The 57671-nt window shown below is 39.7% G+C and carries 57 protein-coding genes and 1 pseudogene (1 of these 58 only partly in view); 11 read left to right on the plus strand and 47 right to left on the minus strand.

Translation table 11 applies throughout. The features are described from left to right. The 5 genes and pseudogenes from SMIDD28_RS00720 to nox form a co-directional block, all read right to left on the minus strand. A pseudogene (locus SMIDD28_RS00720) lies at positions 1-210 on the minus strand (hypothetical protein); the annotation flags it as partial. Between the two features lie 17 nt (positions 211-227). Continuing rightward, positions 228-959, minus strand: a complete 732-nt coding sequence (locus SMIDD28_RS00725) for an ABC transporter ATP-binding protein (protein WP_061423959.1) — start codon at positions 957-959, stop codon at positions 228-230. A 559-nt stretch (positions 960-1518) separates the two neighbouring features. Further along, positions 1519-2100, minus strand: coding sequence for a pyridoxal 5'-phosphate synthase glutaminase subunit PdxT (gene pdxT / locus SMIDD28_RS00730; protein ID WP_061423961.1), 582 nt, complete (start codon positions 2098-2100; stop codon positions 1519-1521). After that, positions 2101-2976, minus strand: coding sequence for a pyridoxal 5'-phosphate synthase lyase subunit PdxS (pdxS, locus tag SMIDD28_RS00735; RefSeq protein ID WP_000138517.1), 876 nt, complete (start codon positions 2974-2976; stop codon positions 2101-2103). Positions 2977-3232: 256 nt separating this feature from the next. Beyond that, positions 3233-4612, minus strand: a complete 1380-nt coding sequence (gene nox, locus SMIDD28_RS00740; RefSeq protein WP_061423963.1) for a H2O-forming NADH oxidase — start codon at positions 4610-4612, stop codon at positions 3233-3235. Between the two features lie 307 nt (positions 4613-4919). Here nox and SMIDD28_RS00745 point away from each other — a divergent pair, with 307 nt between their 5' ends. From SMIDD28_RS00745 to SMIDD28_RS00755, 3 genes are read left to right on the plus strand one after another with little or no spacing between them, the layout of a single operon-like run. Then, entirely contained in the window at positions 4920-5843 is a 924-nt protein-coding gene (locus tag SMIDD28_RS00745; protein WP_061423965.1) for an FAD:protein FMN transferase, read from the plus strand. A gap of 59 nt (positions 5844-5902) precedes the next feature. Further along, the gene (locus SMIDD28_RS00750; RefSeq protein WP_000915939.1) at positions 5903-6508 is read left to right on the plus strand and encodes an NADPH-dependent FMN reductase; all 606 of its coding nucleotides are present in this window, start codon (positions 5903-5905) and stop codon (positions 6506-6508) included. An 18-nt stretch (positions 6509-6526) separates the two neighbouring features. Further along, positions 6527-7771 (plus strand): NAD(P)H-dependent oxidoreductase, encoded by a 1245-nt coding sequence (locus tag SMIDD28_RS00755; protein ID WP_061423967.1) that lies wholly within the window; start codon positions 6527-6529, stop codon positions 7769-7771. Between the two features lie 221 nt (positions 7772-7992). On the opposite strand, the gene SMIDD28_RS00760 is transcribed toward SMIDD28_RS00755, so the two are convergent. From SMIDD28_RS00760 to SMIDD28_RS00880, 24 genes are all read right to left on the minus strand, one after another. Further along, positions 7993-8250, minus strand: a complete 258-nt coding sequence (locus SMIDD28_RS00760; RefSeq protein WP_061423969.1) for a DUF896 family protein — start codon at positions 8248-8250, stop codon at positions 7993-7995. A 41-nt stretch (positions 8251-8291) separates the two neighbouring features. Further along, entirely contained in the window at positions 8292-10328 is a 2037-nt protein-coding gene (glyS, locus tag SMIDD28_RS00765) for a glycine--tRNA ligase subunit beta (protein WP_061423971.1), read from the minus strand. 211 nt (positions 10329-10539) lie between these two features. Further along, on the minus strand, positions 10540-11457 hold the full coding sequence (gene glyQ / locus SMIDD28_RS00770; protein WP_000038733.1) for a glycine--tRNA ligase subunit alpha: 918 nt from the start codon (positions 11455-11457) through the stop codon (positions 10540-10542). Positions 11458-11649: 192 nt separating this feature from the next. After that, the gene (locus SMIDD28_RS00775) at positions 11650-12411 is read right to left on the minus strand and encodes an elongation factor Tu (RefSeq protein WP_061423973.1); all 762 of its coding nucleotides are present in this window, start codon (positions 12409-12411) and stop codon (positions 11650-11652) included. 269 nt (positions 12412-12680) lie between these two features. Then, positions 12681-13523, minus strand: coding sequence for an aldo/keto reductase (locus SMIDD28_RS00780; protein WP_061423975.1), 843 nt, complete (start codon positions 13521-13523; stop codon positions 12681-12683). Positions 13524-13599: 76 nt separating this feature from the next. After that, positions 13600-14991, minus strand: coding sequence for a peptidoglycan-N-acetylglucosamine deacetylase PgdA (pgdA, locus tag SMIDD28_RS00785; RefSeq protein WP_061423977.1), 1392 nt, complete (start codon positions 14989-14991; stop codon positions 13600-13602). An 89-nt stretch (positions 14992-15080) separates the two neighbouring features. Then, the gene (metK, locus tag SMIDD28_RS00790) at positions 15081-16271 is read right to left on the minus strand and encodes a methionine adenosyltransferase (RefSeq protein WP_061423979.1); all 1191 of its coding nucleotides are present in this window, start codon (positions 16269-16271) and stop codon (positions 15081-15083) included. Between the two features lie 319 nt (positions 16272-16590). Then, the gene (locus SMIDD28_RS00795) at positions 16591-17976 is read right to left on the minus strand and encodes a DEAD/DEAH box helicase (protein WP_061423981.1); all 1386 of its coding nucleotides are present in this window, start codon (positions 17974-17976) and stop codon (positions 16591-16593) included. A gap of 140 nt (positions 17977-18116) precedes the next feature. After that, complete coding sequence (locus SMIDD28_RS00800) at positions 18117-18932, minus strand: endonuclease/exonuclease/phosphatase family protein (protein WP_061423983.1); 816 nt, start codon at positions 18930-18932, stop codon at positions 18117-18119. A 51-nt stretch (positions 18933-18983) separates the two neighbouring features. Beyond that, on the minus strand, positions 18984-21164 hold the full coding sequence (locus SMIDD28_RS00805; RefSeq protein WP_081103160.1) for a PTS transporter subunit IIBC: 2181 nt from the start codon (positions 21162-21164) through the stop codon (positions 18984-18986). Between the two features lie 284 nt (positions 21165-21448). Continuing rightward, positions 21449-22375 (minus strand): permease-like cell division protein FtsX, encoded by a 927-nt coding sequence (gene ftsX / locus SMIDD28_RS00810; RefSeq protein WP_061423985.1) that lies wholly within the window; start codon positions 22373-22375, stop codon positions 21449-21451. Further along, the gene (ftsE, locus tag SMIDD28_RS00815) at positions 22368-23060 is read right to left on the minus strand and encodes a cell division ATP-binding protein FtsE (protein ID WP_000022265.1); all 693 of its coding nucleotides are present in this window, start codon (positions 23058-23060) and stop codon (positions 22368-22370) included. Before ftsE ends, ftsX begins: the two co-directional genes overlap by 8 nt. A 17-nt stretch (positions 23061-23077) precedes the next feature. After that, a protein-coding gene (gene prfB / locus SMIDD28_RS00820) for a peptide chain release factor 2 (protein WP_155719301.1) occupies positions 23078-24173 on the minus strand; the annotation gives its coding sequence in 2 pieces (ribosomal slippage) (positions 23078-24100 and positions 24102-24173; 1095 coding nt in all). Between the two features lie 96 nt (positions 24174-24269). Then, the gene (locus tag SMIDD28_RS00830) at positions 24270-24926 is read right to left on the minus strand and encodes a CBS domain-containing protein (protein ID WP_061423988.1); all 657 of its coding nucleotides are present in this window, start codon (positions 24924-24926) and stop codon (positions 24270-24272) included. Between the two features lie 415 nt (positions 24927-25341). Next, positions 25342-26052 carry an ABC transporter ATP-binding protein gene (locus tag SMIDD28_RS00835; RefSeq protein ID WP_000062200.1) on the minus strand — a complete coding sequence of 237 codons (711 nt, stop codon included), beginning with the start codon at positions 26050-26052 and terminating at the stop codon, positions 25342-25344. Then, positions 26052-26816 (minus strand): ABC transporter ATP-binding protein, encoded by a 765-nt coding sequence (locus tag SMIDD28_RS00840; protein WP_050280380.1) that lies wholly within the window; start codon positions 26814-26816, stop codon positions 26052-26054. The genes SMIDD28_RS00835 and SMIDD28_RS00840 overlap by 1 nt, the downstream gene beginning before the upstream one ends. Continuing rightward, complete coding sequence (locus tag SMIDD28_RS00845) at positions 26816-27772, minus strand: branched-chain amino acid ABC transporter permease (protein WP_000662286.1); 957 nt, start codon at positions 27770-27772, stop codon at positions 26816-26818. Before SMIDD28_RS00845 ends, SMIDD28_RS00840 begins: the two co-directional genes overlap by 1 nt. Before the next feature lie 3 nt (positions 27773-27775). Further along, on the minus strand, positions 27776-28645 hold the full coding sequence (locus SMIDD28_RS00850; protein WP_000941427.1) for a branched-chain amino acid ABC transporter permease: 870 nt from the start codon (positions 28643-28645) through the stop codon (positions 27776-27778). 115 nt (positions 28646-28760) lie between these two features. Continuing rightward, complete coding sequence (locus SMIDD28_RS00855; protein ID WP_033689034.1) at positions 28761-29921, minus strand: ABC transporter substrate-binding protein; 1161 nt, start codon at positions 29919-29921, stop codon at positions 28761-28763. A gap of 78 nt (positions 29922-29999) precedes the next feature. Next, entirely contained in the window at positions 30000-30275 is a 276-nt protein-coding gene (locus SMIDD28_RS00860) for a YlbG family protein (protein WP_061423990.1), read from the minus strand. 78 nt (positions 30276-30353) lie between these two features. Beyond that, a complete protein-coding gene (gene clpP, locus SMIDD28_RS00865; protein WP_000613475.1) occupies positions 30354-30944 on the minus strand; it encodes an ATP-dependent Clp protease proteolytic subunit ClpP in 591 nt (196 codons plus the stop codon). A gap of 173 nt (positions 30945-31117) precedes the next feature. After that, entirely contained in the window at positions 31118-31747 is a 630-nt protein-coding gene (upp, locus tag SMIDD28_RS00870) for a uracil phosphoribosyltransferase (protein WP_000515974.1), read from the minus strand. 88 nt (positions 31748-31835) lie between these two features. Then, positions 31836-32303 carry a deoxycytidylate deaminase gene (locus tag SMIDD28_RS00875; RefSeq protein WP_000136974.1) on the minus strand — a complete coding sequence of 156 codons (468 nt, stop codon included), beginning with the start codon at positions 32301-32303 and terminating at the stop codon, positions 31836-31838. Positions 32304-32321: 18 nt separating this feature from the next. After that, on the minus strand, positions 32322-32879 hold the full coding sequence (locus SMIDD28_RS00880) for a TetR/AcrR family transcriptional regulator (protein ID WP_061423992.1): 558 nt from the start codon (positions 32877-32879) through the stop codon (positions 32322-32324). A gap of 124 nt (positions 32880-33003) precedes the next feature. Here SMIDD28_RS00880 and SMIDD28_RS00885 point away from each other — a divergent pair, with 124 nt between their 5' ends. From SMIDD28_RS00885 to SMIDD28_RS00895, 3 genes are read left to right on the plus strand one after another with little or no spacing between them, the layout of a single operon-like run. Then, positions 33004-33849: a DegV family protein gene (locus SMIDD28_RS00885; RefSeq protein WP_061423994.1), complete on the plus strand. Its 846-nt coding sequence runs from the start codon at positions 33004-33006 to the stop codon at positions 33847-33849. A 57-nt stretch (positions 33850-33906) separates the two neighbouring features. After that, on the plus strand, positions 33907-35079 hold the full coding sequence (locus tag SMIDD28_RS00890) for an aminoacetone oxidase (protein ID WP_061423996.1): 1173 nt from the start codon (positions 33907-33909) through the stop codon (positions 35077-35079). Positions 35080-35127: 48 nt separating this feature from the next. Continuing rightward, the gene (locus SMIDD28_RS00895; protein WP_061423998.1) at positions 35128-35649 is read left to right on the plus strand and encodes a DUF1697 domain-containing protein; all 522 of its coding nucleotides are present in this window, start codon (positions 35128-35130) and stop codon (positions 35647-35649) included. A gap of 41 nt (positions 35650-35690) precedes the next feature. Here the strand turns inward: SMIDD28_RS00895 and SMIDD28_RS00900 are convergent, their stop codons facing one another. Then, entirely contained in the window at positions 35691-36431 is a 741-nt protein-coding gene (locus SMIDD28_RS00900) for a MerR family transcriptional regulator (RefSeq protein ID WP_061424000.1), read from the minus strand. 340 nt (positions 36432-36771) lie between these two features. Here SMIDD28_RS00900 and SMIDD28_RS00905 point away from each other — a divergent pair, with 340 nt between their 5' ends. After that, positions 36772-38112 (plus strand): sodium-dependent transporter, encoded by a 1341-nt coding sequence (locus SMIDD28_RS00905; protein WP_061424002.1) that lies wholly within the window; start codon positions 36772-36774, stop codon positions 38110-38112. A gap of 40 nt (positions 38113-38152) precedes the next feature. Here the strand turns inward: SMIDD28_RS00905 and manA are convergent, their stop codons facing one another. The 14 genes from manA to lctO all read right to left on the minus strand — a co-directional run bounded on the left by manA (position 38153) and on the right by lctO (position 52267). Beyond that, positions 38153-39097, minus strand: coding sequence for a mannose-6-phosphate isomerase, class I (gene manA / locus SMIDD28_RS00910; RefSeq protein WP_061424004.1), 945 nt, complete (start codon positions 39095-39097; stop codon positions 38153-38155). 258 nt (positions 39098-39355) lie between these two features. Then, complete coding sequence (locus SMIDD28_RS00915) at positions 39356-39616, minus strand: SemiSWEET family transporter (RefSeq protein WP_061424567.1); 261 nt, start codon at positions 39614-39616, stop codon at positions 39356-39358. Between the two features lie 250 nt (positions 39617-39866). Beyond that, positions 39867-41441 (minus strand): ATP-binding cassette domain-containing protein, encoded by a 1575-nt coding sequence (locus tag SMIDD28_RS00920; RefSeq protein WP_061424006.1) that lies wholly within the window; start codon positions 41439-41441, stop codon positions 39867-39869. Between the two features lie 462 nt (positions 41442-41903). After that, positions 41904-42095: a hypothetical protein gene (locus SMIDD28_RS00925; protein ID WP_000850052.1), complete on the minus strand. Its 192-nt coding sequence runs from the start codon at positions 42093-42095 to the stop codon at positions 41904-41906. After that, complete coding sequence (locus SMIDD28_RS00930) at positions 42092-42727, minus strand: putative bacteriocin export ABC transporter (protein WP_061424008.1); 636 nt, start codon at positions 42725-42727, stop codon at positions 42092-42094. The genes SMIDD28_RS00925 and SMIDD28_RS00930 overlap by 4 nt, the downstream gene beginning before the upstream one ends. Before the next feature lies 1 nt (position 42728). After that, entirely contained in the window at positions 42729-44000 is a 1272-nt protein-coding gene (locus tag SMIDD28_RS00935) for a DUF1430 domain-containing protein (RefSeq protein WP_155719302.1), read from the minus strand. Then, positions 43976-44725, minus strand: coding sequence for a hypothetical protein (locus SMIDD28_RS00940; RefSeq protein ID WP_061424013.1), 750 nt, complete (start codon positions 44723-44725; stop codon positions 43976-43978). The genes SMIDD28_RS00935 and SMIDD28_RS00940 overlap by 25 nt, the downstream gene beginning before the upstream one ends. A gap of 60 nt (positions 44726-44785) precedes the next feature. Beyond that, a complete protein-coding gene (locus tag SMIDD28_RS00945) occupies positions 44786-45088 on the minus strand; it encodes a lactococcin 972 family bacteriocin (RefSeq protein WP_061424015.1) in 303 nt (100 codons plus the stop codon). A 254-nt stretch (positions 45089-45342) separates the two neighbouring features. Next, positions 45343-45690, minus strand: a complete 348-nt coding sequence (locus tag SMIDD28_RS00950; RefSeq protein ID WP_061424016.1) for a VOC family protein — start codon at positions 45688-45690, stop codon at positions 45343-45345. 254 nt (positions 45691-45944) lie between these two features. Continuing rightward, complete coding sequence (spxB, locus tag SMIDD28_RS00955) at positions 45945-47720, minus strand: pyruvate oxidase (RefSeq protein ID WP_061424017.1); 1776 nt, start codon at positions 47718-47720, stop codon at positions 45945-45947. A 210-nt stretch (positions 47721-47930) separates the two neighbouring features. After that, positions 47931-50174 carry a heavy metal translocating P-type ATPase gene (locus SMIDD28_RS00960; protein ID WP_061424018.1) on the minus strand — a complete coding sequence of 748 codons (2244 nt, stop codon included), beginning with the start codon at positions 50172-50174 and terminating at the stop codon, positions 47931-47933. 9 nt (positions 50175-50183) lie between these two features. Beyond that, the gene (locus SMIDD28_RS00965) at positions 50184-50555 is read right to left on the minus strand and encodes a cupredoxin domain-containing protein (protein ID WP_061424020.1); all 372 of its coding nucleotides are present in this window, start codon (positions 50553-50555) and stop codon (positions 50184-50186) included. A 10-nt stretch (positions 50556-50565) separates the two neighbouring features. Further along, a complete protein-coding gene (locus tag SMIDD28_RS00970; protein WP_061424569.1) occupies positions 50566-50961 on the minus strand; it encodes a CopY/TcrY family copper transport repressor in 396 nt (131 codons plus the stop codon). 169 nt (positions 50962-51130) lie between these two features. Beyond that, on the minus strand, positions 51131-52267 hold the full coding sequence (gene lctO, locus SMIDD28_RS00975) for an L-lactate oxidase (RefSeq protein ID WP_000120723.1): 1137 nt from the start codon (positions 52265-52267) through the stop codon (positions 51131-51133). Positions 52268-52482: 215 nt separating this feature from the next. Here lctO and SMIDD28_RS00980 point away from each other — a divergent pair, with 215 nt between their 5' ends. Genes SMIDD28_RS00980 through SMIDD28_RS00995 form a run of 4 tightly spaced genes read left to right on the plus strand, consistent with a single transcriptional unit; the run spans position 52483 to position 55437 of the window. Next, positions 52483-53163, plus strand: coding sequence for an amino acid ABC transporter permease (locus tag SMIDD28_RS00980; protein WP_061424023.1), 681 nt, complete (start codon positions 52483-52485; stop codon positions 53161-53163). Beyond that, positions 53123-53800, plus strand: coding sequence for an amino acid ABC transporter permease (locus tag SMIDD28_RS00985; RefSeq protein WP_061424025.1), 678 nt, complete (start codon positions 53123-53125; stop codon positions 53798-53800). Before SMIDD28_RS00980 ends, SMIDD28_RS00985 begins: the two co-directional genes overlap by 41 nt. Beyond that, positions 53801-54559 carry an amino acid ABC transporter ATP-binding protein gene (locus tag SMIDD28_RS00990; RefSeq protein WP_060627880.1) on the plus strand — a complete coding sequence of 253 codons (759 nt, stop codon included), beginning with the start codon at positions 53801-53803 and terminating at the stop codon, positions 54557-54559. A gap of 11 nt (positions 54560-54570) precedes the next feature. Beyond that, positions 54571-55437, plus strand: a complete 867-nt coding sequence (locus SMIDD28_RS00995; protein ID WP_020900138.1) for a cysteine ABC transporter substrate-binding protein — start codon at positions 54571-54573, stop codon at positions 55435-55437. Between the two features lie 167 nt (positions 55438-55604). On the opposite strand, the gene pyrE is transcribed toward SMIDD28_RS00995, so the two are convergent. The 3 genes from pyrE to SMIDD28_RS01010 form a co-directional block, all read right to left on the minus strand. Continuing rightward, entirely contained in the window at positions 55605-56237 is a 633-nt protein-coding gene (gene pyrE / locus SMIDD28_RS01000; RefSeq protein WP_061424027.1) for an orotate phosphoribosyltransferase, read from the minus strand. Positions 56238-56269: 32 nt separating this feature from the next. Further along, positions 56270-56971 (minus strand): orotidine-5'-phosphate decarboxylase, encoded by a 702-nt coding sequence (pyrF, locus tag SMIDD28_RS01005; protein ID WP_061424030.1) that lies wholly within the window; start codon positions 56969-56971, stop codon positions 56270-56272. A gap of 357 nt (positions 56972-57328) precedes the next feature. After that, positions 57329-57671, minus strand: the final stretch of a protein-coding gene (locus SMIDD28_RS01010; protein ID WP_061424032.1) for a cell division protein FtsQ/DivIB. 902 nt of this gene lie beyond the right edge of the window; only the last 343 of its 1245 coding nucleotides appear in the window; the start codon falls outside the window, past its right edge; its stop codon occupies positions 57329-57331.

Consider the following 57671-nt stretch of genomic DNA (forward strand, 5'->3'; position numbering starts at 1 on the left):
ATTATTTGAAATAAGGAAAAATAGAGTAGTCCCGCCAAAAATTATTAGCATTTGAAAAAGTTGTGAAGCGTTAATATTAGCAGTCTTTATTGAACTAGCAATACCAAATAAAGATGTTCCAACAATCAGGCTAGATACAAATAGTAATGGTATTGTTCCTAACCATTGTCTTTTTGAGTACTGAAATTGGTAAATGATTAATTTTAGCATAATAAATCCTCCTCAAATTAATCTTTACTACTTTCAAGTGCTTGGTAGAGCTCATCAGCTGAAGGTTTAATAATTTGTCGAGATATTTTTCCGTCTTTTAAAATGAGTGCTCTGTCAGTTTTTGAAGCCAACTCAATATCATGAGTGACCATAAAAACACATTTTCCTTGACTCGCTAAATTACGAAGTGTTTCAAAAATAAGTTTTCTTGAGACGCTGTCCAGAGCTCCTGTTGGCTCATCAGCAAAAATAATTTTACTATCAGCTATTATTGCACGAGTAATAGCCACTTTTTGCTGTTTTCCACCTGATAAGGTAGCAACTAATGATGATAGTTCTGCTTTAAAATTCAAACTATCCAACATTTTTTTTACTTTATTGCTATCAACACTCTTTCCTGAGAGTCTCAGAGGAAGTGTAACATTTTCTAGTACAGGTAGAGCGGGGATCAGATTATAGTTTTGAAAAATTATTGCAATATCTTGCCTTCTAAATTTAGCAAGCTTCCCTTCTTTTAAGGTGTATGGATTTACACCATTGATAACAACTTCGCCACTTGTTGGTTCAGACAAACTTGATAAGCAATTTAGCAAAGTAGACTTTCCAGAACCACTGACACCAAGTATTGATACAAATTCCCCATAATTGACAGATAAAGAAACATCTTTCAAAATAGAGACAGTTTTGTCTTGTCCTAACAAAAATTCTTTTGAAAGGTTTGAGACTTTAACAGCTACATTATTAACCATAATAAATCCTCCTGATTCCAGTGTCATCTTTGATTTAATTATACAATATTGTAATTCTATTAATATCAAGCAAGTAACTTATGAAACGTATTTTTAATGGATAAAATTCCTAGTTCCTCTGGATCTCGAATAAAGGTCTTTAGCGAACTAAGAATCTTTTCTATTACCATAATAGTATCATAAATGAGACTTGATTGAAAGCGTAAACATAGCTTTATTAAGAGATACAACTATTCTATACAAAATTTAAACATAAAACTTAGGTATACTTAATAAATGAGAATTAAAGTTAGCTATAACGAAGATAGTAGCATATGTAAAACTCTAAGCAGGCAGAGCCTGCTTAGAGTTTTACAATCGAATTTCCCAAAGAGGAAGCAAGATGAAAGCCGTCATTTCTTGTGTTCATAAGATTCTCAGAATCATTTACAAACTACTCTCCACCAAGCAGACTTATCAAACAGAAAAGGCGCTAGGACTGAGGAAACAGTTCTAACGCCCAAACTAAAAAAATTTCAATTACAGTATAGCACAGGAAGTGATTTTTTGCGCTTTTTTACTATCTTTTTTCTTTACACATTTCGATAAAGTACTGGTGCAAGCGCACATCATCAGTCAATTCTGGATGAAAAGAAGTTACCAACATATTTTTTTCTTGAGCTGCAACGATTTGATTGTCCACTGTTGCTAGAATTTCTACATCTTCTCCAACACTACTGATAATCGGACCGCGAATAAAGGTCATTGGAATCTGACCGACTCCCTTACATTCTGCTTCCGTATAGAAACTTCCTAATTGGCGCCCATAGGCATTGCGCTCGACCACCATATCCATAGTTCCTAGATGACTCTCTTCCTGAGAAGTAATTTCTTTAGCCAGCAAAATTAAGCCTGCACAGGTTCCAAAGGCTGGTAAACCAGATAGAATGGCTTCTCGGATGGGAAGCAACATATCTTGGTCTCGTAAGAGCTTGCCCATGGTTGTAGACTCCCCACCAGGCAAAATCAAACCTGACAAGTCAGTCTGATCTTGCTGAAAATCCTCTAAATTTCTGATTTCAACACTCTCGACACCTAATTGATCTAGCACTTTTGCATGTTCTGCAAAAGCCCCTTGCAAGGCCAATATTCCAATTTTCATCTATTTTCCTCGCTCAGCCATGAGGATTTGGATCTCATTTTCATTGATACCAACCATGGCTTCTCCTAAATCTTCAGAGATTTGAGCCAAGATTTGAGGATTACGGAAGTTAGTCACAGCCTTAACAATAGCACTCGCTCGTTTAACAGGATCTCCTGATTTGAAAATACCTGAACCGACAAAGACACCTTCTGCCCCTAATTGCATCATCAGTGCAGCATCTGCTGGCGTTGCAACGCCTCCAGCCGCAAAGTTTACAACTGGCAATTTCCCATGTTCATGAACGTATTGAACCAATTCTACAGGGACTTGCAAGTCCTTAGCAGCAACATAAAGTTCGTCCTCACGCAGGTTTTGAATACGGCGAATTTCCTGATTCATCATACGCATATGGCGAACAGCTTGAACAATATCCCCCGTACCCGGTTCTCCTTTTGTACGAATCATAGAAGCACCTTCAGCGATACGACGCAAGGCTTCACCCAAGTCCTTAGCCCCACAGACAAAAGGAACTTGGAATTCTTTCTTGTCCACATGGAAACGGTCGTCAGCTGGCGATAGAACTTCACTCTCGTCGATATAGTCAATTTCAATAGCCTCTAAAATCTGAGCTTCCACAAAATGCCCGATTCTGACCTTAGCCATTACTGGAATACTAACCGCTTCTTGGATTTCCTTAATCATCTTTGGATCACTCATGCGGGAAACTCCACCAGCCGCACGAATATCAGCCGGAATCCGCTCCAAGGCCATCACAGCTGCCGCACCAGCAGCTTCTGCAATACGGGCCTGTTCAGGATTCTGAACGTCCATGATAACCCCACCCTTGAGCATCTGCGCCAAGTTTTTATTTAATTCATAACGATTTTCAGTCATTTCTTTATCCTCATCATTTGTATTGGTAGCTACCATTTCATTTTAAGTCAGATTAGAAGGAATCACAAGATAAAAAAAAGATAATTGTGTGGGTACAGATTAATACTCAATGAAAATCAAAGAGCAAACTAGGAAGCTAGCCGCAGGCTGTACTTGAGTACGGTAAGGCGAAGCTGACGTGGTTTGAATTTGATTTTCGAAGAGTATAACTAAAAAACTATCTGACCTTAACTTAAAGCCAGATAGTTCATCATTTTTATTTTTCAGCTGTAAGGGCAGCCATTGTAATGTAGTTGTATGGTTTGTTGAAGTGTGGCAAGAAGAATAGGTCTGTCAAGGCCAATTTATCAATTGTCACATGCTCTTGGATAGCAAGTGAGAACATGTGGATTCCCATGCTGATTGCAGAATCGTGTGAAACCATTTGTGCACCAAGAATTTCACGGCTATCTTTGTCAAAGACAATCTTGATGGCAACTTCATGGTTGTCATGCTTCATAAATTCTGGTTTTTGAAGATCGTTAAAGCCTGTTTCAGTTGCATTGTAACCAGCAGCTTTCGCTTTTTCAAGAGTCAAACCAGTTGAAACCATGTGAAGACCGTAGATAGAGATACCGTTTGAACCTTGAACACCGATACCTTCCAATTCATGTCCACAAGCATTGTAGGCACCAACGATACCAGTACGAACAGCGTTTGAAGCAAGCGCGATGTAGCTTGTGTCTTTACGAGCGTTGTCATAAACAGTCGCACAATCACCAACAGCAAATACACCAGGAAGTGAAGTTTCTTGTTTCTTGTCTACAAGGAAGGCACCGTTGCGGAAGAGTTCAATCTTGCCGTCAGCAAGAGCTGTGTTTGGACGGAAACCAACTGCAAGGATAACCATATCCACGTCGAAACTTTCTTTATCAGTAATCAAACGTTCTACTTTACCGTCACCTTCGATTGCTTTAACAGTTTGACCAAGCGCCAAGCGGATGTTGTGGTCTTCCAAGTTCTTCGCCATCATTTGTGTGAAGTCTTTGTCATAGTAGCCGTTTAAGACTGTATCTACGATATCAACAAGGACTACTTCTTTTCCAAGACGTTCGAAAGCTTCAGCAAGTTCAACACCGATGTAGCCACCACCAACAACGGCGATACGGTCAAGGTGTTGGCTCTTGTCAGCAAGTTTATTGATAACTTCTTCAGCGTTTTGGTACAATTTCACGAATTGTACATTTTCAAGAGTTGCTTTAAATTCGCGGTTTCCTTTAACAATTTCAACACCTTCGATTGGTGGCAAGATTGGTGTAGAACCTGTAGCGAAAATCAATTTCTCGTATGATTCTTTGTGCTCTTTCCCTTCAACTTCTGCTGTAACTACTTTGTTATCATAGTCGATTGAAAGAACTGGTGAGTTCATGTAAACCTTAGCACCTTTAGCTTCCAATTTTTCTTTATCAGAATAGAACAAGCCTTCAGCACCGTCGATTTGTTCACCAATCCAAAGGGCCATTCCACATCCTAGGAAAGAGATGTTAGAGTTTTGGTCAAATACAACGATTTCGTTCTCATTGCCAAAATTATCCAACATAGTATTAATACATGCTGTACCAGCGTGGTTAGCACCAACTACAACGATTTTACTCATAGAAAAATTCCTACCTTCAATTTTAAATTTACCCTACTAGTATACCATTTACTGTTAGCGTTTACAAGAGTTTGGCTGATTTTTCCTAATTTTTTGTAAAAAATTGTAAATAATCTGTAATTTAACACAGATTATTACAATTATTTTTTATTTTCTGAGCATACTTCTTGACATCTTTACAAATTTTATTTGTGAAAACGCTGACTTTATGGTATGCTAGTATCATGGAAAGAAAATGTAAGGGGTTCATTTTTCATAAATTTACTATATTTCAACCTTCTTTTCATAAGAGAAAGGAGTTGGTAGCTTGCCTCTTAGTTCACATTCTGAACGCCTAATGGGAACCACTATCACTATTTCATTAGTGGATGAGCGAGCTGATATCTTGCTCCAAAAATCCTTTGATTTGCTTAAAGAGCTTGAATACCGCTTCAATGCCAATAGTCAAGAATCAGAGTTGATGGAAATCAATTATCAAGCTGGAATAGCTCCAGTCAAAGTTCATCCTGATTTGTTTGAATTGATTTCACTTGGATTAGAGCATAGCCTAGCGCCCTCTAGTCATCTCAATATCAGCATTGGTCCCTTGATTCAAACTTGGCGCATCGGTTTTTCAGATGCCAAAGTGGCCCAACCTCAAGAAATTGAATCGGTGCTCCCTTTAATCAATCCTCATTATATCGAGTTAGATTCTTCCACTTCCACTGTGTTTTTAAAACAAAAAGGAATGAAGATCGATCTTGGTTGTTTAGCCAAGGGTTATAGTGCGGACAAGGTTGCCCAATTTCTTAGAGAAGAGGGAGTGACATCTGCCTTGATCAATCTGGGAGGGAATATCCTGACTATTGGAAAAAATCAGGCAAGAGCAAATCAGCCTTGGCAAATCGGGATTCAAGACCCAGCCAATCCAAGGGGAAATCACTTAATGACCATCCCTGTTGTCAATCAATCTGTCGTGACTTCGGGCATTTATGAACGTCACCTGACAGTTGATGGAAAAGATTACCATCATATTTTTGACAGTCAAACAGGATATCCTATTGAAACGGAACTAGCAAGTCTAACAATTATCTCTGATAAATCAGTTGATGGTGAAATCTGGACAACTCGTTTATTTGGAGAAAGACCTGCTTCTATCCTCTGGCAAGTCGAAAGTTTGGAGGGCATCGAAGCGATTCTGATTGATAAGGAAGGTCACCTCAGTTGTTCTTCAGGAATTCCTACTCTATAGAGACAACTGTTTCAATGGAGTTTTAAAATCGTATTATGTAAAAAGAGAAAGGAAATCTCATGTTAAAACTTATTGCTATTGTTGGAACAAATTCAAAACGTTCTACAAACCGTCAATTGCTTCAATACATGCAAAAACACTTTGCTGACAAAGCTGAAATTGAACTTGTTGAAATCAAGGATATCCCTGTCTTTAACAAGCCAGCTGACAAGCAAGTACCTGCTGAAATTCTGGAAATTGCTGCTAAAATCGAAGAGGCAGATGGTGTTATTATCGGTACTCCTGAGTACGACCACTCTATCCCAGCTGTTTTGATGAGCGCTCTTGCTTGGTTGTCTTATGGTATCTACCCACTTTTGAACAAACCAATCATGATTACAGGTGCTTCTTACGGTACACTTGGTTCATCACGCGCCCAATTACAACTTCGCCAAATCTTGAATGCTCCAGAAATTAAAGCAAGTGTCCTTCCAGATGAATTCTTGCTTTCACATTCTCTTCAAGCCTTTAATCCAAGTGGAGATTTAGTAGATCTTGATGTTATTAAAAAACTGGATGCCACTTTTGACGACTTCCGTATCTTTGTAAAAATTACAGAAAAATTGCGCAACGCACAAGCCCTACTTCGCAAAGATGCTGAAGACTTTGACTGGGAAAATTTGTAAGATAGGAGACCAAAAAGAATGAAATTTGTTGGACTTGTAGGATCAAACTACGATCAATCATATAACCGTAAACTCTTGGAATTCATCCGTCGTCACTTCAAACTCAAATTTGAATTAGAAGTCCTTGAAATTGACGAAGTTCCAATGTTTAACCAGGACGAAAAATGGGACGAAAGCTTCCAATTGCGTCTCTTGTATAACAGAATTACGCGTGCTGATGGTGTCATTATTGCTACTCCTGAGCACAACCACACGATCTCAGCTTCTCTTAAATCAGTTCTTGAATGGCTTTCATACGAGGTTCATCCTTTTGAAAACAAACCAGTTATGATTGTGGGAGCTTCTTACTATGATCAAGGTACTTCTCGTGCCCAAGTTCACCTTCGTAAGATTCTTGACGCTCCAGGTGTCAATGCCTATACACTTCCTGGAAACGAATTCCTTCTTGGTAAAGCTAAGGAAGCCTTTGATGTTGATGGGAATATTACAAATGACGGAACAGTTAAATTCCTCGAAACTTGCTTGGATAATTTTGTAAAATATGTAGGAGTTGTTTCAAAATTGAAAAAACCAAAACCAATTGAACCAGAAGATTTGGATTGTGGCAGACCAATTGCTACCACAATCACAGAAGTTGATCCCGATGATCCAGAATGGGTAGAAAAAGCAGCTGAACTTGTTGGAGCTGTTTCTGGAGATACTTACGTTAAATTAGACCATGGTATCTTGACAGTTAACCAAATTGACATGTTCTTGAAAGCAATGCCATTTGAGTTGACATTTGCAGATGATAACAACCAATTCTTATACTACAATAATGTTCACCAAGATCCAAACACCATGTTTGCTAAACGTGTACCATCTCAATCTGGTAACCGTCTCTCAACTGTCCATAACTCACTTCCCGGTGGACGTATGAAAAATGTTGAATGGGTTGTCGGTGTACTGCGTAATGGTGATCAAGAATATGTTCGTACAATCGTTCCTGGATCTCCTGCAGGGGTTATTAATACTCACAACTATCAAGCTATGTACTATCCTGATGGATCATACGCTGGTATCAATGAAATAGTCTTCAACTTCCAACCATGGCTTGATTGGTACCTCAATACAACTGGTCAACGTCTAGTTGGTGGAAATGCTGCAGCTCCTGCTGGCGGGCATGGTCACGGTGATGCAGATGCTACATCTGGAGCTTCTGATGCAGGTGATGCTGGAGGTCACGGTGGTGGCGCAGACGCTACATCTGGAGCAAGTAACTAATAATAGTTTTATACTCAATGAAAATCAAAGAGCAAACTAGGAAGCTAGCCGCAAGCTGTACTTGAGTACGGTAAGGCGACGCTGACGTGGTTTGAATTTGATTTTCGAAGAGTATTAGGAACCATTTTGGTTCCTTTTTAAGTGACAAAAGACTAGCAGTTTGTGTCTGCTAGTCGTTTTGTTATCGTTTCATCAATCTTTGTCAAAAGAACGAATATTTATTATGAATTTGGATCATCGAGACTACGACCGTGTAACCCTTTTTCACGTTGGACTTGACGTAGTTTTTCTGGTGTAACATCGTTTCCTTCTTCGTCCACAATTTTGATCCCTTCGATGTGGTGACGAACAGCGCGACGATAACCTTCGATGTACTCCTCACGTAGTTTAGCTTGTTCCACCTTTTCAGCTGGGGTTAAGCCTTCTACTTTTTTCTTTTTAGCAAGCTCATTGATACGAGCAATTTTTTTCGGATCCATTTCTTCTCCTTTGTGATAAGATAAAGTCCGTTTATCAAATTTTATTTAGTGTTAATTTGGTTAAAACGAGCAAGCTTAGCAGCTTTTTGAGTTAAATGAGATAAGATAGCCAAACGATTTTGACGGACAGCCTGATTTTCGGCCATAACCATAGTATTTTCAAAGAAAGCATCAATGACCGGGCTAAGAGCAAAGAGTTGTTTCAATTGTTGTCTTGCAGTACCTGATAAAACGAGTGTTTCTACTGCTTCCGCCAAGGCTTTTTCTTCTTCATTCTCAAAGAGAGCTGAATCAACTGCAACAACTCCTTCTGCCTTCTCAGCTAAGTTAAAGGCACGAGAAAGTGATTCAACAGATGGTTTAAAGTCTTCTTCCTTGCTTGCTTCTACAAGAGCACTTGCTACTTCTAGCATATCTGCCACAACAAAGTTTGATCCTGCAAGAACGGCTTCCTTGATGTCTTTTGGAGTAGAACCCATCATCTTATCAACACGAGCCTTGATAAAGTCCATCACATCTGCCTTATTTTCATAAGTCAAACTATCGAAATTCAAAGCATAAAGGCTATCAATCAGATCATCCATAGCAATATGCCAACCAAAAGCATCCAAGATACGAACCACACCTTGGGTTGCACGACGAAGGGCATAAGGGTCATTAGAACCTGATGGAATCAAACCTACTGAGAAGAAACTCAAAATCGTATCCAATTTGTCTGCAATGGCTAGAACTGCGCCGACCTTGCTCTCTGGAAGTTCTCCTTCAGCTGATGTAGGCATGTAATGTTCACGAATAGCAGCTGCCACTGCTGGAGTTTCACCAGCAAGAAGGGCATATTTTTCACCCATAATTCCCTGGAGCTCGTCAAATTCACCAACCATACCTGTCAACAAGTCAAACTTGTAAATGGCTGCTGCACGGGCTAGGTCAACTGTTTCATCAGCTGATAAACCTGCTTTTTCTGCCAAGAGAATAGCAATCTGACCAGTACGAATCATGTGTTCACGAAGGGAACCAATTTTCTCATGGAAAGTCACATTGTTTAATTTTTCAACAAGATCTGAAATGACCAATTTTTGATCTTCACGCCAGAAGAATTCACCGTCTTCCAAGCGGGCTACCAAAACTTTTTCATTTCCTTTGATGACATTTTCCAAATGCTCTGCGTTTCCGTTACGAACAGAAATGAAGTTTGGCAAGAGTTTTCCATCTTGATCACGAACAACAAAGTAACGTTGGTGTTCCTTCATCGAAGTTACCAAGACTTCTTCCGGAACTTCAAGGTATTTAGCATCAAAACTTCCCATAAAGGCAGTTGGGTATTCAACCAAGTTCAAGACTTCATTCAGCAAATCAGCATCAATCTCGATACGTACACCATGTTCAACTTCGATTGCCTTGATTTGGTCAACAATCATTTGCTCACGTTCACGTGGATCTGCAATTACATACTGTGCACGAAGGTCTTCTTCATAGCTCAATGCTGACTGAATCTTAGTTTCTTGTCCCAAGAAACGATGGCCACGGCTCACACGCCCTCCCTTAATATCAAGGAAATCCAAATCAAATTCTTCTTCATCTAAAAGAACTGTTAAAGTGTGAACAGGACGAATGTATTCAAAGCTATTGCCAGCCCAGTGCATGCTGACAGGGAAAGTCAATGACTTCAAGACATCTACAACACCAGGAACAATGGCTTCAACTGCTTGACCAATTTCTTCCTTAGTGACATAGACATATTCTTCACCCTTGATTTCACGGAATTCGATATCTTCAACCGTCAAACCTTTGCCACGAACAAATCCTTGAGCTGCTTTTGTGAAGTTTCCATCACTATCCAAGGCAATTTTCTTTGCTGGCCCCTTAAAATCTTCTGTCAAATCAGCCTGTTTGTCTGCAAGACCAGTCACACGAACAGCCAAACGACGTGGTGTTGAGAAGGTTTGAACAGCTTCAAAAGACAGGCGGTTTTCCTTGAGGAAGGCTGCCATTTTTTCGCCTAGTTGTTTTTCACTTGGTGTGACAACATAGGCTGGTAATTCTTCAAGACCGAGTTCTACTAATAAGTTTTTTGTCATGTTTTTTCTCCGAAAAGTATCTTTTTATTTTCCAGCTTGCCTTATGTGATTGGCACGCAAGCAACCAACTTCGTTGTTTCATTGCTAAAATTGGAGCCAAAAGTCTCCAATTTTGCCTAGTATCCTTAGTTTCACTAAGGATACCTTCATCACTGCGACAACTTGCTCAGGGCTCACTCTGTTCGCCCATTTTCGTAATTTGTCACTCTCTTTATTCTGCGTCTTCTGCTAGGAGTTTAGCTCGTGTTGCTTCATCTAAAAGTGGGTAGCCTAGGCGTTTGCGTTCTGCGACAAAGGTTTTGGCTACGACACGGGCCAAGTTACGGATACGTGCAATATAGCCTGCGCGCTCTGTTACAGATACGGCACCACGTGCATCAAGCAGGTTGAAGGTATGTGAACATTTGAGAACATAGTCATAGGCAGGGTGAACCAAGCCTTCTTCCAAGGCACGACCAGCTTCTTTTTCAAACTTATCAAAGTTTTCAAGCAACATTTCTTGATCCGAAATTTCAAATGAATATTTTGAATGCTCGTACTCAGGCTGGATAAAGATTTCTCCGTATTTTACACCATCGGCCCACTCAATATCATAGACAGAATCTACTTCTTGAATGTAAGAAGCCAAGCGCTCCAAACCATAGGTAACTTCCGCAGTCACAGGGCCAGTTGCCAGTCCACCTACTTGTTGGAAATAAGTGAACTGAGTGATTTCCATACCGTCAAGCCAAACTTCCCAACCAAGACCAGCTGAACCAGTAGATGGATTTTCCCAGTTATCCTCAACGAAACGAATATCGTGCTCCAAAGGATTGATTCCCAATTTTTCCAAAGACTCAAGGTAAAGTTCCTGGATGTTTGATGGAGATGGCTTCATGACCACTTGGAATTGGTGGTGTTGGTAAAGACGGTTAGGGTTTTCCCCGTAACGACCGTCAGCAGGACGACGTGATGGCTCTACATAAGCCGCATTCCATGGCTCAGGTCCGATAGCACGAAGGAAAGTGTAAGGACTCATTGTTCCCGCACCTTTTTCATTATCATAAGCCTGCATAAGCATACAACCTTGGTCATTCCAAAATTGTTGCAAAGTAAGGATGATTTCCTGGAAAGTCAATTTTTTAGACATTATTTACTCCTTTTTATATAAATTACTTGCGACACGAGTCTGCCTCGTCGATCATACGAGGCAAGACGAGTTAGTACTGCGTCTAGCTCAGGCACTCTAGTGCTGAGCGTGGTGCAGCCCGACTGTAAGGAGGCCTCTGCCACTGACGCAGTAAAATGTTAATTTCTTAGACATTTTTTACTCCTTTAGTTTTTATATTTCTTTCTCAATTAATTTTTGCTGAACAAACCAATTCAACAAGGGAAGAGTTTTATCTGTATTTGCCCATAGATGATAAGAATCAAAGACCGCTTGTACACTACCTAGATTTTCTACCAACTTATCTACTGTCAAAAAACTGCGCCAGTATTCGTAAAAAATACTTGCATAGTTCTTATCATAAGTCGAAGAACCAAAATCATTCAATGAATGCCAACCATACTTCTTCTGAAAAAGTTCTACGAGAGATTGATTACAAATTTTTTCCGCCTGAAATTCCTCTTCTGTCAAGAAATACTTGCGACTAATATATTCAACCATCCCCTCTTCGAACCAGATATAAGAGTCATAACCATCAAAATCATCTAAAAAATACTCCGACCAATGAGCTAACTCATGTCCTATAATCTGTAAGAGGAAATTTTCAGATAAAGAATGATAGTGACTTTCTATTGCTTGAGTTTGCTGAGAACACTCGTAGTCCATCAACTGATACAAATACAACTCTTTCCAAACAGCTAAATCAGGCGTCATAACCATTCGTCTATTATTTGTATAGGCTGGAACAGCGCTTTCCCTAATAATCTGTGTAGCAGCATTAAAACTTGACCAAATAACGGCTTGCGGTAAATCACAGACTGCAAGTTCATTCTTTAAAAAAGATTGATAATCTTTCAACTTTTCAGTATTTCTTACTACAAAATCACGAAATGCAGCTAGTTGACTATCGTCTTTTACAAGATAAAGGTTTTCCACGTCTCTCCTTTCTTTCACACAATAGACTGAATAAGCAAAAGAACCGAATTTCAACACCCAAGCCTTGCGACTAGGGGCGTCAGAAACGCGGTTCCACCCTAATTTATTACTTCATTGTTTTTGAAAATACTACAGAAAGCGCCAGTTCTTTATTTTGCCCTACTTGGCTCCCACTATCCCAAGCTCGCTTGAAGAACGCCATAAGACTTTCTTTCCTGTTGACTATTATATCAAAAATTGGAACAATGTACAATTCTTTTTATGATTTTCTAGAAATCCATATCATCAACTCGTGGAGCACCAGACTGAACAGCAATCGCTTTTAAGGTTTCACGCTCCTCATGACTCAGTTCAATTCCAAAGCAATCAAGATTAGCTTGAATACGAGAAGCTGTGACAGATTTTGGAAGTGGTAAAAATCCTTCTGCTAAGCTCCAGGCCAAGGCTATCTGAGCAACAGACTTTCCGTGATTTGCCGCGATTTCTTGCACTTGCTTGCTATCAAACAATTCTCCCTGACCAAAAGGTCCCCAAGCTTCCAATAAAATTCCTTTTTCTCGACAGTAATCTACGACTTCCTCTTGATAGACACCTGGCGCCAAACGAACTTGATTGACCGCAGGAAGAATTTTTGCTGTTTCAAGCAAGGCATCCAAATGATGGGGAAGGAAATTACTAACTCCGATAGCACGGATTTTGCCTTCTTGATAAAGCTCCTCCATCGCTCTCCAGACTTCTGAATTTCGGATTTTCCATTGGTCATTTTCTCTGAGCGGTTTTGGATTTGGCCAATGAATCAAATACAAATCCAAATATTCCAAGCCCAGCTTCTCTAAAGACTCTTCAAAAGCCTGACGAGCTTGCTCATAGCTGTGATTTGTATTCCAGAGTTTACTGGTTACAAAAATTTCCTCACGCGGAACGCCACTATCTTGAATAGCACGACCAACGCTTTCTTCATTTTTATAAATAGCTGCCGTATCGATATGGCGATAGCCTGCCTTTAAAGCCTCTAGAACAGCTTGATAGGCAATCTCCCCATTTTCAGCTTTCCAGGTTCCAAATCCCAGTACTGGAATCGTAACACCATTATTTAAAGTATAAGATTTCATTATTTTTCCTTTCTATGAGAAGAAAATCCAAAGAAACAACTTCTCAAGGAAAACTTATCTCTTTAGATTTTGTGTATTATTGGTCACGGTCGTAATAGAGCTGGTGAGGTTTAAGACGAGTATCTAACAAATCTGGAATTGTTACAAAGTCATAACCTTGCCCTTTCAAATAGTCAATGACCTTTGGTAAAGCATTCACTGTTTCAGCATGGATATCATGCATGAGAATAATAGAACCATTCTTGACTTCACGCTGAATTTCTGTCAAAATAGATGCTTCATTTTTACTCTTCCAGTCCAGACTATCTACATCCCACATAATAAAGCTCAAATCTAAGCTTTTGCGAATGTCGTCTGTAATAGCTCCATAAGGGGGACGCATAAGTTTAGAGCTAGGACCCAGCACCTTAGTTAGCGCATCCTCCGTATCAGTAATTTGTTTTTTAGCTTCATCAAGGGAAAGTTTTGAAAGCACTGGATGGCTCCAACTATGATTTCCAATAACATGACCATCTGCTTTCATGCGTTTCAAAATCTCCTCATTTCCAGGAACATTCTTACCTAAAACAAAGAAAGTTGCCTTAATACCATACTTAGAAAGTGTATCTAATGCTTGATTTGTCGTCGCAGGATTTGGTCCATCATCAAAAGTCAAGGCCACTACTTTACGATTTTTCTTTTCATAATAAGCCTTATATAGCTCTGCGTCCTTATCTAATAAATAAGAGGACTGAACAACTTCAAAGAAACTAGATACTGGCAAGGCAATCTCATCTAGATTTTCCACTGCCTGACTAGGATAAAGAATAATTTGGCTGTCCTTATAATCAAAGTTCCATGCAGACAAGTCTTGGTCAGAGAAACCTTTAACAATCTGATCAATCTTTTCTTGCTCCAATTTCTTATCCTGTAAGAAAGAAGTCAGTTCTTTTATCAGTTGCTCTTTAGCCTTACTAGCATCTGAAAATAATTGATCAAGTGTAAAAGGTTTACCATCTTCTGTCAAATGCACTTTCGCTAGACTAGTTTTTTCAGTCTCTTCAACTTTTGACGAAGTTAAATCATAGACTTGTTTCATCACACTTCGGTTGACAATACCTTTTAAAGTCGAATCCTGTTTCTCCGTATAATAAAAAACCAGATTTTCCTTGTCTTTCAGATTTTCCTTAATATCCTGTGTCATGATTTCTTTTACAGATAAAATCACTTGCTCCCCTTGGAGAGGATAATAGGCAATTACTTCGGCTTTTCCCTTACGAAAATGATCTTTCTGATTTCCCTCACTTAATTGATCATCTTTCTCTTTTTTAAGCGATTCAATCTTTTGTTCAAAGTTTTGTTTTGAAAATACCTTGTATCCAATCATTGAACCAAGGACGCAAATACTTACCGAAAAGATAGCTACTAGGGCTATTAAACCGATTCTCTTTTTATCGTGCTCAACACGCTTTGCTCTACTTTTATTCATAGAACCATCATATCAAATTCAGGCTATAATTTCAATGATTTTAGAGGAAACAGTATATTAAAAAGAGAGGAAGTCCCCCTCTTAAGATTTTATTTGACTGCTTCTTTTAAAGCATCTACCTTGTCCAAACGTTCCCATGGAAGATCAATATCTGTACGTCCCATGTGTCCATAAGCTGCTGTTTGACGGTAAATTGGACGCTTAAGATCCAGCATTTGGATAATTCCTGCAGGGCGAAGGTCAAAGATTTGACGAGCTGCTTTTTCAAGCTTACTTTCAGCTACTGTTCCTGTAGCAAAGGTATCGATACGGACAGAAACAGGCTGGGCAACACCGATAGCGTAGGCCAATTGTACTTCCGCCTTCTTAGCAAGACCCGCTGCAACAATATTCTTGGCAATATAACGAGCTGCATATGAGGCAGAACGGTCCACCTTAGTCGCATCCTTACCAGAGAAGGCACCACCACCGTGACGAGAGTAGCCACCATAGGTATCCACGATAATCTTACGACCAGTCAAGCCTGAGTCTCCTTGAGGTCCACCGATTACAAAGCGACCAGTTGGATTGATGAAGAATTTTGTTTGCTCATCCAAGTAAGAAGCTGGAATAACTTCTCTGATAACCTTGCTAATGACATCATTGTGAATTTGTTCGTTGCTGACTTCTGGATCGTGCTGAGTTGAAATAATGACTGTGTCCACACGTACTGGACGATCATTTTCATCATACTCAACTGTAACTTGTGATTTAGCATCTGGACGAAGATAGCTGATTTCACCAGACTTACGAAGTTCTGCCAGACGACGAACCAATTTATGACTGAGTGAGATTGGCAATGGCATGAGTTCTTCTGTTTCATCCACTGCAAATCCAAACATGAGCCCTTGGTCACCAGCACCAATCAAGTCAAGCGGATCTCGGTCTGCATTCCCACGAACCTCCAAGGCTTCGTTAACACCTTGGGCAATATCAGGAGATTGTTCTACCAGAGATGGATGTACTCCTACAGTCTCAGCAGAAAAACCATATTCTGTATTGGTGTAGCCAATCTCTGCAATGGTATCACGAACCACACGGTTAATATCCACATAGGCATTTGTAGAAATTTCACCAAAAACGTGGACGGAACCAGTATATACAGCTGTCTCCGCAGCAACGTGCGCCTCTGGATCCTTAGCTAAAATAGCATCCAAAATAGCATCTGAAATTTGGTCTGCAATCTTATCTGGATGCCCCTCAGATACAGATTCAGACGTGAATAATTTACGTTCTGACATAAAAATGTCCCCCCTTAAAAATAGTGTTATAGAGTTACAAAGTACTGATAGAAATCCCTATCATCTACGAGTTGCGACACGTAAGAAAAAACGATACTTTTTATTTCTGAAGCTAGTAAGGCGCATAGGGTGACCGCCCTATATCGGCAACCGTAGAATGACGAACGACTTTGGAGCCGTCATTCTTTGCTAGTTGCGACTCGAAAGAAAAAATAGAAATTTCTACCATCTTATCGGGACTATATAACTTTATCATTATACCATTTTTTAACGCAATTTACAGTCTTTAACGTAGTGTTTCTATTTAGATAGTTCATTCTCATAAATAAAAAAGTTGGAGCTCAGTACTCCAACAATTTCTATTAAAATGTTTGACGTTTTGCTTTACGCTCTGCACGACCGCGAGCACGATTTTCAGCACGCTTGGTCTTGCGACGTTTTTCATCAACCGCCCATTGAATTTTCTTCTTATAACCTGGTTTGACTTTTTTCTTTTCTTTTTAACCAAACCAATCATTTCGATATCAAGTTTATCTTGTGTTTTCTCACGGTTGGCACGACGATCACGGTCATAAGTATCTTGAAATTCCCCGTCTTTGACCATCTTAGGAGTAAACTTGATTCCCAATTTCTCCAACTCACGGATATCCGAGTCATCACTTGGCTGATAAAGGGTAATAGCTGTACCTGGTAGTCCATTTCGTCCAGTACGACCAACACGGTGAACAAAGAAGGACAAATCTTGCGGAATGGCATCATTGATGACATGGCTGACACCTTCAATGTCAATTCCACGCGCTGCCAAATCTGTTGCGACAATATACTCAAAATCCAGATTTTTCACCTGGTTCATGATACGTTTGCGCTCACGAGGGGCAATATCCCCATGAATCTTTGCCACCTTCAAACCTTGAGCAGTCAAGTATGCATGTAATTCATCAGCACGCGTTTTAGTGTTAACAAAAATCATTGCCAAATACGGTTGCATCAACTGAGTCAACTGGTAAATTTGAGCATTCTTATCTCGGCCCTTGGTTGAAATCAACCAATTATCAATGGTATCAGAAATGACCGTTTTGGTCTTGATTTTCTCCATAACAGGATTTGATAAGTATTTTTTCAAGAATGGTTGCAATTTTTGTGGAATAGTAGCTGAGAAGACCATGAATTGCAGGTCTTTTGGAAGGCTGCCAGCAATCTTATCAACAGTTTCCAAGAATCCCATATCCAAGGTCATGTCTGCCTCATCGACCACAAAGGTCTTGGCCTTGTGAATAGCCAAATCACCAGATTTAACCAAGTCGTAGATACGGCCTGGTGTTCCAATAACAATATGAGGCTGATTGCTTGCCAATTTCTCAATCTGGCGAGCCTTATCCGTACCACCCACATAATTAACCACACGAACTTCGACATCTGAGTGAGCAGCAATCTGGCGGGCTGCTTGGTAAATTTGAGTAGCCAACTCACGACTCGGTGCAGTAATCACTGCTTGTACACTATCGCTAGCTTCATCTAATTGCTGGAAAATCGGTAACAAGAAAGTATGAGTCTTACCTGAACCTGTTTTTGATTCTCCTACTAGGTCACGACCTGCCAAGACAATGGGAATCAACTTATCTTGTACCTCTGTTGGAGTTGTAAATTTCAACTCCTGCAAGGCTTCTCTAATATAGTTTTTAAATTGAAATTTCGTAAATGACATAATATCCTCGATTCTATCTATCCTATCAATTATACCATATTTTATTCCATTTCAGTAATCTCACTTATTTAGGCTATTTCCTGTAGCTTCTCTAGTCAGAAAAAGGCTGGAACTTGTGAATCCCAACCTCTTTTCAGTCATTATTTCCAGTTTAACATAGCATTCAAGCCATAGTGATCACTCACTTGCGGATTATTGTTACCATCAAATACGACATGTAAATTTTCCACCGCTAACTCTTTGGTAGTAAAGACATAGTCGATTCGAAGGGGTTCTGTATTCCCCTTCCAGCCATCAATTTCTGGTGGAACAGTATAGCTACCACTTTTCTCTTGAGCAACTTCAAATGCGTCTTGTAAGCCTAATGGACTAGATAAAATAGCTTGGTAGCCTTCCTTACCTGCTGGATTGTTGAAATCTCCAGCTAGCAAAAGCGGCTTGTTCAATTCTTTCAAGACAGCCTCAAATCGTGCCCATTCTTCTTGGAAACCTTTATCCCACCAAGAAAGGTGGACACTTGCAACTGCTAGCTCCTTACCATCGACTACAGTCTCAGCTAGGGCAACACGACGAGTATGATAGTCTGTTGGATCATCCACATCTGAAACTAAAATTTCTCTGGCTTTAATAGGTGTTTTAGACAAGATAGCTACACCTTCATGGTAGCGATCATAACCGATATGGTTATAGGCCCAAGTCCAGTAGTAATTTTTCCCTTGCTCAGACAACTTTTCAACCAAGAGTCTAACATAATGGTCTTGGTGAATAGGCTCTGCTGCTGGCAAAGCTTTATAGAGATCATTAACTTCTACCTTAGGCGAGGTAATCTCCTGATTGATTTCTTGGAAACAAATCAAATCATAGTCCTTTTCAAGAATATCCTCAAGCAAAAATTGGAATTTTTCCTCAGCTTCTTTTTCCATCCAACTGTGAGTATTGAGTGTTAAAAATTTCATTCTTTTCTCCCAAAATAAGAGGTTGGAATACAGCTTCCAACCTCAAGTATATTACAATTCTACTTTAGCAACTGCTGTTTTAGCTGCAAGAGAACCTGTTTTTTCTAATTTAACTGATTTAATTGCATCACCATTTGTGAAGACAACTACTGTTGAAGTTTCACGTCCTGCTGCACGGATAGCATCCAAGTCAGCTGTGACAAGGAGATCTCCTGCTGAAACTTTTTGTCCTTCAGCAACATGAACTGTAAATGGTTTACCTTCAAGACTTACTGTGTCCAAACCAATGTGAACCAATACTTCAAGACCTGCTTCAGTCACAATACCAAGAGCATGTTTTGTTGGGAAGATGCTTGATACAGTACCTGAAACTGGAGATACAATGTTTCCATTTGCAGGTTCTACTGCAAATCCATCACCCATCATTTTTTGAGCAAATACTGGATCTTTTACTTGTTCCAAAGCAACAACTTGACCGTCTGCTACTGAGTAAACTTCCTCAGTAAGACCTTTGAAGTGAACAGTGTTTTGTTGCGCTTCAGTCATTTGTCTTGGAAGAGTTTCAGGAATGATTTCACCTGAATCAAGGATATCTTGGATATCAGATTTCAATACGTCAGCTTTTGGTCCGTAGATAGCTTGAACCCCTTGTCCTTTAATGACAAGACCCATAGCTCCTTCTGCTTTCCATTGCTCTGCATTTCCTACTTTATCTGCATCTTTAACAGTTACACGAAGACGAGTCATACATGCGTCAACATCAACGATGTTTGCACGTCCACCAAGAAGGTTGATAATGTTTACAGCTTGAGAGCCTGCTGCAACTTTCACTTCACTGCTAGCTTCTTCTGAACCTTCAGCAGTTTCGTAGTTTCCGTTACGCCCTGGAGTTGCGTAGTTGAATTTTTGAATCATGAAGTTTGCGATAAAGTACATGATTACAGCAAAGAGAACAGTTACCCAAACGAAGTTAACGATATCCATACCGATACCAGCACTGATTGCAATAGGTGTACGAGTCAAGAACTCGATTGAACCGAATGAGTGCATACGTAGGTTTACGACGTCAGCCATAGCGAAGGCAGCACCTTGAACAAGTGAGTAAACAAGATACATAGGTGTTGCGATGAACATGAACATGTATTCGATTGGTTCAGTAACCCCTGTCAAGAATGTTGCAAGAGCTGTCGCAATCATCATACCTTTGTATTTATGTTTCTTGTCAGCATCAACATTACGGTAGATAGCCACAATTACACCCATCAAGATACCGAATGAACCGATCATTTGTCCAACTTTGAAACGAGCTGGATGTACTGTATCTAACAAGTGTTGGTATTGACTAGCATCAGTACCTTTAAGGTTTACAAGGTCTGTTACCCACGCAAGCCAAAGTGGATCTTGACCAAATACTTGACTACCTTTAGCTGCACCAGTTAAGACACCATAAGTACCACCAAGAGCTGTGTAGTTCATTGGGATAGTCAACATGTGGTGAAGACCAAATGGCAAGAGCAAACGTTCCAATGTACCATACAAGAATGGTGCAAGGATTGGAGCAGTTTCTTGTGAGTTGGCAATCCAGATACCAAAGCTATTGATACCTGTTTGAACTACTGGCCAGAAAGCAGCAAGTACAATTGCAGCAATTACTGAACGAAGAATAACTACAAACGGTACAAAACGTTTTCCGTTAAAGAATGAAAGTGCATCAGGAAGCTTACGGAAGTTGTAGTATTTGTTGTAAGCTGTTGCCCCAATAAAACCAGAAATAATCCCTACGAAGACACCCATATTCAAAGCTGGAGCTTCAAGAACACTGATAAAGTAATCAGCAACTTTGATTGAACCACCGAAGAGAGTAGTTACCATAGCATCTGGATTTTTCAACATATCGCCTGATACACCAAAGATTGTACCAGTGATACGGTTAATCAAGATGAAAGCAAGACCAGCGGCGAAAGCACCACCAGCACGTTCTTTAGCCCAGCTTCCTCCAATAGCAAGGGCGAACAAGATATGAAGGTTAACGATAACTCCCCAACCGATTTGCTCTAGTACACCACCAGTAATAGCGAGTGGTGCAAAGGTTGGGTTAATCATCACGATAGACTTACCGATTGAAATCATCAAACCGGCAGCCGGCATAACCGCGATAACCACCATCAAAGCCTTACCGAATTTTTGCCAAAATTCGAAAGACAAGACATTTTTGAATGTATCTTTCATCATTCAAATCTCCTTTATTTTTATTTAGGCAAACGTTTTACGAAAACGTTTGCACCTTTTATGATTTAATTATACCACTTTAATTTTTTTTGTAAAGGCTTTTATTCAAAAAAATACTCTTTTTTCAAAAAAATTTCTAGTGCAAAAATTCAAGTTCAAGTTAGCCATAAAGAAGCCTTCTCTGAGCGACTCTTTTGGAAGTTCTTTTCTTCTACGCATCTCTTTTCAAACATTATTGTAGCAAAAAAGGAGATTTTGCAATCTCCTCATAAAAGCAGCTAGTTTACCTAAATCTTCAAGAATCGGCGCATTGAAATTCCTGATCCCAGTGAACCAATGAAAATCCCAATCACAAATAATAGGGCAATCATCAGAGGAGTAAATACCTCTGGCGCGATCATAGAAAGATTTTGTCCGACCAACGACTTGTTGACAGATTGGTAAACCATTCGATAAACAATAAAGACCAACACTGATGGCGCAGTTGCTCCAAGTAAACCAATGAAGGCACCTTCAAGTAAGAAAGGTCCACGGATATAACTGTTCTTAGCACCAACCAAGCGCATGATTTGAATTTCGCGACTGCGAGAAATAATGGTAATACGAATGGTATTTGAAATCAAGAAAACTGCAATGAAAATCAAAAGTCCTGCAATAACTAATCCCCAAACACGGATAAATGATGCTAGTTGGAATAGGCGTTCTGTATTGGCACCACCATCCTGAACCTCAGACACACCTTCAATTTTTTTAGCATCTTCAGCTACAGTTTTTACATCACTTGGCGTATTGGTATCAACGATATAGGCATCATAGAGGGGATTGGCATCTCCTTCAAAGATTTTCCAGTTGTCACCCATTGTCTCGGTTAATTTTTCATATTGTTCTTCTTTGCTTGAAAAAGTAACACTCTTAACAGTAGACATCCCCTTCAAAGCATTATATACCTTGTGGTAGTCATTATTTGTAACAGTTTGACCTTCTTTTTCAATAGTCTCACTATTATCAGCTACGTCCTTACGAATGTATACCATTACTCGGACATTATTTTCAATATCTGTAGCTAGTTTCGCTGTATTGAAAATAACAGAAGCAAATATTGCCACCAAGGTCAAAGTAATCATAACTGAGCTGACAGCAGCAACTGTCATCCAACCATTTCGTTTCAAACTTTTTAAGGCTTCAAATAAATGGCGAAAAAATCTACTAATCATCGTATCCATACTCTCCTTTTGATTCGTCACGAACAACACGGCCATTTTCAATGGCAATGACACGATGGCGCAAGGTATTTACAATCTGGCTATTATGAGTCGCCATCAAAATAGTTGTCCCTTGTAGGTTAATCCGTTCCAAGAGATTCATAATTTCCCATGAATTATCCGGGTCCAGGTTTCCTGTTGGTTCATCGGCTATCAATACTTTGGGATTATTTACAATGGCACGTGCAATCGCAATCCGCTGTTGCTCTCCACCTGAGAGCTCATTTGGGAAAGAACGAACCTTGTGCTTCAACCCAACCAAGTCTAAAACTTCCATCACACGTTTTTTGATATTACGGCGATTTTCCCCGATTACTTCCATAGCGTAAGCAATATTTTCATAGACCGTTTTCTTTGGCAACAATTTATAATCCTGGAAGACAACCCCAACACTACGACGTAGAAGCGGGACATCTTTCTTTTTGATCTTAACCAGATTAAAACCAGCAACTGATAGGCTTCCTTTATCGATTTTTACTTCACGATATAGAGAACGAATGAAGGTTGACTTCCCTGCTCCTGAAGGTCCTACAATGTAAGCAAATTCTCCCGGTTGAACGCTGACCGAAACACCGCGTAGGGCAGTCGTTCCGTTGTCGTATTTTTTGACGACATCTCTCATTTCAATGATTGACATGTGAGTTCCTTTCTTTCTTAGCTGATTCGCCACTTGAGGTAGGCATCGATAAAACCATCTAGGTCTCCGTCCATAACCTTATCTACCTGAGCAACTTCAAAGCTAGTTCGATGATCTTTTACCATAGTATATGGCGTGAAAACATAAGAACGGATTTGGCTTCCCCATGTGATTTCCTTTTTCTCACCTTTGAGGGAATCTACCTCCGCAGCTTTCTTCTCTTGCTCCATTTGATAGAGCTTAGCCTGCAACATCTTCATAGCTCGATCTCTATTTCCATACTGGGTACGATCCACTGTTGATTGGACAACAATTCCAGTTGGAATGTGGGTCAAACGCACACCTGTTGAAACCTTGTTGACGTTTTGTCCACCAGCACCACCTGAACGGAAGGTATCCATCTTGATATCATCTTCCCGGATTTCCACTTCAATGGTATCGTCCAACTCAGGCATCACTTCTACAGATGTGAAAGAGGTATGGCGACGTTTGGCAGAGTCGAACGGCGAAATTCGCACCAAACGGTGCACACCCATTTCTGACTTGAGAAGGCCATAGGCATTAGGACCTTCAAATGATAAGGTTACCGACTTAATACCAGCCTCATCACCTGCTTGATAATCCAATACTTCCACTTTAAAGCCTTTAGCATTACCATAACGAGTATACATACGAAGCAGCATATCCCCCCAGTCCTGCGCCTCAGTACCACCAGATCCTGGATGGATTTCCAATATGGCATTGTTGTGGTCATAAGGTTCTGACAAGAGAAGGGTCATCTCGTAACTGGTCATCATCTTATCAAGTTCTGATAACTGTTCGACCAGTTCATCATGCACTGAATCGTCTTCTTCTAAGAAGTCCAATAAAATTTCAACTTCATCCTGCAACTCTTCCATCTTATGGAAGGTATTGTAAGTGTTTTTTAATTCATTTAATTCTTGCGACGTTTTTTGGGCCGCGATATTATCGTTCCAAAAATCAGGTTCTGTCATCTTATTTTCCAAGATGGCAATCTCTTCCTCTAGACCTTCGAGGTCAAAGAGACCCCCTGAAAGAAGCTAATTTTTCACGATTTACGTCAATTTTCTGACGAATTACTGAAATGTCCATAAATACTCCTTTTTTACATCGTTTCATTATAGCATATTTTATCATTTCTTTCCATCTTTTGCTCTAATGAAAAAAGAAGCCTTTCGGCTTCCCTTCTTACAAGACTTTTGCTGAAGTACGAGTGATCTCTTCTACTTGAATATTCTCTGATTCAAATTTTTCTTTCAAGGCTGGTAAATCAATTGATCCCTCGATTTGAACTTCGATAATCACCTTACCATCTTTACGCGGAATATTTACTGTATGAGAGATATTCAAATTTTCTTCTGCAATCAAAGAAACAATCTTTCCGAGGACACCAACTTCATCTTCTGTAACAAAGCGCACACGAATTCCTTCTTCTCCATAACCAGCAATTTCAAGAAAGGCTTGGAAAACGTCACGGTCCGTAATAACTCCGTATACTTGATGATTATCTACGACAGGAAGAATACCAATCTTGTTTTTCAACATCAGATAAGTTGCATCCTCTAGACTCGCATAGCCTGAAACAGTGACAACATCGCGAATCATGACATCTTTTACTTTTGTCTTATTCAGAAGATAATTCATCTCATAGATAGAAAGACTTGTTGCCTTGGATGGACTAGCTTGGGCAATGGTTCCCTCAGTCACCAAACCAACCAATTGATCATTTTCGATAACAGGCAAGCGGTGCAACCCTTGCTCTCTCATCAAATCTGCTGCATGAGATACTGTTGTATCTGGACTAATATAAACTACCTTGCGGGTCATAAAATCTTTAACTGCCATGATACTTCTCCTTTTCTATTCTTATCCCTATTATACAATCTTTTTGTAAATCTATCAAACGCTTACATTTCTTTTTCAAAATTCAGAAAAGCATAAATAAGTTAGTAAAAAGAGCTCTGAAATTGAGCTCTGTGAATGAAGGGTAGGTACACTTCATTCAATTTTATTTCAATTATCAGAAGCTAACCTTCCAGTGCAGATGAGAATTGCTTCACACTCTCTATCCGAAACCTAAACTAGTCTCCCAGACTATGCGAAGATTGCTTCGCAATCTCTATCCACCGACTAAAAAGGTCCCCCGGACTATAATGATGATTACTTCGTAATCCTCATCCACCGACTAAAACAATCCACTGGATTCTGATGATTGCTTCGCAATCTCTATCTGCCGACTAAAAAGGTCCCCCGGACCTTTTTAGCCACCTAGATATGCTTTTCTGACTTCTTCTGATGAGGCGAGTTCTTTTCCTGTTCCTGATAGGACGATTTTCCCTGTTTCCAGTACATATCCTCGGTCAGAGATTGCGAGTGCCTTATTGGCATTTTGTTCAATCAAGAGGACGGTTGTTCCTTGCTTCTGAATATCTTGAATGATATCAAAAATCTCTTGGATAAAGATTGGGGCAAGTCCCATTGATGGTTCATCTAAAAGAAGAAGTTTTGGTGTTGACATAAGAGCGCGTCCCATGGCAAGCATTTGTTGTTCTCCTCCTGAAAGAGTGGCTGCATCCTGGTTCTTCCGTTCTTCAAGACGTGGGAAACGTGAGAAAACCTTCTTCAAGTTAGCTTGATTTTCTTCACGGTTTTTCTTTAAGAAAGCTCCCATTTCAAGATTTTCCATAACAGTCAAGCCAGGGAAGACATGGCGTCCTTCTGGTACTTGTGAAAGCCCACCTGCTACGATTTTCTGAGCCGGCATTTTTTGGATTTCTTGACCTAAAAATTCAATCTTTCCAGAACTTGGTCTAACCAAACCAGACAAGGTACGGAGAATGGTTGTCTTACCTGCACCATTGGCACCGATAAGGGAAACAACTTCTCCTTCATTCACTTCAAAGCTTACATCACGGACTGCTTGGATCATGCCGTAATGCACAGAAAGATTATCAACTTTTAACATAGACATTAGGCTTCACCTCCTAGATAAGCTTCGATAACTCGTTTATTGATCTTAATTTCGTCTGGAGTTCCTTGGGCAATCAAACGGCCATATTCAAGTACGTAGATACGTTCTGTTACTTCCATGACCAGATTCATATCATGTTCAATCAGCATGATCGTAATCTTAAATTCATCTTTGATGCGACGAATTAACTCAGTCAATTCTGCTGTTTCCTGCGGATTCATACCTGCGGCTGGTTCATCTAAAAAGAGAATTTTAGGTTCCGTAGCAAGGGCACGAACAATTTCCAAACGACGTTGTTGTCCGTAGGCAAGATTTTTAGCAAGAGTCTCTGCATCACCATCTAAATCAAAGATTTTCAACAATTCCAAAGCCTTAGCCTTTAATTCTTTTTCACTCTTGTAAAAAGCTGGTAAGCGCAAAAAACTAGCAAAAACATGTTGTTTGTGATGGTTGCCAAAAGCAATCAAAACATTGTCCAAAACTGTTAAATCTTTAAAGAGACGGATATTTTGGAATGTACGTCCAAGTCCCAAAGAAGCAATCTTATAAGGTGACTTTCCATTCAAAAGGTGACCATCTAGTGTTACTGTTCCCTCACTTGGTTCATAAACACCCGTCAAGAGGTTGAAAAGGGTGGTTTTCCCAGCTCCATTTGGACCGATTAGTCCAACCAGTTCCCCTTCGTTCAATTCAAGAGTCACATCTCCAACAGCTGTTAGACCGCCAAAATGTTTGGTTAACTGTTTTACTTCAAGTAATGCCATTAGTTTTGTTCCTCCTTCTTAGATTTTTTAAAGAAACGTGATAGGCTCAATTCCCATGTTCCAAGAAGTCCACCTGGTCTGAAAATCATTACCAAGACCAAGGCCAAAGCGTAGATGATCATACGTACGCTAGCAACATCTTGGAGAAGCATATTCAAAATTCCAAGAACAATAGCTGAAACGATGGCACCTGTAATGGAACCAAGTCCACCAAATACAACAATAATCAATACGTTGATTGAGTTAATGAATGTGTAATCTTTCGGTACAACAGACCCGATAAATCCTGCCTGAAGTGACCCTGCAATACTTGCAGTAATGGCACCAAAGACAAAGGCGATGATTTTAATTTTAGTCGTATTAACCCCAACTGACTCAGCAGCGATTTCATCCTCACGAACGGATAGGGTTGAACGTCCAATTGGACTACGCAAGAAGTTCAAGGTTGCAATGGTTGTAATCACGACAAAGAAGTAAACCATTTGCCAAGTTGTAAAGTTAGGAATTCCCAAGATACCTGCCGCACCATTTGTAAGGCTTCCACCATTGATGATAAAGATACGGATAATTTCAGAAACACCTAGAGTCGCTACCGCAAGATAGTCCCCCTTCAAGCGTAAGGTTGGAATTCCGACAAGCAAGGCAACTGCCCCTGAAAGCAAAGCACCTATCAGCATGGCTCCAAAGAAGGCACCGTAGGTTGGTGATTTAGATCCAATAATAGCAGCGGCATAGGCACCAATCGCCATGAAACCAGCATGACCAAGTGAAAATTGTCCTGAAAAACCAACGATTAAGTTGAGACCAACAGCCAGAATAATATTAATTCCAATTTGTTGTAAAATCTGTACATAGAATAGGTTGAGTACTCCGACTGAAACCAGTACACTAATCAAGCCATAGCCAGCTAACAAAAGGAGTAACCATAGAATATTAACTTTTAAATTTTCCTTCATCGTTTACACCTTCTCTTTCACATTTTTACCAAGGATACCAGCTGGGCGGACAATCAAGATCAACAACAAGATTCCATAAACAATGGCATCACGGAAGTCTGACATTCCAAAGGCTGTCGCAAAGGTTTCCAATAGACCAATCACAAAACCACCCAGAGCCGCACCAGGAATGATTCCGATACCACCAAGTACCGCGGCAACGAAAGACTTAAGACCTGGAGTAACCCCCATCAAAGGCTCAAGAGAGTTATAATAGAGGGCAATCAGAACACCAGCCGCACCCGCAAGAGCTGAACCTAAAGCAAAGGTAAAGCTGATAGTACGATTTACATTGATCCCCATCAATTGCGCTGCATCGCTATCTACAGATACAGCACGCATGGCTTTCCCCATCTTTGTTTTTTGGACAATGACTTGTAACAAAATCATCAAAATCAAGGAAATGGCCAAAATCATTAACTGCACATTTGTTAGGCTAACTGGTCCCAAATCATAGCGAACTGTTTGAATCGCTTGAGGGAAAGCACGAGTATTAGCACCAACCAGATAGACCATCCCATACTCCAATAGGAAAGAAACCCCAATAGCCGTAATCAAAACAGCAATACGCGTAGAGTGACGCAAAGGTCGGTAAGCAAGGAACTCAATCACGACACCAAGAATAGCTGTCGCTAGCATAGCTACAATAAGCGCTACAAAGAAATTCATTTGGAAAGAATTAATCAAGAAATAACCGATAAAGGCTCCCATCATATAAATATCACCGTGGGCGAAGTTGATGAGCTTGATAATTCCATAAACCATGGTATACCCTAGGGCTAAAAGCGCGTATACACTACCTAGAATCAAACCATTTACTAGTTGTTGGAGCATAAGATTCACTCTTTCTATTTATAATTCCGAGGGTTTTCCCTCACTTTTTGATAGGTTCTTAAACATCGAAACAGGGAGTGAGTCCGAGTCTCATTCCCTATTTCAACATTTTCTATTATGGTTTTACAACTTCTGCTGCTTCAACCTTACCATTGTTCATGGTCATCATGTAAGCAGTTTTGACTGTGTTGTGGTCTGCATCAAAGCTTGTTTGACCAGTTACACCTTCAAAATCTTTTGTTTTAGCAAGGTTATCCTTGATTTCACCAGAGTTTTTAGCACCTTTTGCTGCGTTTGCTACAAGGTTAACTGAGTCATAAGCCAAGGCTGCAAATGTTGAAGGCTCTTCATTGTACTTAGCACGGTAAGCATCAAGGAAAGCTTTTGCTTTAGCTGAAACTTCTACAGTAGTTGAGAAGCCTGAGATAAAGTAGATGTTTGATGCTTTTTCAGCAGTTGCTTGTTGTACAAACTCTTCACCGTTAAATCCATCGCCTCCAACGATTGGTTTGTCAATTCCCATACCACGCGCTTGGTTTACAATTTTACCAGCTTCAGTGTAGTAACCAGGGACGATGATGGCATCAAAGTCTTTCTCTTTCATTTTTGTAAGGGCTGCTTGGAAGTCTGTATCACCCGCTACGAAAGTTTCATCTGCAACGATTTCACCTTTATATGACTCGCGGAAGGATTTGGCAATACCTTTAGCATAGTCGCTGGCATTATCAGTGTAAAGAACGACTTTTTTAGCGTTTAATTTTTCAGATACATAGTTTGAGATAATTTTTCCTTGGAAGCTATCTTGGAAAGTTCCGACAAAGAGGTAATCTTGACCTTTAGTCAATCCATCTTGAGTCGCACTTGGTGAGATTAATGGAACACCTGCTTTTGTAGCGTTAGCTACCGCAGCTGCAGTTGCACCAGATGTCGCAGGTCCTACGATTGCTGATACTTTAGATTGGGTTACAAGGTTAGTTGTTACTGAAGCAGCCTCTGCTGTTTCAGACTTGTTATCTTTATCGACTACTTCGATTTGTTTTCCATCGATACCACCTGCAGCATTGATTTCATCAACAGCAAGTTGGGCACCTTTTTGTTCAGATGTTCCGTAGGCAGCTACGGCACCAGTTTCCTCGAAGTTAAATCCGATTTTGATTGTCTTTTCATCTACTGAGTTACCAGCAGCGTTTGACGCTCCGGACTTCACTTCTCCACAGGCTGCAAGAAGTGCTACACTTGCAAGCGCCACAAACGATAGGGCAAATTTTTTCTTCATCTTTTTTGTCTCCTTATTTCTTAAATAAATAGCATGTTAAGAATATACCGAATTATCAGAAAATTGTCAACACTTTTCTTAAATTTTTTCGATGATAACGTTTTCCTCTCGATAAAGATTGCCCACAAAGGGTGTTTCCAACTCTTGGATATGACAAACTCTAACTTTTTTAATAAATTTTTCCTTGCTCAAGTGCCCAATCAATTGCTCCACTTCTTGAGTTGGAACATAGAGTTGTAAGTAACGATGTTTCTTGGAATGATAGGTAATATCTCCATAATCCTGCAGCTTTTTTGCATCACGGTTATAGTAAAGATAGATAATCAAGCCAGATCGATTGACTTTTTCAAACATGGTAAATCCTCTTTCTAAGAAATCTCCCCTTATTATACCAAAAAAAGCAAACCCAGTCGAGTTTGCCTTTTTTGATCATTAGTTCAATGAATTGTTAGCCATGATTTCATCAATAAAGCCATATTCGAGTGTTTCTTGGGCACTCATCCAGTTATCGCGTTCTGCATCTGCATGGACTTTTTCGATTGACTGACCTGAATTTTCAGCCAAGATTTTTTCCAAGGTATTACGAGTTTTAAGCAAGTGTTCTGCAGCGATCGCCATATCAGTTTGTTGAGTACCACCACCTGTACCACCCATTGGTTGGTGAATCATATACTCTGCATTTGGAAGCATGAAACGTTTGCCTTTTGCTCCACTTGATGCGATGACTGTTCCCATAGATGCAGCCATTCCCATTACGATGGTTTGGACATCTGCCTTGATAAAGTTCATGGTATCAACGATTGCCAAACCAGCTGAAACGGAACCACCAGGTGTATTGACATAAAGGTAAATATCTTTTGTACTATCTTGGGCATCCAAGAAAAGCAATTGGGCAATAACAGAATTAGCCATATTGTCTTCAACCGGACCTGTCAGCATAATGATGCGGTCTTTTAGAAGACGTGAGTAAATATCGTAGGAACGTTCTCCACGGCTTGTTTGTTCAATAACTACAGGAATCATTCATTTCTCCTTTTGAGTTTTATTTTTGTTTGTCAAATGACTGAAGATAAGACTATTATAATATCTAGGTCAAAAAAGGTCAAATTTTTGCTCTGTTTTCATTAGACAGAAACAAAAACTCAACCTCCTTTCGTGACTGGAACTTCTTTTCCAAGTCAATCTTCTTTTCGATCTTATTTTGTACCGAACAAGCGGTCTCCAGCATCTCCAAGACCTGGAACAATATAACCGTGTTCGTTCAAGCGTTCATCCAAGGCTGCTGTAAAGATTTCTACATCTGGATGAGCTTCTTGAAGGGCTTTTACACCTTCTGGTGCTGATACAAGGCAGACAAATTTGATATTTGATGCACCACGTTTTTTAAGAGAATCAACAGCTAAGATTGCTGATCCACCTGTTGCCAACATTGGGTCTACTACAAAAATTTGACGTTGGTCAATATCCTCAGGTAATTTTACCAAGTATTCAACTGGTTGAAGCGTTTCTTCATCACGGTACATACCGATGTGACCAACCTTAGCAGCTGGAACCAAGCTCAAGAGTCCATCAACCATCCCGATACCTGCACGCAAGATTGGAACGATGGCCAATTTCTTACCTGCCAATTGTTTTTGAACTGTTTTTGTGATTGGTGTTTCGATTTCCACATCTTCTAGTGGAAGATCACGAAGTACTTCATACCCCATCAACATTGCAATCTCATCTACTAGCTCACGAAAAGCTTTTGTAGAAGTATCTGTACGACGCAAGATTGACAATTTGTGTTGAATCAGTGGATGATTAATAACTTCAATTTTTCCCATTTTTGGAATTCCTTCTTTCAATTTATTCTTCTTATTATACCAAAAAACGGTTTAAAAATCTTTCTAAACCATTTATTTTGGATAATTTTTACATTAGATCTGCTTCTTTAAGAGCTTCCTGTACGGTCTCAAGTGGTAAATGGGTCAATTCTGTTCCCTTTTCTTGATAAAGGTATTGAGCATAGTCGTCCATTCGGTACTGGTTAATATAAACCACGCGCTTGCAGCCGACCTGAAGCAATTGTTTTGTACAGTTCAGACAAGGAAAATGGGTCACATAGGCTGTAAAGCCTTTAGGAACACCACGTTCAGCACCTTGCAGGATAGCATTGACCTCAGCGTGAAGGGTGCGAACACAGTGTCCTTCAATGACCAGACATTCGTGGTCAATACAATGCTCAGTCCCTGACACCGAACCATTGTAACCAGTGGAAATTACCTTATTATCCTTTACCAGAATCGCGCCCACTTTGGCACGTTTACAAGTGGAACGATTGGCAATTAGTAGGGCTTGGGCTGCAAAATACTCATCCCAGGCTAGTCTTTTTTCAGTCATCTCTTTTCTCCTTTTTCTCTATTTTTTAAAAAATGGTAAACGTAAATCCGCAATCTTTTCAGCTGGTACCTTCATGCCATCCTTGATCCATTTTAAAAGGACTGAGACGATGGCTGAGCTCCAAAAGGAATGAAGATAAGAGCTGACACCTTTTGATTTTCCATGGTATTTTTCTAGAAATTCCTGCATGGCTTGGACAAAGATTTTTTCCAAATGGTAATCTAAGGCCAATTGAATCACTCTGGCTTCCTTTCTTGCCTCGCGGAAAAGGTGAACCCATACCAGATAAAGGTCTGTCTTTAAATCATAATGGTGCAGCTGTTCCATGATGTTGTGGACACTCCGTTTAAAGACGCTCTCTAAAATCTCCTCTTTGGAATCATAATTGCGATAAAAGGCCGCACGCGAAACTCCTGCACGTTTGACCAATTCAGAAATACTAATCTTGGTCAAGTCCTTTTTTTCCAAGAGCTGCAAGAGAGCTGTTTCAATCGCTTCTCTAGTTAATAAATTGGATTCTTGGTTTGATTTTCTGAGATTTTCAAGAGATTTTTCAGAGATTCTACGTTTAGACATAACATTTTCTTTCTACTTGTCACAACAGACGGATGAGGCTTTTGTTTCAAGGGCTTTCATGATATAATTGTAAAAAAAGACAGAACCTTTGTCAATGTATAAATGGCAAAGATGGAGAATTTCTATGACTTGGAAGATTATTGCTGACTCTGGTTGTGATTATCGTCAACTGGCAAAACCAGCTATTGACACAACCTTTGTAAGCGTCCCCTTAACCATTCAAGTAGCTGATCAGGTCTTTGTTGATGATGCCAATCTTGATATTGACCAAATGATGGAAACCATGTATGCAACTGCAGAAGCTTCAAAATCAGCTTGTCCAAGCCCAGATGATTATTTGCGAGCATTTGAAGGAGCCAAAAACATTTTCCTAGTAACCATCACAGGTACTCTCTCTGGCAGTCACAATAGTGCTCAACTAGCAAAGAATATTTATCTGGAAGACCATCCTGACACTAAGATTCATGTGATTGATAGTTTGTCTGCTGGCGGGGAAGTTGACTTGCTCGTAGAAAAATTAAATAATTTGATTGACCAGGGCTTATCTTTTGAAGAAGTGGTTGAAGCTATCACTGCCTATCAAGAAAAAACCAAGTTGCTCTTTGTTCTAGCCAAAGTCGATAACTTGGTGAAGAACGGCCGTTTGAGCAAGCTTATCGGTACGGTCGTTGGCCTTCTAAATATCCGCATGGTCGGAGAAGCTAGTGAAACTGGAACCCTCGAATTGCTACAAAAAGCAAGAGGACCAAAGAAAGCGATTCAGGCAGCATATGAAGAGTTAGTGAAAGCTGGATATGCTGGTGGCCGTATTGTCATGGCCCAACGCAATAACGAGAAATGTTGTCAGCAACTCTCAGAGCGAATCCGTGAAAATTTCCCACAGGCGGATATTAAAATTCTCCCAACCTCTGGCCTCTGCAGTTTCTATGCAGAAGATGGTGGTTTGCTGATGGGATATGAAATTGATTAATTGCATTCTTGACAAGAGGTGACCATCATCTCTTGTTTTTTGTGGTACAATAGAGCTATGAAACATTTTGATACTATTGTCATCGGTGGGGGACCTGCTGGCATGATGGCTACGATTTCCAGTAGCTTTTATGGTCAGAAAACCCTCCTCATCGAAAAAAATCGAAAACTTGGAAAAAAATTAGCCGGGACAGGTGGGGGACGCTGTAATGTAACCAACAACGGAACTCTAGACGACCTACTAGCTGGAATCCCTGGAAATGGGCGATTTCTCTACAGTGTCTTCTCCCAGTTTGATAACCATGATATCATTAACTTTTTTACTGAAAATGGGGTTAAACTTAAGGTCGAGGACCACGGACGCGTCTTTCCTGCTAGTGATAAGTCTCGCACTATTATCGAGGCCTTGGAAAAGAAAATCATTGAGCTAGGTGGTCAAGTTGCTACTCAAACAGAAATTGTTTCGGTTAAAAAGGTAGAAAATCAGTTTGTCCTTAAATCCACAGACCAAACTTTCACTTGTGATAAATTGCTTGTCACAACTGGTGGGAAATCCTATCCTTCGACTGGTTCGACTGGTTTTGGTCATGAGATTGCCCGTCATTTTAAACACACCATTACCGAGCTTGAGGCCGCTGAAAGCCCTTTGTTGACAGATTTTCCACACAAGGCCTTGCAGGGAATTTCATTGGATGATGTGACCCTAAGTTATGGCAAGCATGTCATCACTCACGATTTGCTCTTTACTCACTTTGGTTTGTCTGGTCCTGTTGCCCTACGTATGTCTAGTTTTGTCAAGGGTGGGGAGGTTCTCTCGCTAGATGTTTTGCCTCAACTTTCTGAGAAGGACTTGGTTGCATTTCTAGAAGAAAATCGGGAAAAATCCTTGAAAAATGCCTTAAAAACTTTGCTTCCAGAACGTTTGGCAGATTTTTTTGTGCAAGGATATCCTGACAAAGTCAAACAGTTGACTGAAAAGGAACAAGAACAACTTCTCCAGTCCATCAAAGGACTTAAAATTCCTGTTACTGGTAAAATGTCCTTAGCTAAATCCTTTGTTACAAAAGGAGGCGTCAGTCTTAAGGAAATCAACCCTAAAACTCTGGAAAGTAAGCTGGTACCTGGACTCCACTTTGCTGGCGAGGTACTAGATATCAATGCCCACACTGGTGGCTTTAACATCACTTCTGCCCTCTGCACTGGTTGGGTGGCGGGATCAAACCCAATCTAAATATACATTACTAAATGGAACAATCCGCCCCAAAAGAAAGGAAGTCCTTTGGAACATATTATCTTGTTAAGGGGAGTTACTCCTAATGGAAAAAATGCTATCCCTAAAATGTCTTATCTAGTAGATATCTTGACAGAAGCTGGTTTTCAACAAGTTCGAACTTATATTCAAAGTGGAAATATTATTCTTGAAAGTAACTTAGCTCTCGAAGAAATACGAGAACAGGTTCATACTCTAATAAAGGAAAAGATTGGAGCCGATCTCAAAATAATCATTAAGAATAAGGATATTTTTAAAAACATTGTCCAAGAAAATCCGTTTGGAGAACACTATCTTTATGACCGTGTACACGTGATTTTTTATCAAGAAGCTATTCAAAGTCTCCCTTTAGAAAAATTAAAAATTGATTACAGCGAAGAAGAAATTTGTGTCGGTAACCACTGTCTCTACCTCTATCTCCCTAGAACTGCAAAACGAAAAAAGCTCAGTACTAACTATCTTGAAAAGCTTTTCAATGTGGATTTGACCATGCGAAAACTAAATGTGGTAGAAAAATTATTAAGCAAGTAGTACTTGAATTTAGCAAAAATCGGAAGAATACTCCTCCGATTTTATTTTGTCTGAGTTTGGACATAGTGGGCAATGACATCTGAAGTGTACTGGGCTGTCCCAGGTCCAAATTTGTCAATGTTTTCCTTAAATTCTGGGTTGTAGACGTAGCCTTTACCGATATAACCAAATACCTCAATAGAGCAGTCAAATCCATAAGTACGGATGGCTTGCAAGAGTTTAGCGGCTTCTTCTTGATTTTCGGCTGCTGTTACAGGTAGACCAGCTTGAAGATTTTGTGACAAGGCTCGAAAGACTTGGTTGAAGGCAGCCGTAGCTTCGTCTTCATGACCTTTTTGGCGCTCGAGCGCTTGATCCATGACTTCTTGTCCATATTTCTCTACCGCCTCGTGGTGGTATTTTTGATGGTCTTGGTAGTTAAATCCAGCAAATTTCTCTTGAATGCTCATTTCTCTTTCTCCTTTTTGTTCTTGAATGGTTTTTTGCAAGGTTGAAATCAAAGTATCCAGATGTTCCCTTTCTCGAGTCAAATAGTCCAACTGCCTGGTCAGATGGGGCAATAAATCTGTCCTTTCTTCCTTTAATAGCTCTGCTATTTTTTCTAAAGAAAAGCCTAGATATTTATAGTAAAGAATGACCTGAAGGCGTTCCAAATCCTCCTGACTGTATGTTCGATAGCCGTTTTCCGATTTTAAAGGAACCAAAAGTCCTATCTTATCGTAGTGGTGCAGGGTCTTGACAGAGACACCTGAAAGCTGGGCAGCTTCTTTTATATGGTACATTATTTCCTCCTTATACTCAATGAAAATCAAAGAGCAAACTAGGAAGCTAGCCGCAGGCTGTACTTGAGTACGGTAAGGCGAAGCTGACGTGGTTTGAAGAGATTTTCGAAGAGTATTACATTGATAGTATAACCCCTCCCCTTAGGTCAGAGTCAAGCGTTTTTGCGAAATTTTTTTACTTTATCATAACATGAAAATGGTTTTCTTGACAGACCTTAGAAAACATGATAGGATAGTCAAGTCTATCAATCAAAAGAAACGCTCATCTTGAGTACTGATGAGGCTATTTGCCAAGGGCAGTAGCTTTTTCTTTTGTAATACTAATTTTAGGAGTTTAACTATGTCTGAAAAATCGCAATGGGGTTCTAAACTGGGCTTTATCCTAGCGTCTGCTGGCTCAGCCATCGGACTTGGTGCCGTTTGGAAATTCCCCTACATGACTGCTGCTAACGGTGGAGGAGGCTTTTTACTGGTCTTTCTCATTTCCACTATTCTAATCGGTTTCCCCCTATTGCTGGCTGAATTTGCTCTCGGCCGAAGTGCTGGTGTCTCAGCTATCAAAACCTTTGGAAAACTGGGCAAGAATAGCAAGTACAACTTTATCGGTTGGATTGGTGCCTTTGCCCTCTTTATCCTCTTATCTTTCTACAGTGTTATTGGCGGCTGGATTCTAGTCTATCTAGGCATTGAGTTTGGGAAATTGTTCCAGCTTGGTGGAACGGGTGATTACGCTCAGTTATTTACTTCAATCATTTCAAATCCAGTCATTGCCCTAGGAGCTCAAGCTGCCTTTATCCTGTTGAATATCTTTACTGTATCACGTGGAGTTCAAAAAGGAATTGAAAGAGCTTCTAAGGTTATGATGCCCCTACTCTTTATCATCTTTGTCGTCATCATCGGTCGTTCTCTCAGTTTGCCAAATGCCATGGAAGGCGTTCTCTACTTCCTCAAACCAGACTTTTCAAAACTGACCAGTGCTGGTCTCCTCTACGCTCTGGGACAATCTTTCTTTGCCCTCTCACTAGGGGTTACAGCCATGCTGACCTATGCTTCTTACTTGGATAAGAAAACCAATCTGGTCCAGTCAGGGATTTCCATCGTAGCCATGAATATCTCGGTATCCATCATGGCAGGTCTAGCCATCTTTCCAGCCATGTCAGCCTTCAATATCCAGTCTGAAGGGGGACCAAGCTTGCTCTTTATCGTCTTGCCTCAGCTCTTTGACAAGATGCCTTTTGGAACCATTTTCTACATCCTCTTCCTCTTGCTCTTCCTCTTTGCGACAGTCACTTCTTCCGTCGTTATGCTGGAAATCAATGTGGGTAATATCACTAATCAGGACAACAGTAAGCGTGCTAAATGGAGTGTGATTTTAGGAATCTTGACCTTTGTCTTTGGAATTCCTTCAGCCCTGTCTTATGGTGTCATGGTGGATGTTCACATTTTTGGGAAGACCTTCTTTGATGCTATGGATTTCTTGGTTTCTAATCTTCTTATGCCATTTGGAGCTCTCTGCCTTTCACTCTTTACTGGCTACATCTTTAAGAAGACACTTGCAATGGAGGAACTCCATCTCGATGAAACAGCGTGGAAACAAGGACTGTTCCAAGTCTGGCTCTTCCTTCTTCGTTTCATCATTCCAATCATCATCATCGTGGTCTTCATCGCCCAATTTATGTAATCAAAAAGGACTTGAGTAGTGAACTCAGGCCCTTTCTTTTTTATGGATGGCTAACAATCAATTCCAAACCTTGCCCTTCCAGAGTCCAAGCTTCAACATCACTTGGTAGGATAAAGTGGCTGCCTTTTTGGATTGGATAGTTTTTTACGTCAACAGTTAGCTGACCTTGACCAGCTAAGACACTAAACAAGCTATAATCAGCTGTCTTTTCGAAGTCAACTTTTCCAGTAATTTCCCACTTGTAAACTGCAAAGAAATCATTAGATACAAGGAGAGTGGAACTCAAATGATCTGCTTTAACAGTTACAGGACGGCTATTTGCAGGCTCACCAATGTTTAATACATCAATGGATTTTTCAAGGTGAAGTTCACGCAAGTTACCATTATCATCCTTACGGTCAAAGTCATAGACGCGATAGGTGGTGTCACTAGATTGTTGGGTTTCAAGAATCAAGATACCTGCACCGATAGCATGCATGGTGCCACTTGGTACATAGAAGAAATCTCCAGCCTTAACAGGTACTTTGGTCAGCAAGGCATCCCAGTTTTTGTCTTCGATTTGCTGACGGAGTTCTTCTTTTGACTTGGCATTGTGACCGTAGATAATCTCTGAACCTTCATCCGCTGCGATAATGTACCAGCATTCTGTTTTTCCAAGTTCGCCTTCATGCTCGAGTCCATAAGCATCATCTGGGTGAACTTGGACACTGAGCCAGTCGTTGGCATCGAGGATTTTGGTCAAAAGCGGAAATACAGGCTCGGGACGATTGCCAAACAATTCACGGTGTTCCGCATACAAAGTAGCAAGATCTGTTCCTTCAAAGCGACCATTGGCAACTTTAGAGACTCCATTTGGATGGGCTGAGATGGCCCAGTATTCTCCGATTTTTTCACTTGGGATGTCGTAGCCAAACTCATCACGTAGCTTGGTACCACCCCAGATTTTTTCTTGCATAACTGATTGTAAAAATAATGGTTCTGACATGTCGATCTCCTGTCTGATTTTTCTCCCCTCATTATAGCAAAAAGCTCCATCTAATTGAACTCTTTTTCACATATTATAAAGTAGGGAGAAGATTTTATAAAAATAGTAACGATATACTTTTTTCTTTGATAGAGACGAACATAAAAGACTCTCGTAAAGCTAGCTGTCACTGGACTTCTTCCCTCAACTCTCATTCAAAAATTACTTTAATGAAGCATCTATTTTCATAAACGAACAAAACTGAAACCAGTCTTCTTTTTAAATCAAAGCTGTAATAGCCGTCACAAGGCCAAAAACGATACCTAGAGCATTGGCAGCAGCAAAGGGAATATCTCTTTCTTTCTTGAAAAGACCGTAGTAAACCCAGAGACTACAGTTGATGATAGCAACCAAGGGCTGGATGAAATTTCCTTTTTGACCAGCTAGATTATTCATGATTTGTGGGAAGTAAGACACATACATCATAACAGACATGAAAGTCGCTACCCAACCCAAAACTTTCATTTGTTTTTCGGATATTTTCAAAACCTCTTTTATTCTTTTATGATTTTTATTTTATAATATGATGCAAAAACAAGCAAGAGTTTGAGAGTTTTGTTATAAAAATATAAACTATCACAATCTTGTGATAAGAAAGAAGAGTGAAGTTAGGAAAAGTATATATAATCAGAAAAAGCATATTATGATGTATTGAAAAATCTTGATACTGGGTGTTTTATTGCTGAAATATTTACTTTATTTTCTGATAAAACTGACTTTTAAGCCAGAATCAATATTTTCCTAAATCTACAACTTGTTGATATCTACTTTCATCATCAATATGATGGGCAATTTCTAACATCATAACAGGAAGAGAAAATAGTAGTTCATGTACCATGAAGGCGTTTTCTTTGTCTAGGGCTGCGGTCACTTCATCAGCCAATAACAGATTTTTTCTACGAAGAAGAAAACGTGCCAATTCAATTCTTACTCTTTGTCCCCCAGAAATATTCTCCCCGTTATTCTTGATAATAAAATCCATCCCACCCGTCAATTCAAAATCTAGTTTGACTTGTTTCAAAACAGCAAGCAACTCTTCCTCAGAAAATTCTTGTCCTAAGGTCAAATTATAACGCACTGTATCGTTAAAGAGAAATGGGTGTTGGCTAATAATTCCTATACTGGATACAAAACTTGATGTACATTCATTAACAGTTGTCACACCGATAATTTCTCCCTCATCTGCTATTTCTTCTCCAGTAATGAGTCGAAACAAGGTTGACTTACCACAACCACTCGGTCCTTTGATTAAAACTTTCTGACCTGCTTGAACATCCAAATTTAGATGAGTAAAAAGTTGTCTGTCACCATAGGATTTACTTAAATTTTTAATGTGCAGAGCATGCAATTCTTGCGCATCTTTTTTATCTATCTGTTTTACATCTCCAATTTCTAATACTCCAAAAATCTTATCTGCTGTCGTTTTTGCCCCTTGTATATCTACAGCATCATACATAATAGTCTGAATAGGGCTCACTAGCTGACCTGCTGCGATATACATAGCAACAAGACTTGCCACTGACACTTTCTGCCCAGCCATAGCAAAGTAAAAACCTAAAACAAGTGGTAAAACTTGGCTTAAGAAGACCATGAAACCGTTGCAAAAGAAAATTATATTATGGGTAAAGCAAAATTTTTGAATGGCTCGTTGATAATTTCGATTAATCTTCCAAAATCTGTTCTGATTTTCAGAAATTGCTTGGTTCATGAGTAAAGTATGTGCTCCTCGGATACTATCAGATACTTGATTATGCACTTCTACTCTGCCTTGAGCCATGTCATCACCAGTATGTTTGAGTCTTTTATTCATCAAGAACTGAGGAATAGGACGTAAAATAGTGAAAAAGACAAAAATACTACCTAGTAACAAATTTTGCGAAATAATATAAATCGCTGTTAGTAATGCTACAAAACTCCAGCAAATGATATTAACGTATTTTTCTAAGTAATTATCCCCCAAATACTCCATATCTTGTGTGAGCATGGTGACTTTTTCATCTTCGTTAAAATCTTTATTTATCATCAGCTTGTCAAATAAATCTGCCCTCATATTCATTTGAATTTCACGTCTAAAAACATTATGTGTATGATTACAAAAGAGCATTAAGCTATACAAGACGAAGTATACTGTAAAGCCAAAAACAGCAAACTGTATGATTTTAGAATAAGTCAGCTCTCCTTGATTTAAGGACAAGGCTTGTGATACGACTAAGGGTTGAGCAAGAGCCAAACCTCCATTTGCCAGTGCACCGATGATAGTATAAAACTTCGTTTTCTTATCCAGATAGTGAAATATTTTATTCATAATGCCCTCCTAGAAAAAGAGAGATGCTAGCACTCCTCTCCATTTTTATTATATAAATTTTACAAATATTACAATTATTGCTTACAGCTTCAGGTTTTTTACAACCTTTTTGTTTTTCTTAATAGACATTTTTACTTACCCCTCTCTAGTCCACATCTAAAATATCTTCATAGCATCCAGAAATAGCATAAAGTGCTAGATTTTTACGAATTTTCTCTTGCATATTCTTACAAATCACAGAAGAGCTTAATTTCGTAATATGCTTGGCCATTGAACAAAAGCCTGATTTACAGACTAAAACAAAGGGACATGTTTTACAGTCTTCTCTAACAGACAGAAACCATCCTTTCATATGAATTTTGTTTTATCTGTTATATTTTTATTATAAGGTTTTAGAAAAACCCTGTCAATTGTTTATATGCAATTGCTTTATATTAAAAAGACCGGATTGCTCCGATCTGTTCAGTCTTTTTCTTCACGTACATAATTCCAAATCGCAATAGCTAAAGATAACAAACTTAGTAAGCAAATCATCTGTATAATTAGCTTTGTAGGTTGACGCAGTAAGCCAAACTGAGTCAGTATTACAAAGAGAGAAGAACCAAAAATCATTACTTGGAAAAAAATTGTTGTTAAACTAAATTTTGTTTTCATATCTTTTCCTTTCTAATTTCTACAACCTGATCCATTCGTTCATATACACTACTATCATGAGTTGCAATAATAATCGTACGTTTTTCATTTCGTAATCCAAGAATAAGGTCAATAATTTCACGACTATTCCTACTATCAAGAGAGGCTGTTGGTTCATCTGCTAAGATTATTGGGGAATCTTTCAACATTATTTTAGCAATTGCGACACGTTGCGCTTCACCACCTGAAAGAGTAAAAATCTTACGTTTTAAATCTAATTGTAAGTGAACATGCTTCAAGGATTCTTTCATAAGAGCTTCTTGTTCTTTTCTACTTTCTTTTCTCCCAATAAATGCAAGTTCTAAATTATCCTTAATACTCTTATTCTCAATTAAACCATAATTTTGAAATAAGTAGCTTACATAATCCTTAAAATAGATTTTTTCCTTAATTTGTTTTAAATCCTTACCATCAACTTCTACTGAGCCACTTTGGACAGTTTCTAATTTACCTATAATATTTAAAAGAGTTGTTTTGCCTGCTCCAGACTCACCTATCAAAGCATAGGTCTGACCTTCATGAAATTGATAATTAAAGTCTTTAAAAATAACATAATCATCAAATTGTTTACAAATATCTTTCAATTCAATCATACTATCCTCCTTTTAGATATAAAATATTAGCCTTTTTATCTTGTCTCAGTTGAAGAAGAAAAATTCCTGTGAATAATAGCAATGAGAGCAAAGGAATAGAAATTACAAACAAATTAAAGCCTAATATTACCGACAATAACGTGCAAAAAATATAGCTACTAGATAAAATCGAAAAATAAACATGATGAATTTCAAAAAGTGACTTCCCTGCTAATCTCTCAATGAAATAAGTTTTGCGCCCTTGATAGAGGTAAAGAGTGTTAAGTAACACCATCAATAAAATGGAACTCACAAAACTAATAATCATCGCAAAAAATAATATAAATCTATCTGTCTCTACTTTTTGAATTCTATTTTCAAATGAATACATTCCATTTGAAAAACTACCAATACTAGCTGTTAACTTGTATTTAGAAATCAATTCTTTCACTACCTCAGGTTTATCAAAAATATAATGTGCCAAAGAGAATTGGCGAATTGTTCTATTTTCATAAGCAGAACCAAACACAGTAATAATTGGTTCATGAACAAAAGCATTTTGATTCACTAAGTAATTAACCGAAGTGAAGATAGGGTAAACAAATAGATTTTCACCGCCTTGATAAGTGGCTATCTCAATTTTCTCATTAGGATCTTTCTTTTTTACAGGAGCATCATCTGGAGCAAAGCCTTTTTGTTCATATCGCAACCAAGCCTTATGTAATTCTGAAAAGTTTGATTCTTGATTCTTTGGTATTAACACGAGACGATCAAAATCTCCCATCTGTTCAAAGAATGCTTTAGCTTGCATACTCAACTGAATGCCACTTGTTTCAATAAAACGTCGATTCACACGAATTTCATTTGATACCATATCTGGGGTAGGATAATAAGAATTAGCTGAAGAACTCTTTTGAAAAGCAATTTTATCTAGATTTGTATCTATATAAAGGAGATTTGTTTTTTGACTAAGTTCTGAATAAAAAGCTACTTCTGCTTCTCTGTCTTTATTTGACTCTCCAGTATATAATTCATTAGTAGCAAAATAATTAGAATGCTTACTCCATTCGTCTCGTCCTACTTGTAATGTTGACAATTGTTGATTTAAGTTAACAACACCATAAACGCTATACATCACGATTAAAAGAGATAGTAACTGCGTCAAAATAACCAAAATGAACACAAGATGCAAAGGTGCCTTACCTTTTATGGATAGATTAAGAGCTTGCTTTTGTAAAATATGGTAAAAAATATTTGATAAAAAGAAATTTAAAAAAGTAAAAGAAATAACCAAGAAAGCAAAGGATAAAATACTAGACTTAACGACAAAATGTTTACAGTTCTAGTAGAGAATAAGAATAAAACTGTCGCTAAATAAACTATACTTGCTATCAATATTAAGAAAATACTATCTTTGCTAATATTTCTCAAAGCAATTTGATATTTCCCTCTACCTGACAATCGTTCTATACTTACAGAACGCAGTTTGGCTATGTAATCAGCTAGTGTCAGAGTCCCAAAAGCAATTATCAAAACTAATGTAAAAGTAATCGATTGAGGATAAGTCAAAAATACCTTTAACAAGGTCAGACCAGAACTTGATTGTTCAACAATGGCTTGATGTCCTTTTTGGTTTAAAGTTTGTGCTAGTTCCTGTGCACTTAAGTTTCCTCTTACAATCAAATATAAGGTGTCATCAGATGCATTTTGGATTAGGTTTTGATCTTGTTGTAATGGTAAATCTACAGGTAGTTCACCTCCAATTGGTATATAGGTATTTTCTGTCTTTCCCCTAACATTATCCTTTACAGAAACAATCCTACGAGCTAAAACACTCTGTTTATCTTTTGCAATCTCTTCTAAATCCTTCTTAATGGTAGTAGTAGATTTCTCTACAGAAATCATCTTACTGTATCCACCCAACATTTCACTTTTATATTGGCTAATAAAGAAAAGACTAACAAAAGCAATTAAAACAAAGGAAAAAGTTGCAAGGCTTCGTTTTAGTATGTTATACATAGACTTCTCCTTTCATTAGCAAAAAAGGAGGAGAAGCCTCCTCCCTATCTGTATTAAGAGTTAATAGCCTCCATTTGAGCTATAATAAAAAGTAGCAGGATCCCAAACATCCCAAATCCAAGCTTTTGACCAAACTCCAGATTCAGCATTAGCTGTATTAGTATCTCCATTATTTCTATTTTTTACTCTAGAACCGTGATAATTATATGAATGATAATAATCTGAATACGCGTTAATACCAGTAGTATAACCATATGACCATGTACCACCCTCTACATCAACAGTCTCTGCTATAGTAACAGTAGCTGTTACTGCTGAAAGTGCTAGCGCACTAACTAATAAAACGTTTTTTAATTTTCTCATAGGATTTTCCTCTTTCCCCAGGATTAGCAAAGTAAAACTTTTTCTAAAAAGCAACTCTTCCTCCCTTCTTTATTATTAAAAAGCTTTACTCCTCCTATTTCACTGTTATTATATCATACAAGGAAAGCGCTGTCAACTATTTATATGCAATTGCTTTATATCAAAAAGACCGGATTGCTCCGATCTTTCAATAGTTCATATTCTCAATTTCTGTTTTAAAAATAGCTAAGGTTAGCTTCAAATGATTAAGCGACCTATTTCATACGATAAAAATCAAGCACTAGACCAGCAGGACCTTTAACTAATAAGGACTCTGTTCCCCAATCGGTTACAGTTGGTCCGTTTAAAACCTGGATACCAAGTTCTTTCAACCGTTGGTAATTCTGGTCTACATACTCAACCTCGATATGAAGAATGATTCCTGACTGAAACTCTTCCAAAGGAACCAAATGATTTTGGGACAACATCAGACAGTGACTGCCAATCGTAAACTGAGCAAAACTATCGTCAGCATAATCTGCCTTTTTATCCAAGATATGCTCCAAGTCAGCACAGACTTGAGGAACATCTGAAACGATAATATCTAATTGATTTAAATCCATTTACTATCCTCCATAAAAAGACCGGATTGCTCCGATCTTTTTAAGTTTCTCTCTATGAAAATCAAAGAATAAACGAGGTGAAACCAAGTTTGATGGCAAATGTTTGCTCATCAAACTACGAAAAATCCTTTGGGACTTTTTCTAGGCTCCACACTAGATTCCATCATTGAAATTTATGGTTTCAATGATGGAATCGTCGGCAGTAAGCTAATAAAGAAGTCTATAAATTTATCTTTGATTTTCGACGAGAGAAATTATTTAATTGCGCGTGATTGCAAACCTTCTTCTTCCAAGAAGAGACGGAATGGTACGAGTTCTTCTGCTTCGTATTTTTCCTTGAAGGCTTTGATTGCTTCTTCTGAGTGAAGTTTTGGATCCAATTCAAGTACTTCTACTGGAAGTGGACGGTGTGGAGTGATGCGAGCATCGATCACAACAGTTTTACCTTCTTTGTTCAATTTAACAGCTTCTGCAACAACTGCGTCGATGTCTTCGATACGGTCAACTGTAAATCCAACAGCTCCTTGAGCTTCAGCAATTTTAGCGTAGTCAGCATTAGGGAAGTCACAACCAAACAAGTGTTTGTTTGTGTCTTCGTATTTGTCCTTGATGAAGGCATATTTATCATTTGAGAAGACAACGTTGATAACTGGAAGGTCGTATTGAACGTTTGTGATAACGTCTGGGTAGCACATGTTAAATGCTCCATCACCCATGATGTTCCATACTTGGCGATCTGGATTGTCTTTCTTAGCAGCGATACCACCAGGAAGGGCAATACCCATTGTCGCAAAGAGTGGAGATGTACGCCACATGTTCTTAGGTGTCATGTGAAGGTGACGAGTAGATGTTTGAGTAGTGTCACCTACGTCGATTGAATAGATGGCGTCTTGATCAGCATGTTTGTTGATTGCATTGTAAACTTGATACAATTGCAATTCACCCTCAGTTTTACCTTCGATTTTGTTCATGTAATCACGCCAGTTTTGGTTATTCTTAACGTTTGCACGCCACCATGGAGTTGATTCAACTGGGTTTACTTTGTCAAGGATAGCTTTAGCTGCTTGACCTGCATCACCAAGGATTGAAGCGTCAAGGGCATGACGTTTACCAAGTTTGTAAGGGTCGATATCAACTTGGATGAATTTTTCAGTGTTCTTGAATGCTTCGTAAACTTCAGCAAATGGGAAGTTTGAACCAAGGAAAAGAACTGTGTCTGCTTCAAAGACCACTTCGTTGGCTGGTTTCCAACCAACACGGTAAGCAGAACCTGTCAAACCTTCATAGTTCCATTCGAAAGCTTCAAAGTTTTTACCAGTTGTGATGATTGGTGCTTTGATTTTACGTGACAATTCAGTAATCACTTCACCAGCTTTTACACCACCGTAACCAGCGTAGATAACTGGGCGTTCAGCATTGTTCAAGATTTCAACAGCTTTGTCGATTTCAACTTCGTTCAAAGCAGGAGCGAGGAATGAACGTTCGTATGAACCTGAACCGTAGTATGAGTTTTCGTCGATTTCTTGGAAACCAAAGTTTACAGGGATTTCAACGACAGCTGGACCTTTTTTAGAAACTGCAGCACGGCAAGCTTCGTCGATTACTTTTGGCAATTGCTCAGCGTAAGCTACACGTTTGTTGTATACAGCGATACCGTTGTACATTGGATTTTGGTTCAATTCTTGGAAAGCATCCATGTTCAATTCGTTAACTGGACGTGATCCAAGGATAGCAAGGAATGGAGTGTTATCCATAGCTGCATCGTAAACACCGTTAATCAAGTGAGTCGCACCTGGACCACCTGAACCAACTGCAACCCCGATTGAGCCGCCAAATTTAGCTTGCATAACCGCTGCAAGAGCACCTGTTTCTTCATGGCGAACTTGCAAGAAACGAATATCTTTGTCTTCAGCCAAAGCGTCCATCAATGAGCTGAGTGTTCCTGATGGGATACCGTAGATTGTGTCTACGCCCCATGTTTTCAATACGTTAAGCATTGCTGCAGATGCAGTAATTTTCCCTTGAGTCATAATGATAACTCTCCTTCAAATATTTTTAAATTTACTAAAAAAGGTTTCATATAATTTTTGAAAACGTTTCAGTAAATTTTTACACTACTAATTTATCACATTTATTTTTAGTTTACTAAGAATCTGCTCAGAAGTTTCTATTCTCTATTACAGTACAGTCCGAAAACGTTTTACGAAACTGTGTTATAATAAAAGCAAGCAAGCCCGCTTTTAATCTATTTTACTAAAGTTTAGTAAGAGGGAACTGGTCAGAACGGATACAGAACTAAAGGCCATGGCTAGACCTGCCAGTTCTGGGTTGAGGGCCAGTCCAACACCTGAAAAGACTCCTGCAGCTATCGGAATTCCGACGACATTGTAAATAAAGGCCCAGAAAAGATTGAGCAGAATTCGATTAAAGGTTTTCTTACTCATGTCGAAGGCACGCACCACGCCTAGGAGGTTATTGGTTGTCAACACTAAATCTGCTGACTCGATGGCAATATCTGTTCCAGCACCCATAGCAATTCCCACATCTGCTACACTGAGGGCAGGAGCATCATTGATACCGTCCCCAACAAAGGCTACTTTGCCAGCCGCTTGTAGTTTATGGATTTCGTTGGCTTTTTCTTCTGGCAAGACACCTGCAATGACCTCTTCGATTCCGATCTGATCCGCAATAGCACGCGCCACACCTGCATTGTCTCCTGTCAGCATGACTGTTTTAAGTCCTCGTTTTTTCAACTGACTGATGGCTAGCTTAGCATTTTCCTTAGGGATATCTTGCAAAGCAAGCAAGCCTTTGATTTCATTGTCCACAGCCAAAAACACAACTGTCTTAGCTTCTTTTTCTAGTTCTTCTAGTTTATCTTGATAAGTGCTAGAAATGTTCATGCCATCCAGCATTTTAGCATTTCCAAGCAGAACTTGTTTTCCATTGATTTGCCCTGAGACACCTTTTCCGTGCAAGGCTTGGAAATTTTCAACAGTTTGAAACTCAAGTCCAGCTTCACTCGCTCGTTTCACAACGGCTTCAGCCAGTGGGTGTTGAGAAGCTTCTTCCAAGGAGGCTGCCAATCCAAGCACTTCTACTTCGTCGCCGATGATATCTGTTACCACAGGCTTCCCTTCCGTCAAAGTTCCTGTCTTATCAAAAACAATAGTTTGGACTTTCTGGATTTCCTGTAGAACCATTCCATTTTTGAGGAGAACTCCCATCTTAGCACTGCGTCCTGTCCCTACCATAAGGGCTGTCGGTGTTGCGAGCCCCAAGGCACAAGGACAGGCGATAATCAAAACCGCCACCGCATAGAGAAGAGAAGAGACAAAACTCGCTCCAAGCACGACTACACTATCCCTGAGCAAGACGAACCAAATCCAAAAGGTCACAATCCCTAAAATGACAACTGCTGGGACAAAAATGCCTGAAATTTTATCCGTCAAGTCCTGAATCGGCGCACGACTGGTCTGAGCTTTCTTCACAAAATCCACAATCTGAGCCAAAACAGTCTCTGAACCAACTTTTTCTGCTCTAAAAACAAGTGTTCCACTATTATTGATGGTTGAACCAATGACGGTATCTCCAACTGTCTTGTCCACAGGCAGACTCTCACCTGTCACCATAGACTCATCAATACTAGAGATACCTTCTACTACGACACCATCAACCGCAATCTTTTCACCGGGACGCACTCGAATCAGGTCACCTACCTTGACTTGGTCCAAGGGGACTTGAACATAGTTATCCTCACGCAAGACTTCTGCAGTTTTAGCCTGCAAGTCAAGTAATTTCTCCACAGCTTGGGAAGTATTTTTCCGCATTTTCTCCTCAAAAACGGCTCCCATAAGAACGAAGAAGAAGATAAATGCAGCACTTTCAAAGTAAACGGGGAGACCAGCGAAGAGGGCAACTAAGCTGTAGAAATAGGCCACTAGGGTTCCCAGAGCAACCAAGGTATCCATGTTGGCATTGTGCTTTTTAAAACTAGCCCAAGCACTTTGGATATAAGGACCACCTGCTACTAGCATAATCGGTGTTGTGGCTAAAAAGGTTCCCCAACGCAGGACTTGGTGACTAATGCTACCTGTCGACATCCCAATCATGAGAATCACAAGAGGCACAGTAAAGATACTAGTAATCCAAAAACGCTGTAAAAGTGATAGAGATTTTCGAGTCTTCTCAACTACGGTATAACTTCCCTTTTGCATCTTCATGCCACAAGAAAATTCATGTTGACCTAATTCTTGAGGTGTAAAACGAATGACTTTCTCCTCATCTACGCCGATTGGTTCCAAGATGCCTTCTTCTTCAAACAGAATTTCCTTATAACAGTTTGAAGGTGTCACACGGTGAAAGGTGATCTCAGCAGGAACTCCTTTTTGCAGTTGAATGTGGGCTGGATGGTAGCCTTTGTCTGCCGTGATACGGATTTTTTGAACACCATTTTCAAGATTTGCTTTTATAATTTCAGTCATATCATTCTCCTATTCTACAATCATCTTACCGTGCATCATATTCATGCCACAAGAGAAACCATACTCTCCAGCCTGCTCAGGCGTAATTTCCACTACATATTCTTCCCCCATAGGTAGATTCGCATGTACACCAAAATCTGGAAAAACAATTTGGTCCAGACAGGGTGAAGGGTCCTTACGGTCAAAGACAATGCGGGCTGGCACTGATTTCTTGAGGATAATCAACTCAGGCGTATAGCCCCCCATGACCTCCACTCGAATCTCTTGGTAGCCGTTTTTTTGCTGGGCCTTTTGTCCAGATTTTTCAGGCTTTTTGAAAAACCAAAACAAGATAAACGCGATAAGGGCAATACAAATAATGGTTACAATACTATTTAACATGACGTCTCCTTTACATACAATTACATTTTACTTTTGTTACAGCGCTTGATTTCTTCTCAGAAATCACAGCTTCCAAGTTTTCCAAGTCAGCCTGAGTAAAATCACATTCAGTAATCAAATCAGCCAACAAGTTCTTAATTCTACGAGAACAAACCTTGTCCTTGATATCTTGGACAAGTAAATCCCGACTTTGATCCAAAGTTAAAAGGGCTGAATAGACAAAGAACTTGCCTTCTTTTTTCCTTGTCAGACACTCTTTCTCAACCAAACGAGCCAAAAGAGTTTGAATGGTTGACTTGGACCAGTCGAACCGCTCCGCCAGAACCCTGATCAAATCCGTACTGGTCTGCTCTCCTTGCATCCAAATAATCTTCATGACCTGCCATTCTGCATCTGAAATCTGCATCATCACACCTCCTAAATCTACATTTGTCGATTACAGTTGTTAGTATACTCCGAAAATCTACATTTGTCAACTATAAAATGCAAATCTTTCTCTTTTTTTAAAATTTTCATTTCAAAAGTGTTTAAAACACAAACAAAAACCTCCACATTCAGTGGAGGAAATCATTTTATCAATACAATTTTAAGTCACGAGGGTCAACTGGGAAGGTTGGGTTGTATGGGTTATGACGAAGTTTAAAGTGTTTAACATCTTCAATAGTCTGAGTTCCAGACAACTGCATAACTGTCTTCAATTCTGCATTCAAGTGTTCAAAAACTTGGCGTACACCGACACTACCACCAAGAGCTAAACCATAGATAACAGGGCGACCAATAGCTACCAAGTCTGCTCCTGAAGCCAGGGCTTTAAAGACGTGTTGACCACGACGAATACCTGAGTCAAAGACAATTGGTACGCGTTTGTCAACTGCTTCTGCTACTTCTTGAAGTGAATCAAAGGCAGCTGGTCCACCGTCGATTTGGCGGCCACCATGGTTGGTTACCCAGATACCAGAAGCTCCCGCAGCAAGCGAACGTTCAACATCCTCACGGCATTGTGGTCCCTTGACATACACAGGAAGTCCTGAGTATTCAGCGATAAATTCTACATCACGTGGAGACAAGCGTTGTTTAGCTGATTTGTAAACAAAGTCCATTGATTTTCCAGCACCTTCTGGCAGGTATTCTTCAACAATCGGCATGCCAACTGGGAAGACAAAACCATTACGCTTATCAACCTCACGATTGCCCCCTACAGTAGCATCTGCCGTCAAGACAATCGCTTTATAACCTTCAGCTTTCACACGGTCCATGATGTGGCGATTGATTCCATCATCTTTACTAAAGTAAAATTGGAACCAGTGAGGTGTCCCTTGAAGAGCTTCCGTAATTTCTGGAAGGTCGACAGTAGAGTAAGAACTGGTTGTATAGAGGGAACCAAACTCATGCACACCACGCGCAGTCGCCACTTCACCCTGTTCATTTGCTAATTTATGAGCCGCAACAGGCGCCATAATGATTGGTGAAGACAATTTTTCACCTGCAAATTCAATCTCTGTACTTGGATTTTCTACATTGCAAAGCGTATGTGGAACGATGAGTTTGTGGTTAAAGGCGCGAATATTCTCACGTAAAGTGAAAGTATCTTCCGCCCCACTAGCGATATAACCAAATGCTGCTTTAGGGATCACTTGTTGCGCCATTGGTTCCAAATCATAGGTATTGATGAAATCTACATGACCTTCTGCATTGCTTGTTTTGTATGACATAAACTGTCCTCCTTAATAAGTAAGCGTTTACTTTGTATATTACAAAAATATCTTAACTCTTTTTTCAAAACTTTTCAAATATTTTGTTTGGAAATTTCAGAAATTTTATGTCTATGATAAAAAATCCTTATAACGGCAATAAAAAATAGATATTATCCAAAGAAGATTTTAAGTGCTACAATAACTGTATTATTTCTAGATAGGAGGTTCTATTTTTGGATTGGTCCATTGTTGAACAATATCTACCACTATATCAAAAGGCATTCTTTCTAACCTTGCATATTGCAGTTTGGGGTATTCTGGGATCCTTTCTGCTCGGCTTAATCGTTAGTATCATCCGGCATTACCGCATCCCTGTTTTGGCGCAAGTAGCGACAGCCTATATTGAATTGTCACGCAATACGCCCCTTTTGATTCAACTCTTCTTTCTCTACTTCGGACTTCCTAGAGTAGGGATTGTCCTATCTTCAGAAGTCTGTGCCACTTTAGGACTGGTCTTTTTAGGAGGCTCCTATATGGCAGAATCTTTCCGAAGCGGGTTGGAAGCCGTCAGTCAAACCCAGCATGAGATTGGCCTTGCTATCGGTCTGACACCTCTACAGGTCTTTCGCTATGTGGTCCTTCCGCAAGCAACAGCTGTTGCTCTACCATCTTTTAGTGCCAATGTCATTTTCCTCATCAAGGAAACCTCTGTTTTCTCAGCAGTAGCTTTGGCAGACCTCATGTACGTCGCCAAGGACTTGATTGGGCTCTATTATGAGACAGACATTGCGCTAGCTATGTTGGTAGTTGCTTATCTGATCATGCTGCTACCCATCTCACTGATCTTTAGTTGGATAGAAAGGAGGCTCCGCCATGCAGGATTCGGGAATCCAAGTGCTCTTTCAGGGAAATAATCTCCTGAGAATCATACAGGGACTGGGTATTACGATTGGGATATCCATCCTGTCTGTCCTCTTATCCATGATATTCGGAACAGTCATGGGAATCATCATGACCTCCCATTCTAGAATCGTACGATTTTTAACACGATTGTATCTGGAATTTATCCGTATCATGCCCCAACTAGTGCTACTCTTCATCGTTTATTTCGGCTTGGCTCGAAACTTTAATATCAATATCTCAGGTGAGACTTCTGCTATTATCGTTTTCACCCTCTGGGGAACAGCTGAAATGGGAGACTTGGTCCGTGGAGCCATCACTTCCCTTCCTAAACATCAGTTTGAAAGTGGACAGGCACTCGGCTTGACCAATGTTCAACTTTACTACCACATCATCATCCCACAAGTCTTGAGAAGATTACTTCCACAAGCCATCAATCTTGTCACTCGGATGATCAAAACCACTTCCTTGGTTGTCTTGATTGGGGTAGTTGAAGTGACCAAGGTTGGACAACAAATCATCGATAGCAATCGCTTGACCATCCCAACTGCTTCCTTTTGGATTTATGGAACCATTCTGGTCTTATATTTTGCAGTCTGCTTTCCTATTTCCAAACTATCCACTCACCTAGAAAAACATTGGAGGAACTAAATGTCTGAAACTATTTTAGAAATCAAGGAACTCAAAAAATCCTTCGGAGACAATCCCATCCTCCAAGGTCTATCCCTACAAATCAATAAAGGGGAAGTTGTGGTTATTCTGGGGCCATCTGGTTGTGGGAAAAGTACTCTCCTTCGTTGCCTCAATGGCTTAGAAAGTATTCAAGGTGGAGATATTCTTCTGGACGGTCAGTCTATCGTTGAAAATAAAAAAGATTTTCATCTAGTTCGTCAAAAGATTGGCATGGTCTTTCAAAGTTATGAACTCTTTCCCCATCTGGATGTCCTACAAAACCTCATCCTAGGCCCTATCAAGGCTCAGGGACGCGACAAGAAGGAAGTAACTGAAGAAGCTCTACAACTATTGGAACGTGTTGGTTTGCTAGATAAACAACATAGCTTCGCGCGTCAATTATCTGGTGGACAGAAGCAACGGGTTGCAATTGTCCGTGCCCTGCTCATGCATCCAGAAATCATCCTTTTTGACGAAGTGACGGCTTCGCTGGATCCAGAAATGGTGCGTGAGGTGCTGGAACTTATCAATGATTTGGCCCAAGAAGGTCGCACCATGATTTTAGTAACCCACGAAATGCAGTTTGCCCAAGCCATTGCAGACCGCATTATCTTCCTAGACCAAGGGAAAATCGCTGAAGAAGGAACGGCTCAAGCCTTCTTTACAAATCCACAGACCAAACGAGCCCAGGAATTTTTAAACGTCTTTGACTTTAGCCAATTTGGCTCATATCTATAAAGGAGATTCTTATGAAACTATTCAAACCACTCTTAACTGTTTTGGCACTTGCCTTTGCCCTTATCTTTGTCACAGCTTGTAGCTCAGGTGGAAATGCTGGTTCATCATCTGGTAAAACCACTGCCAAGGCCCGCACAATTGATGAAATCAAAAAAAGCGGTGAACTACGAATCGCCGTATTTGGGGACAAGAAACCGTTTGGTTACGTTGACAATGACGGTTCTTACCAAGGTTACGATATTGAACTTGGGAACCAATTAGCGCAAGACCTTGGTGTCAAGGTTAAATACGTTTCAGTCGATGCTGCCAACCGTGCTGAATACTTGATTTCAAACAAGGTGGATATTACCCTTGCCAACTTTACAGTAACTGACGAACGCAAGAAACAAGTTGATTTTGCCCTTCCATATATGAAAGTTTCTCTTGGTGTCGTATCACCTAAGACCGGTCTCATTACAGACGTCAAACAACTTGAAGGTAAAACCTTAATTGTCACAAAAGGAACGACTGCTGAGACTTATTTTGAAAAGAATCATCCAGAAATCAAACTCCAAAAATACGACCAATACAGTGACTCTTACCAAGCTCTTCTTGACGGACGTGGAGATGCCTTCTCTACTGACAATACGGAAGTTCTAGCTTGGGCGCTTGAAAATAAAGGATTTGAAGTAGGAATTACTTCCCTCGGTGATCCAGATACCATCGCAGCAGCAGTTCAAAAAGGTAACCAAGAATTGCTAGACTTCATCAATAAAGATATTGAAAAATTAGGCAAAGAAAACTTCTTCCACAAGGCCTATGAAAAAACACTTCACCCAACCTACGGTGACGCTGCTAAAGCAGATGATCTAGTTGTTGAAGGTGGAAAAGTTGACTAATACTCTTCGAAAATCTCTTCAAACCACGTCAGCTTTATCTACAACCTCAAAGCCGTGCTTTGAGCAACCTGCGGCTAGTTTGCTTTTTGATTTTCATTGAGTATAAGATACAATAACATCACAAAAAGAAATCAGGCAATCCTAGTGACTACCTGATTTTCTATGTTTTAAGCATTTTGCCAATTTTCTTGGTCTTCTTTAAAGCGTTTTAGAAGATCGAGTCCTTCTGGTGTGATATAGCCTTCTTCTTGGGCTAGATGAATCAATTCACTGTAGTTAGAAAGCGTCACAAGTTTGACACCTGCATCTGAGAAGTTCTTATCTGCTTTTGGCAATTGGTAACTGAAAATCGCTACAACTCCAAGCACATCTGCTCCTTCCCGTTTAGCAGCTGCTACAGCTTCAAGAACAGAACCACCTGTTGAAATAAGATCTTCAACCACTACCATTTTTTGACCTTGAGCTACCCGGCCTTCGATTTGGTTACCAGCTCCGTGGTCTTTTGGTTTGCTACGGATATAGGCAAATGGCAAGTTCATCTTATCAGCAATGATAGCTCCGTGTGGAATTCCTGCTGTTGCAGTTCCTGCAATGACTTCTACCTCTGGAAAGGCTTCTTTAATAGCTTCCACAAAGCCATTTTCAATTAGAGTACGAGTTTCTGGATAGGCTAGTGTCACACGATTATCAGTGTAAATGGGTGACTTGATACCAGATGCCCAAGTGAAAGGTTCCTCTGGTTTGAGGTAAACGGCTTGAATTTTCAATAGGTGGCTAGCGATATCTTTAGCAATTGTCATGGTATTCTCCTTTTATTTTTCTAATATATTCTTTAATTCCAGTCCTGTGTCCATTCATCCTTGATGGCATAATAAGCTGCAACAGGATCCTCAGCTTGGGTAATGGGACGTCCCACTACAATATAGTCACTACCGATTTGATAGGCATCAGCAGGTGTCATAACGCGTTTTTGATCTCCCACTGCAGCACCTGCAGGACGAATGCCCGGTGTCAGACAGATAAACTCTGGATTGGTAGCCTGTTTGATGACTTGCACTTCCTGAGCCGAACAAACAACACCATCTAATCCCGCTTCGGCTGTCTTCTTGGCATAATGTATCACAGACTCTTGCAGGCTGGTTTGGATATTTTGAAAATCCTGCATCTGAGCTTCCGAGGTTGATGTGAGCTGAGTGACAGCAATCAATTTGGCTTGTGTCCCCAGACCTTCACGCGCCGCCTTCATCATCTCTACACCACCAGCTGCATGAACATTAGTCATATCCACACCAAGCTGAGACAAGACCTTCATAGCTGATTTGACTGTATTGGGAATATCATGAAGTTTGAGATCCAAAAAGACACTGTGACCCAGACCTTTCAAGTAAAACACAATCTCAGGACCCGTTGCGTAATAAAGCTCCATCCCTACCTTGAGATAAAGGCTTTCTTCTGCTGGGAAAAGAGCTAAAAATTCCTTGACCGCCTCAAAACTAGGAAAATCAAGAGCAATGACTGGACGATGTTCTCGCATAGGTTTCTCCTTTTACCTTTGCTAGTGAGAGAGTCTGGCCAACAGAAGCCACAAAAAAAGGAACCTGCCAACAGCAAGGTTCCACGAAAAATGGGTAGTCTCCACCCTTTCACCGTCTAACCTTAGCTGCCTCTCTGGACTGCTTTAAAGGTTTTTTTCTATTCTATTATTTCTACTAGCACTTGTCAAGTAAAAACATGGTCACGTATGTGTCGCGATTTTTGAGAAACTTCAAACTCCATATAAATAAATGCAGATACACGAAAGGATTGGCATATACTTATATGCTTTCTACATTTCTCAAAACTCTAGACACTTACCATGGTCACTAAAGAACTATGAGAGAAAATATCAAGCCTAGCGGCGCGATGAACGCTGACTTGTTTGGTTTCGATTGCTTTCTTCCTCCAATTTTTTCTTCTCTTCTTCCAATTTATTCTGCTGTTCTTCTAGCCTTTTCTTCTCTTCCTCTTTCTGTTTCTTCTCAGTTTCCTTAGCCTCTTGTTTGGCTTTTTCCTCAGCCTCCATAATTAATTTATCCGCTACAGTGTAGCTATAGATTCCAGCTTCCATGTCGACCACACTCGGTTCTGACAATTGAGGCTTAATCTTACTGTAGTAAGGCAATTTCTTGCTCATTTCAGACAAGGGAACCAAGACTTCATCCGAATCATTCATGGTCAATCGAATTAAATCGGAA

The organism is Streptococcus mitis, from assembly GCF_001579045.1.
GTDB classification, from domain to species: Bacteria; Bacillota; Bacilli; order Lactobacillales; family Streptococcaceae; genus Streptococcus; species Streptococcus mitis_D.

What these genes read in the sequence shown, in the direction of transcription:
- SMIDD28_RS00905 (WP_061424002.1), top strand. Translation starts at nt 36,772, where the DNA reads ATGTCTGAAAAATCGCAATGGGGTTCTAAACTGGGCTTTATCCTAGCG.
- SMIDD28_RS00885 (WP_061423994.1), top strand. Translation starts at nt 33,004, where the DNA reads ATGACTTGGAAGATTATTGCTGACTCTGGTTGTGATTATCGTCAACTG.
- SMIDD28_RS00845 (WP_000662286.1), bottom strand. Translation starts at nt 27,772, where the DNA reads ATGAAGGAAAATTTAAAAGTTAATATTCTATGGTTACTCCTTTTGTTA.
- SMIDD28_RS00750 (WP_000915939.1), top strand. Translation starts at nt 5,903, where the DNA reads ATGTTAAAACTTATTGCTATTGTTGGAACAAATTCAAAACGTTCTACA.
- pgdA (WP_061423977.1), bottom strand. Translation starts at nt 14,991, where the DNA reads ATGAATAAAAGTAGAGCAAAGCGTGTTGAGCACGATAAAAAGAGAATC.
- SMIDD28_RS00900 (WP_061424000.1), bottom strand. Translation starts at nt 36,431, where the DNA reads ATGTACCATATAAAAGAAGCTGCCCAGCTTTCAGGTGTCTCTGTCAAG.
- SMIDD28_RS00850 (WP_000941427.1), bottom strand. Translation starts at nt 28,645, where the DNA reads ATGCTCCAACAACTAGTAAATGGTTTGATTCTAGGTAGTGTATACGCG.
- SMIDD28_RS00860 (WP_061423990.1), bottom strand. Translation starts at nt 30,275, where the DNA reads ATGTTTGAAAAAGTCAATCGATCTGGCTTGATTATCTATCTTTACTAT.
- SMIDD28_RS00950 (WP_061424016.1), bottom strand. Translation starts at nt 45,690, where the DNA reads ATGGATTTAAATCAATTAGATATTATCGTTTCAGATGTTCCTCAAGTC.
- pdxS (WP_000138517.1), bottom strand. Translation starts at nt 2,976, where the DNA reads ATGACTGAAAATCGTTATGAATTAAATAAAAACTTGGCGCAGATGCTC.
- pyrF (WP_061424030.1), bottom strand. Translation starts at nt 56,971, where the DNA reads ATGCGAGAACATCGTCCAGTCATTGCTCTTGATTTTCCTAGTTTTGAG.
- SMIDD28_RS00780 (WP_061423975.1), bottom strand. Translation starts at nt 13,523, where the DNA reads ATGAAATCTTATACTTTAAATAATGGTGTTACGATTCCAGTACTGGGA.
- SMIDD28_RS00805 (WP_081103160.1), bottom strand. Translation starts at nt 21,164, where the DNA reads ATGATGAAAGATACATTCAAAAATGTCTTGTCTTTCGAATTTTGGCAA.
- SMIDD28_RS00830 (WP_061423988.1), bottom strand. Translation starts at nt 24,926, where the DNA reads ATGGCAGTTAAAGATTTTATGACCCGCAAGGTAGTTTATATTAGTCCA.
- SMIDD28_RS00930 (WP_061424008.1), bottom strand. Translation starts at nt 42,727, where the DNA reads ATGATTGAATTGAAAGATATTTGTAAACAATTTGATGATTATGTTATT.
- SMIDD28_RS00795 (WP_061423981.1), bottom strand. Translation starts at nt 17,976, where the DNA reads ATGTCATTTACGAAATTTCAATTTAAAAACTATATTAGAGAAGCCTTG.
- SMIDD28_RS00855 (WP_033689034.1), bottom strand. Translation starts at nt 29,921, where the DNA reads ATGAAGAAAAAATTTGCCCTATCGTTTGTGGCGCTTGCAAGTGTAGCA.
- manA (WP_061424004.1), bottom strand. Translation starts at nt 39,097, where the DNA reads ATGTCAGAACCATTATTTTTACAATCAGTTATGCAAGAAAAAATCTGG.
- SMIDD28_RS00965 (WP_061424020.1), bottom strand. Translation starts at nt 50,555, where the DNA reads ATGTTAAATAGTATTGTAACCATTATTTGTATTGCCCTTATCGCGTTT.
- lctO (WP_000120723.1), bottom strand. Translation starts at nt 52,267, where the DNA reads ATGTCATACAAAACAAGCAATGCAGAAGGTCATGTAGATTTCATCAAT.
- SMIDD28_RS00755 (WP_061423967.1), top strand. Translation starts at nt 6,527, where the DNA reads ATGAAATTTGTTGGACTTGTAGGATCAAACTACGATCAATCATATAAC.
- glyQ (WP_000038733.1), bottom strand. Translation starts at nt 11,457, where the DNA reads ATGTCTAAAAAATTGACTTTCCAGGAAATCATCCTTACTTTGCAACAA.
- SMIDD28_RS00990 (WP_060627880.1), top strand. Translation starts at nt 53,801, where the DNA reads ATGTCTGAAACTATTTTAGAAATCAAGGAACTCAAAAAATCCTTCGGA.
- SMIDD28_RS00970 (WP_061424569.1), bottom strand. Translation starts at nt 50,961, where the DNA reads ATGCAGATTTCAGATGCAGAATGGCAGGTCATGAAGATTATTTGGATG.
- metK (WP_061423979.1), bottom strand. Translation starts at nt 16,271, where the DNA reads ATGTCAGAACGTAAATTATTCACGTCTGAATCTGTATCTGAGGGGCAT.
- glyS (WP_061423971.1), bottom strand. Translation starts at nt 10,328, where the DNA reads ATGACAAAAAACTTATTAGTAGAACTCGGTCTTGAAGAATTACCAGCC.
- SMIDD28_RS00875 (WP_000136974.1), bottom strand. Translation starts at nt 32,303, where the DNA reads ATGACTGAAAAAAGACTAGCCTGGGATGAGTATTTTGCAGCCCAAGCC.
- SMIDD28_RS00960 (WP_061424018.1), bottom strand. Translation starts at nt 50,174, where the DNA reads ATGACTGAAATTATAAAAGCAAATCTTGAAAATGGTGTTCAAAAAATC.
- pdxT (WP_061423961.1), bottom strand. Translation starts at nt 2,100, where the DNA reads ATGAAAATTGGAATATTGGCCTTGCAAGGGGCTTTTGCAGAACATGCA.
- ftsX (WP_061423985.1), bottom strand. Translation starts at nt 22,375, where the DNA reads ATGATTAGTAGATTTTTTCGCCATTTATTTGAAGCCTTAAAAAGTTTG.
- SMIDD28_RS00835 (WP_000062200.1), bottom strand. Translation starts at nt 26,052, where the DNA reads ATGTCTATGTTAAAAGTTGATAATCTTTCTGTGCATTACGGCATGATC.
- clpP (WP_000613475.1), bottom strand. Translation starts at nt 30,944, where the DNA reads ATGATTCCTGTAGTTATTGAACAAACAAGCCGTGGAGAACGTTCCTAC.
- nox (WP_061423963.1), bottom strand. Translation starts at nt 4,612, where the DNA reads ATGAGTAAAATCGTTGTAGTTGGTGCTAACCACGCTGGTACAGCATGT.
- SMIDD28_RS00925 (WP_000850052.1), bottom strand. Translation starts at nt 42,095, where the DNA reads ATGAAAACAAAATTTAGTTTAACAACAATTTTTTTCCAAGTAATGATT.
- SMIDD28_RS00920 (WP_061424006.1), bottom strand. Translation starts at nt 41,441, where the DNA reads ATGAATAAAATATTTCACTATCTGGATAAGAAAACGAAGTTTTATACT.
- SMIDD28_RS00940 (WP_061424013.1), bottom strand. Translation starts at nt 44,725, where the DNA reads ATGTATAACATACTAAAACGAAGCCTTGCAACTTTTTCCTTTGTTTTA.
- SMIDD28_RS00760 (WP_061423969.1), bottom strand. Translation starts at nt 8,250, where the DNA reads ATGGATCCGAAAAAAATTGCTCGTATCAATGAGCTTGCTAAAAAGAAA.
- pyrE (WP_061424027.1), bottom strand. Translation starts at nt 56,237, where the DNA reads ATGACAATTGCTAAAGATATCGCTAGCCACCTATTGAAAATTCAAGCC.
- SMIDD28_RS00945 (WP_061424015.1), bottom strand. Translation starts at nt 45,088, where the DNA reads ATGAGAAAATTAAAAAACGTTTTATTAGTTAGTGCGCTAGCACTTTCA.
- SMIDD28_RS00890 (WP_061423996.1), top strand. Translation starts at nt 33,907, where the DNA reads ATGAAACATTTTGATACTATTGTCATCGGTGGGGGACCTGCTGGCATG.
- spxB (WP_061424017.1), bottom strand. Translation starts at nt 47,720, where the DNA reads ATGACTCAAGGGAAAATTACTGCATCTGCAGCAATGCTTAACGTATTG.
- SMIDD28_RS00880 (WP_061423992.1), bottom strand. Translation starts at nt 32,879, where the DNA reads ATGTCTAAACGTAGAATCTCTGAAAAATCTCTTGAAAATCTCAGAAAA.
- SMIDD28_RS00725 (WP_061423959.1), bottom strand. Translation starts at nt 959, where the DNA reads ATGGTTAATAATGTAGCTGTTAAAGTCTCAAACCTTTCAAAAGAATTT.
- ftsE (WP_000022265.1), bottom strand. Translation starts at nt 23,060, where the DNA reads ATGTCAATCATTGAAATGAGAGATGTCGTCAAAAAATACGACAACGGA.
- SMIDD28_RS00840 (WP_050280380.1), bottom strand. Translation starts at nt 26,816, where the DNA reads ATGGCATTACTTGAAGTAAAACAGTTAACCAAACATTTTGGCGGTCTA.
- upp (WP_000515974.1), bottom strand. Translation starts at nt 31,747, where the DNA reads ATGGGAAAAATTGAAGTTATTAATCATCCACTGATTCAACACAAATTG.
- SMIDD28_RS00800 (WP_061423983.1), bottom strand. Translation starts at nt 18,932, where the DNA reads ATGAAATTTTTAACACTCAATACTCACAGTTGGATGGAAAAAGAAGCT.
- SMIDD28_RS00985 (WP_061424025.1), top strand. Translation starts at nt 53,123, where the DNA reads ATGCAGGATTCGGGAATCCAAGTGCTCTTTCAGGGAAATAATCTCCTG.
- SMIDD28_RS00995 (WP_020900138.1), top strand. Translation starts at nt 54,571, where the DNA reads ATGAAACTATTCAAACCACTCTTAACTGTTTTGGCACTTGCCTTTGCC.